At 67.4% G+C, this 56,856-nt stretch carries 55 protein-coding genes and 1 riboswitch (2 of these 56 running past the window's edge); of the genes, 26 read left to right on the top strand and 29 right to left on the bottom strand.

Translation table 11 applies throughout. The annotated features are described in order from the left end of the window. Positions 1-215, bottom strand: partial view of a PaaI family thioesterase gene (locus AC4LGL_RS23600; protein ID WP_491840879.1) — the 5' portion only. The gene continues 187 nt to the left of window position 1, outside the view; only the first 215 of its 402 coding nucleotides appear in the window; the start codon lies at positions 213-215; its stop codon lies beyond the left edge, outside the window. A gap of 156 nt (positions 216-371) precedes the next feature. Continuing rightward, entirely contained in the window at positions 372-1,139 is a 768-nt protein-coding gene (locus AC4LGL_RS23595; RefSeq protein WP_491840878.1) for an iron reductase, read from the bottom strand. Between the two features lie 224 nt (positions 1,140-1,363). On the opposite strand from AC4LGL_RS23595, the gene AC4LGL_RS23590 reads away from it, so the two are divergent. The 9 genes from AC4LGL_RS23590 (at position 1,364) to AC4LGL_RS23550 (ending at position 14,067) form a co-directional block, all read left to right on the top strand. Continuing rightward, complete coding sequence (locus AC4LGL_RS23590) at positions 1,364-1,780, top strand: BlaI/MecI/CopY family transcriptional regulator (protein ID WP_055114525.1); 417 nt, start codon at positions 1,364-1,366, stop codon at positions 1,778-1,780. Positions 1,781-1,794: 14 nt separating this feature from the next. Then, positions 1,795-2,766: a M56 family metallopeptidase gene (locus AC4LGL_RS23585; RefSeq protein ID WP_491840877.1), complete on the top strand. Its 972-nt coding sequence runs from the start codon at positions 1,795-1,797 to the stop codon at positions 2,764-2,766. A gap of 51 nt (positions 2,767-2,817) precedes the next feature. Then, complete coding sequence (gene gnd / locus AC4LGL_RS23580) at positions 2,818-4,284, top strand: NADP-dependent phosphogluconate dehydrogenase (protein ID WP_491840876.1); 1,467 nt, start codon at positions 2,818-2,820, stop codon at positions 4,282-4,284. 46 nt (positions 4,285-4,330) lie between these two features. Beyond that, positions 4,331-5,767: a GuaB1 family IMP dehydrogenase-related protein gene (locus AC4LGL_RS23575; RefSeq protein ID WP_491840875.1), complete on the top strand. Its 1,437-nt coding sequence runs from the start codon at positions 4,331-4,333 to the stop codon at positions 5,765-5,767. Positions 5,768-5,992: 225 nt separating this feature from the next. Beyond that, positions 5,993-7,360 carry a hemolysin family protein gene (locus AC4LGL_RS23570; protein ID WP_491840874.1) on the top strand — a complete coding sequence of 456 codons (1,368 nt, stop codon included), beginning with the start codon at positions 5,993-5,995 and terminating at the stop codon, positions 7,358-7,360. Next, a complete protein-coding gene (locus AC4LGL_RS23565) occupies positions 7,353-8,462 on the top strand; it encodes a hemolysin family protein (RefSeq protein WP_491840873.1) in 1,110 nt (369 codons plus the stop codon). Before AC4LGL_RS23570 ends, AC4LGL_RS23565 begins: the two co-directional genes overlap by 8 nt. Positions 8,463-8,537: 75 nt before the next feature. Continuing rightward, positions 8,538-9,464, top strand: coding sequence for a 3-methyladenine DNA glycosylase (locus tag AC4LGL_RS23560; RefSeq protein ID WP_491840872.1), 927 nt, complete (start codon positions 8,538-8,540; stop codon positions 9,462-9,464). Positions 9,465-9,542: 78 nt separating this feature from the next. Further along, entirely contained in the window at positions 9,543-11,741 is a 2,199-nt protein-coding gene (locus AC4LGL_RS23555) for a malate synthase G (RefSeq protein ID WP_491840871.1), read from the top strand. 55 nt (positions 11,742-11,796) lie between these two features. Further along, positions 11,797-14,067 (top strand): substrate-binding domain-containing protein, encoded by a 2,271-nt coding sequence (locus AC4LGL_RS23550; protein ID WP_491840870.1) that lies wholly within the window; start codon positions 11,797-11,799, stop codon positions 14,065-14,067. Between the two features lie 110 nt (positions 14,068-14,177). Here the strand turns inward: AC4LGL_RS23550 and gcvP are convergent, their stop codons facing one another. The 11 genes from gcvP to secA2 all read right to left on the bottom strand — a co-directional run bounded on the left by gcvP (position 14,178) and on the right by secA2 (position 25,837). Further along, positions 14,178-17,015 (bottom strand): aminomethyl-transferring glycine dehydrogenase, encoded by a 2,838-nt coding sequence (gcvP, locus tag AC4LGL_RS23545; RefSeq protein ID WP_491840869.1) that lies wholly within the window; start codon positions 17,013-17,015, stop codon positions 14,178-14,180. A 153-nt stretch (positions 17,016-17,168) separates the two neighbouring features. Then, a riboswitch (glycine riboswitch) is annotated at positions 17,169-17,267 on the bottom strand. Between the two features lie 106 nt (positions 17,268-17,373). Further along, on the bottom strand, positions 17,374-17,994 hold the full coding sequence (locus tag AC4LGL_RS23540; RefSeq protein ID WP_036387126.1) for a MerR family transcriptional regulator: 621 nt from the start codon (positions 17,992-17,994) through the stop codon (positions 17,374-17,376). A 231-nt stretch (positions 17,995-18,225) separates the two neighbouring features. Beyond that, complete coding sequence (locus tag AC4LGL_RS23535) at positions 18,226-18,720, bottom strand: bifunctional nuclease family protein (RefSeq protein ID WP_055114544.1); 495 nt, start codon at positions 18,718-18,720, stop codon at positions 18,226-18,228. Positions 18,721-18,830: 110 nt separating this feature from the next. Continuing rightward, on the bottom strand, positions 18,831-19,580 hold the full coding sequence (ftsR, locus tag AC4LGL_RS23530) for a transcriptional regulator FtsR (protein ID WP_491840868.1): 750 nt from the start codon (positions 19,578-19,580) through the stop codon (positions 18,831-18,833). A 3-nt stretch (positions 19,581-19,583) separates the two neighbouring features. After that, entirely contained in the window at positions 19,584-20,063 is a 480-nt protein-coding gene (gene garA / locus AC4LGL_RS23525; RefSeq protein ID WP_055114548.1) for a glycogen accumulation regulator GarA, read from the bottom strand. A 189-nt stretch (positions 20,064-20,252) separates the two neighbouring features. Then, the gene (gcvH, locus tag AC4LGL_RS23520; RefSeq protein WP_055114551.1) at positions 20,253-20,648 is read right to left on the bottom strand and encodes a glycine cleavage system protein GcvH; all 396 of its coding nucleotides are present in this window, start codon (positions 20,646-20,648) and stop codon (positions 20,253-20,255) included. A 37-nt stretch (positions 20,649-20,685) separates the two neighbouring features. After that, positions 20,686-21,438, bottom strand: coding sequence for a DUF881 domain-containing protein (locus tag AC4LGL_RS23515; protein ID WP_491840981.1), 753 nt, complete (start codon positions 21,436-21,438; stop codon positions 20,686-20,688). Positions 21,439-21,601: 163 nt separating this feature from the next. Further along, a complete protein-coding gene (locus AC4LGL_RS23510; protein ID WP_036449743.1) occupies positions 21,602-21,934 on the bottom strand; it encodes a small basic family protein in 333 nt (110 codons plus the stop codon). Between the two features lie 28 nt (positions 21,935-21,962). After that, complete coding sequence (locus AC4LGL_RS23505; RefSeq protein WP_491840867.1) at positions 21,963-22,862, bottom strand: DUF881 domain-containing protein; 900 nt, start codon at positions 22,860-22,862, stop codon at positions 21,963-21,965. After that, positions 22,859-23,482 carry a CDP-alcohol phosphatidyltransferase family protein gene (locus AC4LGL_RS23500; RefSeq protein WP_491840866.1) on the bottom strand — a complete coding sequence of 208 codons (624 nt, stop codon included), beginning with the start codon at positions 23,480-23,482 and terminating at the stop codon, positions 22,859-22,861. The genes AC4LGL_RS23505 and AC4LGL_RS23500 overlap by 4 nt, the downstream gene beginning before the upstream one ends. A gap of 9 nt (positions 23,483-23,491) precedes the next feature. Continuing rightward, complete coding sequence (gene secA2 / locus AC4LGL_RS23495) at positions 23,492-25,837, bottom strand: accessory Sec system translocase SecA2 (protein WP_491840865.1); 2,346 nt, start codon at positions 25,835-25,837, stop codon at positions 23,492-23,494. Between the two features lie 107 nt (positions 25,838-25,944). On the opposite strand from secA2, the gene AC4LGL_RS23490 reads away from it, so the two are divergent. Together AC4LGL_RS23490 and AC4LGL_RS23485 are read left to right on the top strand one after the other, a co-directional pair. After that, positions 25,945-27,870, top strand: a complete 1,926-nt coding sequence (locus tag AC4LGL_RS23490; RefSeq protein WP_491840864.1) for an ABC transporter ATP-binding protein/permease — start codon at positions 25,945-25,947, stop codon at positions 27,868-27,870. Positions 27,871-27,902: 32 nt separating this feature from the next. Next, positions 27,903-29,816, top strand: a complete 1,914-nt coding sequence (locus AC4LGL_RS23485) for an ABC transporter ATP-binding protein/permease (protein WP_491840863.1) — start codon at positions 27,903-27,905, stop codon at positions 29,814-29,816. Here AC4LGL_RS23485 and AC4LGL_RS23480 read toward each other — a convergent pair. The 5 genes from AC4LGL_RS23480 to AC4LGL_RS23460 all read right to left on the bottom strand — a co-directional run bounded on the left by AC4LGL_RS23480 (position 29,813) and on the right by AC4LGL_RS23460 (position 34,535). Continuing rightward, a complete protein-coding gene (locus AC4LGL_RS23480) occupies positions 29,813-31,309 on the bottom strand; it encodes an FAD-binding protein (protein WP_491840862.1) in 1,497 nt (498 codons plus the stop codon). The two genes, AC4LGL_RS23485 and AC4LGL_RS23480, sit on opposite strands and share 4 nt — an antisense overlap. Next, the gene (locus tag AC4LGL_RS23475) at positions 31,306-31,800 is read right to left on the bottom strand and encodes a VOC family protein (protein ID WP_491840861.1); all 495 of its coding nucleotides are present in this window, start codon (positions 31,798-31,800) and stop codon (positions 31,306-31,308) included. Before AC4LGL_RS23475 ends, AC4LGL_RS23480 begins: the two co-directional genes overlap by 4 nt. A 65-nt stretch (positions 31,801-31,865) precedes the next feature. Further along, on the bottom strand, positions 31,866-32,531 hold the full coding sequence (locus AC4LGL_RS23470; RefSeq protein WP_463793777.1) for an Rv1815 family serine proteinase: 666 nt from the start codon (positions 32,529-32,531) through the stop codon (positions 31,866-31,868). Positions 32,532-32,727: 196 nt separating this feature from the next. Next, complete coding sequence (locus tag AC4LGL_RS23465) at positions 32,728-33,336, bottom strand: LysM peptidoglycan-binding domain-containing protein (RefSeq protein WP_064887630.1); 609 nt, start codon at positions 33,334-33,336, stop codon at positions 32,728-32,730. A 293-nt stretch (positions 33,337-33,629) separates the two neighbouring features. After that, positions 33,630-34,535, bottom strand: coding sequence for a sterol desaturase family protein (locus tag AC4LGL_RS23460; protein WP_491840860.1), 906 nt, complete (start codon positions 34,533-34,535; stop codon positions 33,630-33,632). Between the two features lie 75 nt (positions 34,536-34,610). Here AC4LGL_RS23460 and AC4LGL_RS23455 point away from each other — a divergent pair, with 75 nt between their 5' ends. Both AC4LGL_RS23455 and AC4LGL_RS23450 read left to right on the top strand, forming a co-directional pair. Further along, a complete protein-coding gene (locus AC4LGL_RS23455) occupies positions 34,611-34,946 on the top strand; it encodes a DMT family transporter (RefSeq protein WP_463793667.1) in 336 nt (111 codons plus the stop codon). After that, positions 34,946-35,281, top strand: a complete 336-nt coding sequence (locus AC4LGL_RS23450) for a DMT family transporter (RefSeq protein ID WP_491840980.1) — start codon at positions 34,946-34,948, stop codon at positions 35,279-35,281. Before AC4LGL_RS23455 ends, AC4LGL_RS23450 begins: the two co-directional genes overlap by 1 nt. On the opposite strand, the gene AC4LGL_RS23445 is transcribed toward AC4LGL_RS23450, so the two are convergent. From AC4LGL_RS23445 to AC4LGL_RS23435, 3 genes are read right to left on the bottom strand one after another with little or no spacing between them, the layout of a single operon-like run. Further along, entirely contained in the window at positions 35,219-36,442 is a 1,224-nt protein-coding gene (locus tag AC4LGL_RS23445) for an MFS transporter (RefSeq protein ID WP_491840859.1), read from the bottom strand. The genes AC4LGL_RS23450 and AC4LGL_RS23445 overlap by 63 nt on opposite strands. Before the next feature lie 29 nt (positions 36,443-36,471). After that, positions 36,472-37,380, bottom strand: a complete 909-nt coding sequence (locus AC4LGL_RS23440) for an SDR family NAD(P)-dependent oxidoreductase (protein WP_491840858.1) — start codon at positions 37,378-37,380, stop codon at positions 36,472-36,474. Then, positions 37,377-37,985 carry a TetR/AcrR family transcriptional regulator gene (locus AC4LGL_RS23435; RefSeq protein ID WP_491840857.1) on the bottom strand — a complete coding sequence of 203 codons (609 nt, stop codon included), beginning with the start codon at positions 37,983-37,985 and terminating at the stop codon, positions 37,377-37,379. Before AC4LGL_RS23435 ends, AC4LGL_RS23440 begins: the two co-directional genes overlap by 4 nt. 102 nt (positions 37,986-38,087) lie before the next feature. Here AC4LGL_RS23435 and malQ point away from each other — a divergent pair, with 102 nt between their 5' ends. The 4 genes from malQ to AC4LGL_RS23415 all read left to right on the top strand — a co-directional run bounded on the left by malQ (position 38,088) and on the right by AC4LGL_RS23415 (position 42,823). Beyond that, positions 38,088-40,223, top strand: coding sequence for a 4-alpha-glucanotransferase (gene malQ / locus AC4LGL_RS23430; RefSeq protein WP_491840856.1), 2,136 nt, complete (start codon positions 38,088-38,090; stop codon positions 40,221-40,223). A 79-nt stretch (positions 40,224-40,302) separates the two neighbouring features. Next, the gene (locus AC4LGL_RS23425; RefSeq protein ID WP_064887645.1) at positions 40,303-40,713 is read left to right on the top strand and encodes a hypothetical protein; all 411 of its coding nucleotides are present in this window, start codon (positions 40,303-40,305) and stop codon (positions 40,711-40,713) included. A 74-nt stretch (positions 40,714-40,787) separates the two neighbouring features. Continuing rightward, positions 40,788-41,687, top strand: coding sequence for a metal-dependent hydrolase (locus AC4LGL_RS23420; protein ID WP_491840855.1), 900 nt, complete (start codon positions 40,788-40,790; stop codon positions 41,685-41,687). Between the two features lie 11 nt (positions 41,688-41,698). Then, entirely contained in the window at positions 41,699-42,823 is a 1,125-nt protein-coding gene (locus AC4LGL_RS23415; protein WP_491840854.1) for a PDR/VanB family oxidoreductase, read from the top strand. 4 nt (positions 42,824-42,827) lie between these two features. On the opposite strand, the gene AC4LGL_RS23410 is transcribed toward AC4LGL_RS23415, so the two are convergent. Further along, positions 42,828-43,325 (bottom strand): NUDIX hydrolase, encoded by a 498-nt coding sequence (locus AC4LGL_RS23410; RefSeq protein ID WP_491840853.1) that lies wholly within the window; start codon positions 43,323-43,325, stop codon positions 42,828-42,830. A gap of 244 nt (positions 43,326-43,569) precedes the next feature. Here AC4LGL_RS23410 and AC4LGL_RS23405 point away from each other — a divergent pair, with 244 nt between their 5' ends. Both AC4LGL_RS23405 and AC4LGL_RS23400 read left to right on the top strand, forming a co-directional pair. After that, the gene (locus AC4LGL_RS23405) at positions 43,570-43,869 is read left to right on the top strand and encodes a hypothetical protein (RefSeq protein WP_463793652.1); all 300 of its coding nucleotides are present in this window, start codon (positions 43,570-43,572) and stop codon (positions 43,867-43,869) included. A 101-nt stretch (positions 43,870-43,970) separates the two neighbouring features. Next, on the top strand, positions 43,971-44,741 hold the full coding sequence (locus AC4LGL_RS23400) for an SGNH/GDSL hydrolase family protein (protein WP_463793650.1): 771 nt from the start codon (positions 43,971-43,973) through the stop codon (positions 44,739-44,741). A gap of 20 nt (positions 44,742-44,761) precedes the next feature. Here AC4LGL_RS23400 and AC4LGL_RS23395 read toward each other — a convergent pair whose 3' ends face one another. Then, positions 44,762-45,325 (bottom strand): hypothetical protein, encoded by a 564-nt coding sequence (locus AC4LGL_RS23395; protein WP_064887654.1) that lies wholly within the window; start codon positions 45,323-45,325, stop codon positions 44,762-44,764. 7 nt (positions 45,326-45,332) lie between these two features. Beyond that, positions 45,333-46,160 (bottom strand): ketosteroid isomerase family protein, encoded by an 828-nt coding sequence (locus AC4LGL_RS23390; RefSeq protein ID WP_491840852.1) that lies wholly within the window; start codon positions 46,158-46,160, stop codon positions 45,333-45,335. Positions 46,161-46,250: 90 nt separating this feature from the next. On the opposite strand from AC4LGL_RS23390, the gene AC4LGL_RS23385 reads away from it, so the two are divergent. From AC4LGL_RS23385 to AC4LGL_RS23375, 3 genes are all read left to right on the top strand, one after another. After that, positions 46,251-46,637, top strand: a complete 387-nt coding sequence (locus AC4LGL_RS23385) for an Rv0313 family protein (protein WP_064887658.1) — start codon at positions 46,251-46,253, stop codon at positions 46,635-46,637. Between the two features lie 113 nt (positions 46,638-46,750). Next, the gene (locus tag AC4LGL_RS23380; RefSeq protein WP_491840851.1) at positions 46,751-47,188 is read left to right on the top strand and encodes a hypothetical protein; all 438 of its coding nucleotides are present in this window, start codon (positions 46,751-46,753) and stop codon (positions 47,186-47,188) included. Between the two features lie 81 nt (positions 47,189-47,269). Then, a complete protein-coding gene (locus AC4LGL_RS23375; protein ID WP_491840850.1) occupies positions 47,270-48,940 on the top strand; it encodes an acyl-CoA synthetase in 1,671 nt (556 codons plus the stop codon). Between the two features lie 9 nt (positions 48,941-48,949). Here the strand turns inward: AC4LGL_RS23375 and AC4LGL_RS23370 are convergent, their stop codons facing one another. From AC4LGL_RS23370 to AC4LGL_RS23360, 3 genes are read right to left on the bottom strand one after another with little or no spacing between them, the layout of a single operon-like run. Next, entirely contained in the window at positions 48,950-49,408 is a 459-nt protein-coding gene (locus AC4LGL_RS23370; protein ID WP_491840849.1) for an SRPBCC family protein, read from the bottom strand. Between the two features lie 22 nt (positions 49,409-49,430). Beyond that, the gene (locus AC4LGL_RS23365; protein ID WP_491840848.1) at positions 49,431-50,612 is read right to left on the bottom strand and encodes a cytochrome P450; all 1,182 of its coding nucleotides are present in this window, start codon (positions 50,610-50,612) and stop codon (positions 49,431-49,433) included. Continuing rightward, on the bottom strand, positions 50,609-51,445 hold the full coding sequence (locus tag AC4LGL_RS23360) for a mycofactocin-coupled SDR family oxidoreductase (protein ID WP_491840847.1): 837 nt from the start codon (positions 51,443-51,445) through the stop codon (positions 50,609-50,611). Before AC4LGL_RS23360 ends, AC4LGL_RS23365 begins: the two co-directional genes overlap by 4 nt. An 86-nt stretch (positions 51,446-51,531) precedes the next feature. Here AC4LGL_RS23360 and AC4LGL_RS23355 point away from each other — a divergent pair, with 86 nt between their 5' ends. After that, the gene (locus AC4LGL_RS23355) at positions 51,532-52,104 is read left to right on the top strand and encodes a TetR/AcrR family transcriptional regulator (RefSeq protein ID WP_491840846.1); all 573 of its coding nucleotides are present in this window, start codon (positions 51,532-51,534) and stop codon (positions 52,102-52,104) included. After that, positions 52,101-53,609, top strand: a complete 1,509-nt coding sequence (locus tag AC4LGL_RS23350; protein ID WP_491840845.1) for an AMP-binding protein — start codon at positions 52,101-52,103, stop codon at positions 53,607-53,609. Before AC4LGL_RS23355 ends, AC4LGL_RS23350 begins: the two co-directional genes overlap by 4 nt. On the opposite strand, the gene AC4LGL_RS23345 is transcribed toward AC4LGL_RS23350, so the two are convergent. Further along, the gene (locus tag AC4LGL_RS23345; protein WP_491840844.1) at positions 53,520-54,404 is read right to left on the bottom strand and encodes an esterase family protein; all 885 of its coding nucleotides are present in this window, start codon (positions 54,402-54,404) and stop codon (positions 53,520-53,522) included. The genes AC4LGL_RS23350 and AC4LGL_RS23345 overlap by 90 nt on opposite strands. Before the next feature lie 322 nt (positions 54,405-54,726). Here AC4LGL_RS23345 and AC4LGL_RS23340 point away from each other — a divergent pair, with 322 nt between their 5' ends. After that, positions 54,727-55,287: a hypothetical protein gene (locus AC4LGL_RS23340; RefSeq protein WP_491840843.1), complete on the top strand. Its 561-nt coding sequence runs from the start codon at positions 54,727-54,729 to the stop codon at positions 55,285-55,287. Positions 55,288-55,292: 5 nt separating this feature from the next. After that, positions 55,293-56,609, top strand: a complete 1,317-nt coding sequence (locus tag AC4LGL_RS23335) for a Dyp-type peroxidase (protein WP_491840842.1) — start codon at positions 55,293-55,295, stop codon at positions 56,607-56,609. Positions 56,610-56,617: 8 nt separating this feature from the next. Here the strand turns inward: AC4LGL_RS23335 and AC4LGL_RS23330 are convergent, their stop codons facing one another. Next, positions 56,618-56,856, bottom strand: the 3' end of a protein-coding gene (locus AC4LGL_RS23330; RefSeq protein WP_491840841.1) for a DUF7159 family protein. 691 nt of this gene lie beyond the right edge of the window; the window shows 239 of its 930 coding nt (coding positions 692-930); the start codon falls outside the window, past its right edge — the gene reads right to left on this strand; the stop codon is at positions 56,618-56,620.

Raw genomic sequence — 56,856 nt, 5'->3', positions numbered from 1 at the left:
CCGCCGTTCTCCGACAGCCAGATGTGGCCCGAGACGCTGGCCAGACTTTCGACGATCGAGCAGTACACGCCGCCGTGCACGATGCCCCAGGGCTGCAGCAGCTTGTCGTGAATCGTGAGCTGCGCGCGGCCGCCGTCGGGGGTGAGCTCGAGGTAGGTCAGGCCCAGTTCGGTGTCGAAGCCTTTGCCCAGACCTTCGGGGATTTCAGTGGTCACAGTCCTCGTGTCTACACGGGGTATTGAGATAAAGATGCGGGCGGGTCCCGCGTGTAAAACGCGGGACCCGCCCTCGAGCGGACCGGGGGTCTCTGCAGCCCTCAGGACTCCGGCGCGGTCCGTTAGTCTCGTATCTACATACTAGGCAAGGCTATCCTAATTAAGCAAGACCTTCCCCGCCCGGCCACTACCGCGGACCGGCAGACCGAAGCCGACCAGGGCATCGAGGACCGCTTGCCCGCGCCGCATGCTGACAACCTCACTCGTGCCGGCGAGCAGCGGGACCTGCGTGGCCGCGCCCACCACCGCCGCGCCCACCATGTGCCACATGGCCGCGACGGACATCGCGCCGTCACTGATGTCCACCAGTCGGATGAACAGGGGTTCGAGCGCGCGATGACTGCGATGAGCCACCCAGGTGGTCAGCGCCGCCTCACTGGGCAGCGCGACGATCCCGTCACGGCAGGCACTGGCGAACGGGGCCCGGCCGCAGCAATGGGGATCCTCCGGCAGACCGCGCAGGATCGGATCGACGACGCCGACCCAGTCGATCGCCCCTTCAGAGTCGACATGGACCCACAGGTTCTCCAAGCCGGTGTCCCAGGCGCGTCCCTCCAGAACCAGCAGCGGCACGACCCGGCCGATCACCACATGAATGAACGTGGCGGCCAACTGCTGGGCGACCGCGGCCCGGTTACCGGTCTCGGCCATCGCGGCATCGAACATGCCCTGCAACCGGTCGGCGGACAACGCCTCGGTCAGTGGCCACCACCGCCGCCGCGAGAGGTCACCCACCACGGCCACGCCGTAGACCCGCGGACACTCCGGATACAGCTCACGTAAACGCCGACTCGACTCGTGCAGCGGCAGCGTCCGCTCGATGGCCATACCCGCGATCAGCGGATCTTCGATCAAGACCGTCATGTCACCTCCGAAGGCTCCAGTTTGACTTAGGTTAGCCTTACTATAGTCACGTGAAGGATGAGAGCTACCCCCTGTGACTCGATTCACAACAGACCCCGGATATGGCGCTGACCTTGCGCTAACCCGACGTAGAACGCAGTCCGGGGTCCGACCTCGGATGCATACGACGCGCGGTAGTAAATGCGTAGTACGCTGGCTTTACTGCTCAGGAGAGTGAACGGAACATGGCCAAATTGACGCGTCTCGGGGAGCTTGAGCGCGAGGTGATGGATCACTTGTGGTCCGCACCCGAACCCCAAACAGTGCGCCAAGTCCATGAGGCGCTGGCCGCCCGCCGCGACTTGGCCTACACCACGATCATGACCGTGCTGCAACGACTGGCGAAGAAGAACCTCGTCGTGCAGCACCGTGATGACCGGGCGCACCGCTATGCGCCCACGCACGGCCGCGACGAGCTGGTCGCCGGCCTGATGGTCGACGCCCTCGACCAGGCCGCGGACTCCGGCAGCCGGCAGGCCGCGCTGGTTCATTTCGTGGAGCGAGTCGGCGTCGACGAGGCCCGGGCATTGCGTCGGGCACTCGCTGAACTGGAGAGCAAGCACCAGCTGCCCCCACCGGCTGGCAATTCGGGCCCCGCCTGAGAGAGACTTACGGCGTGTCCGCGCTGGCCTTCACTCTCGTCGCGCTGGCCCTCGTCGGGCCGGTACCGGCGGTGCTGGCGCGTGCGGCCTGGCCACTGCGCGCCCCGCGCGCGGCCATCGTGCTGTGGCAGTCGGTCGCACTGGCCGCTGTGCTGTCCGCTTTCTCGGCCGGTATCGCCATCGCGAGCCGGCTTTTCGTTCCGGGGCCGGACGGTCGGCCGACCGCCACGATCACCAGTGAGATCAAAGCCCTCGGCCTGCCGTTGTGGCTGCTCTACGTCGTGGTGTTCACCCTGACCCTGCTGATCGGTGGCCGGTTGTGTCTGGCCGTGATCCAGGTGGCGGTGGCTACCCGGCGCAGGCGCGCGCATCACCGCATGATGGTCGACCTGCTCAGCAAGTCCCGCGACGCGGTGCCGGCCCACCTGTGTACGGCGCACCGCCCGCTCGCCGGTGACGGTCTGCGCATCCTCGACGTCGCACAGCCACTCGCCTACTGCCTGCCCGGCGTCCGCAGCCGTGTCGTGGTGAGCGAGGGAACGCTCACCACGTTGTCCGACAACGAGGTTGCCGCGATCCTCACCCATGAACGGGCCCACCTGCGCGCCCGCCATGATCTGGTCCTGGAGATGTTCACCGCCGTGCACGCCGCATTCCCGCGGTTCGTCCGCAGTGCCAACGCGCTGGACGCGGTCCGGTTGCTGATCGAGCTGCTGGCCGACGACGCCGCGGTCCGGACGGCAGGCCCTACTCCCCTGGCCCGGGCGCTGGTCGCCTGCGCGAGTGGCCGCACCCCCTCGGGCGCACTGGCCGCCGGCGGACCGACCACCGTGATCCGGGTGCGACGCCTCGGCGGCAAGCCCAACAGCGTGGCCATGGCGGCCACGGCCTACCTGGCCGCGGCCGCCGTTCTGGTGGTGCCTACCGTCGCCGTCGCCGTTCCCTGGCTCACCGAGCTTCACCGCCTGTTCGCCGGGCTGGGATAAACCCCTGTCCAACAGGCGTTCTGACACAACAAAACAACGAAAGGCTGCGGCATGACGTCGTCGAGCACACCGTCCAGCACCACCGCTACCGCGCAGATCGGAGTCACCGGCCTGGCCGTGATGGGCTCCAATCTCGCCCGCAACTTCGCCCACCACGGCTATACCGTCGCGCTGCACAACCGGTCGATCGCCAAAACTGATGCACTGCTGGCCGAGCACGGCTCCGAGGGCAAGTTCGTGCGCAGCGAGACGATCGCGGAATTCCTTGACGCCCTGGAGAAGCCGCGCCGGGTGATCATCATGGTCAAGGCGGGCGACCCGACCGATGCGGTGATCAACGAGCTGGCCGACGCCATGGAGCCCGGCGACATCATCATCGACGGCGGCAACGCCCTCTACACCGACACCATCCGCCGGGAGAAGGCGATCCGCGAGCGCGGCCTGCACTTCGTCGGCGCGGGCATCTCGGGCGGCGAGGAAGGCGCGCTCAACGGCCCGTCGATCATGCCCGGCGGACCCGCCGAGTCCTACAAGTCGCTCGGCCCCCTGCTGGAGGAGATCTCCGCGCACGTCGACGGTGTGCCGTGCTGCACCCACATCGGCCCGGACGGTGCCGGACACTTCGTCAAGATGGTGCACAACGGCATCGAGTACTCCGACATGCAGCTGATCGGCGAGGCCTACCAACTGTTGCGCGACGGGCTCGGCCTGGAGGCGGCACAGATCGCCGACGTGTTCACCGAGTGGAACAAGGGCGACCTGGACAGCTACCTGGTGGAGATCACCGCCGAGGTGCTGCGTCAGGTGGATGCCAAGACCGGCAAGCCGCTGGTCGATGTGATCGTCGACGAGGCCGAACAGAAGGGCACCGGGCGCTGGACCGTGAAGTCCGCCCTCGATCTCGGCGTTCCCGTCACCGGCATCGCCGAGGCCGTGTTCGCCCGGGCACTGTCGGGTTCGGTGCCCCAGCGCAAGGCCACCACCGGTCTGGCCTCCGGCGACCTCGGCGCGAAGCCAAGCGACGCAGCGCAATTCATCGAGGATGTCCGAAAGGCGCTGTACGCCTCGAAGATCATCGCCTACGCCCAGGGCTTCAATCAGATCCAGGCCGGTTCGGCCGAGTACGGGTGGGGCATCACCCTGGGCGATATGGCCACCATCTGGCGCGGCGGCTGCATCATCCGGGCGAAGTTCCTCAACCGGATCAAGGAGGCGTACGACGACGATGCCGACCTGGCCACTCTGATCGCGGCGCCGTACTTCCGTGACGCGGTCGAGGCGGGCATCGACAGTTGGCGCCGGGTCGTGATCAAGGCCACCGAGTTGGGAATTCCCGTCCCGGGCTTCGCCTCGTCGCTGTCCTACTACGACGCGCTGCGCACCGAACGGTTGCCCGCGGCACTGACCCAGGGGCTGCGCGATTTCTTCGGCGCGCACACCTACGGGCGTACCGACGCCGAGCCCGGCCAGAAGTTCCACACGTTGTGGAGCGGCGACCGCAGCGAGGTTCAGGCCTAGATTCAGCGGCCCTGGCGGGAAAGCCCGCGCCACTAGACTCAAGGGCGTGAGGTTTCTGAACGGACACATCCCGCCGTACGACCTGACCTACAACGACGTCTTCGTCATCCCCGGCCGGTCCGAGGTGGCATCGCGGTTCGACGTCGACCTGTCCACCAACGACGGATCCGGCACCACCATCCCGGTGGTGGTGGCGAACATGACGGCGGTGGCGGGTCGGCGCATGGCCGAGACCATCGCGCGGCGCGGCGGCATCGTGGTGCTGCCGCAGGACCTGCCGAGCACCGTGGTGGCCGACACCGTGCAGTTCGTCAAGAGCCGCGATCTCGTGGTGGACACCCCCGTGACGCTGGGCCCCGACGACTCGGTGTCCGACGCCGCGGCGCTGCTGCACAAGCGTGCCCACGGGGCGGCGGTGGTGGTGTTCGAGGGGCGTCCGATCGGGCTGGTCACCGAGGCCGGCTGTGCCGGTGTGGACCGCTTCGCCCGCATCCGTGATGTCGCGGTGCCGGACTTCGTCAGCGCTCCGGTGGGCACCGATCCGCGAAAGGTGTTCGACCTCCTCGAGCACGCACCCATCGACCTGGCGGTGCTGACCGAGGCGGACGGCTCCCTGGCCGGCGTGCTGACCCGGACCGCCGCGGTGCGGGCCGGTATCTACACACCCGCCGTCGACACGGCCGGAAAGCTGCGCATCGCGGCAGCCGTCGGCATCAACGGCGACGTCGGGGCGAAAGCGCGCGCGCTGGCCGAGGCCGGCGCCGACCTGCTCGTCATCGACACGGCACACGGGCATCAACTCAAGATGCTCGACGCCATCAAGTCGGTGGCGTCGTTGAACCTCGGCCTACCGCTGGCGGCGGGCAACGTGGTGTCCGCAGAGGGCACCCGCGACCTCATCGAGGCCGGCGCCTCGATCGTCAAGGTAGGGGTGGGCCCGGGCGCCATGTGCACCACCCGGATGATGACCGGCGTGGGACGCCCGCAGTTCTCTGCGGTCGTCGAATGTGCAGCCGCAGCAAAGGAACTCGGCGCCCACGTGTGGGCTGACGGCGGGGTCCGGCATCCGCGCGACGTGGCGCTGGCACTGGCCGCGGGCGCCGCCAACGTGATGATCGGCTCCTGGTTCGCCGGCACCTATGAATCCCCCGGCGACCTGCTGCACGATCGGGAGGAACGGCCGTACAAGGAGAGTTACGGCATGGCCTCCAAACGTGCGGTGGCCGCCCGCACCGCCGGGGACAGCCCGTTCGACCGCGCCCGCAAGGCCCTGTTCGAAGAGGGCATCTCGTCCTCGCGGATGAGCCTCGACCCGGGGCGCGGCGGAGTCGAGGACCTGCTCGACCACATCACCTCAGGGGTGCGCAGCACCTGCACCTATGTCGGCGCAGGCAATCTCACCGAACTGCACGAGAAAGTCGTGCTGGGCGTCCAGTCGGCCGCCGGTTTCGCCGAGGGACATCCGCTGCCGACCGGATGGTGACCGCGATACTATTGAGGTTCGGAGTATGGCGTCGACGGCCGCGTATCGCCCGGTCGTCCGCCGTATCAGATCGAACGAAAGGGTTCACGTGCCGCAGGCACCCACCGAGGCCTCCGGTTCTGAACCGGCCTTCGGGGTGGAACACCAGTCACTTCTGAGCGCCGAAGCCGACGACCCCTCTCCTAGTCGGCCGGGCCCCCGGCCCGGCGTTCCTCTGGAGAGCTGATGGGCAGCTCAACGGACATAGTTTTCTCGTTGCTGTCGATCCTGGCGATCGTCCTCCTCACTCTCGGCACCGCGGTGTTCGTGGCCGCCGAGTTCTCCCTGACCGCACTGGAGCGCAGCACGGTCGAGGCCAACGCCCGCACCGGCGACCGCCGCGACCAACTGGTCCGCCGGGCGCACCGCACCCTGTCGTTCCAGCTCTCCGGAGCCCAGGTGGGCATCTCGATCACGACGCTGGCGACCGGTTACCTCGCCGAACCCGTGGTCGGCGAGCTCATCCGCCCCGGCCTGGACGCCCTCGGCGTACCACCCAACGTGGCGTCCGGTCTGGCCCTGTTCCTGGCCATCCTCATCGCGACGTCGCTGTCGATGGTGTTCGGCGAGCTCGTGCCCAAGAACCTGGCCGTGGCCCGCCCGGTCCCGACGGCACGCGCGGCTGCGCCGTTCCAGCTGCTGTTCTCGATGCTGTTCACGCCGGTCATCCGGCTGACCAACGGCACCGCCAACTGGATCGTGCGCCGCCTCGGCGTCGAGCCGGCCGAGGAACTGCGCTCGGCACGTTCGGCCCAGGAGCTGGCGTCGCTGGTCCGGAACTCGGCCCGCAGCGGATCTCTCGATCCCACCACCGCGCTGCTGGTGCACCGCTCGCTGCAGTTCGGTGAGCGCACCGCCGAGGAACTGATGACCCCACGCTCCAAGATCGAGGTGCTCGACGCAGGCGATTCGGTGTCCGACCTGATGGCCGTCGCGATCCGCACCGGCTATTCACGGTTCCCGATCGTCGAGGGTGATCTCGACGAGACGATCGGCGTCGTCCACGTCAAGCAGGTGTTCTCGGTTCCGCGCGAAGACCGGGACCGGACCCGGCTGGCCGCGCTGGCGCTGCCCGTGGCCACGGTGCCGTCCACCCTCGACGGCGATGCCGTGATGACCCAGATCCGGGCCAACGGTTTGCAGACCGCACTGGTGGTCGACGAATACGGCGGCACCGCGGGCATGGTGACGGTCGAGGACCTGATCGAGGAGATCGTCGGCGACGTGCGTGACGAGCATGACGACGCCACGCCCGACGTGGTGCCGGCCGGCGCCGGGTGGCAGGTGTCCGGGCTGCTGCGGATCGACGAGGTGGCGGCCGCCACCGGGTTCCGCGCCGCCGAGGGCGAATACGAAACCATCGGCGGTCTGGTGCTGCAGGAACTCGGTCACATACCGGAGACCGGCGAAGCCGTGGAGCTCACCGCGTTCGACCCGGACGGCGACCCGGACAAGCCGACTCGATGGCTGGCCACGGTGGTGCGGATGGACGGCCGCCGGATCGACCTGCTCGAACTGACCAGTCTCGGAGCCCGGGAGAACGAGCATGGGTGACATCCTCGGTGTGCTGCTGACGGTGCTGCTGCTGGCCGCCAACGCGTTCTTCGTGGCCGCGGAGTTCGCGCTGATCTCGGCCCGCCGCGACCGGCTGCAGGCGCTCGCCGAGCAGGGCAAGCGCAGTGCGGTGACCGTCATCAGGGCGGGCGAGCACCTGTCGCTGATGCTGGCCGGCTCCCAACTGGGCATCACGATCTGCTCGATCCTGCTGGGGCGGGTCGGCGAACCCGCCGTCGCTCATCTGCTGGAGAAACCCTTCGCGCTGATCGGCGTGCCCGACGCGGTTCTGCACACGGTCTCGTTCTTCATCGCGCTGGCTGTCGTGGTGACCCTGCACGTACTGCTCGGCGAGATGGTGCCGAAGAACATCGCCATCGCGGGGCCCGAGACTGCCGCGATGCTGCTGGTCCCGCCGTACCTGGTGTACATCCGGGCGGCCCGGCCGTTCATCGCCTTCTACAACTGGTGCGCCAACGCCACGCTGCGCGCGTTCCGGGTCGAACCGGTCGACGAGCTGGAATCGGCCGTCTCGACCGTCGAACTGTCGGAGATGATCGCCGAATCGGTGTCCGAAGGCCTGCTCGACACCGAGGAGCACGGTCGCCTGACGCGGGCCCTGCAAACGCGCACCCGTACGGTCAGCGATGTCGCGATGCCGCTGAACGAGATTCACGCCATCCGGGTCGCGGCCCCTGGGTCCGGGCCCACCGTGGGGGATGTGGAGCGGGCGCTGACCGACACCGGTTACTCGCGCTTCCCCGTCGCCGATTCCTTCGGGGAATTCATCGGGTACCTGCACATCAAGGATGTGTTGCCCCACATCAACGACCCCGATGCGGTGCTGGATCTGTCCATGGTGCGTCCGCTGCCGCGTGTTCCGGCCTCGTTGCCGTTGCCCGAAGCGCTGTCCCGGATGCGACGCAGCAACAGTCACCTCGGGCTGGTCGTCAACGAGGAGCACGGCGAGGACCAGGACGGCCCTGACGGTGCGAGCGACGCGCCTGCCCGCCCGGACGGGACCGTCACCGCGATGGTCGCGCTCGAGGACCTCGTCGAGGATCTGGTCGGCACGGTGCGCGACGGCACCCACCGCATCTGACCCGTCGGATCCTCCCTCGGGTGCATCGGTAGGCTCGAGCCGCATGGCGGCAGCGGGCCACCCAGTGGAGGAGACATGGAAGGACGCGTTGGATCTGACGCGGCCGGACTGACCCTGCCGGATGCCGCCGCGGTCGACGAGGTCCTGGCGGGCCCGGATTGGGCGGCCCGCGCAGAATCACACCGGCGCCGCGCCGACGACTTCCTCACACCACACGTGCGCCGCCGACACGCCGGTGAGCCGCACCCGGTATGGGATTTCCTGTTCACCTACTACAGCCTGCGACCCCGTCAGCTACGCCTGTGGCATCCCGGTTTCGGGGTGGTCCTCGCCGGCGGAGGGTCGGAGTCGTATCTGCGGCGCACGGGTTACGGCCCACATCCGCACGGTGTCACGGTGCGGGCCGACTACCTGCATTCCCGCATCGAGACGGTCCGCTTCGTGGCCCGGTTGATGCGTGCCACCGCGACGCGGGCGCCCCGGATGAACTGCTTCGGACTGCACGAGTGGGCCATGGTCTACCGGACTCCCCAGCTACGTCATGACCGGGTTCAGTTGCGCCTCGGCACCGCCGGAACCGATGCGGTCGTCGAGTCGATGCCCTTGCGGTGCAGCCACTTCGACGCCTTCCGTTTCTTCACCGAGGCTGCCGTCCCCCGCAACGACCGGCAACTGAGCCGGGAGCAACAGCTCGACACCGAGCAGCCCGGCTGCATCCACGCCGCCATGGACACCTACAAATGGGCGTACAAGCTGGGCCCTCTGGTGCCGTCGGAACTCGTGATGGACGCACTCGAACTGGCCGCCGACGCGCGGGCAGTCGATATGTGTGCCAGCCCATACGACTTGAGACGCTATGGTTTCGAGCCGATCGCCATCGAAACACCGGCCGGGCGTGCCGAATACGTCAGGGCCCAACAGCGCATCGCCGAACGGGCGGCGCCGTTGCGGATCACTCTGGCAAACCGGTGTGAGCTGTTGCTCACCAGGCTGGACGGCTGAAAGGCCGACGTTACCAATGGGTAAGCTGGATAAACGGCAGGCACCGCACGGTGCCTGGAGCCGAGGGAGGAAACGCGCATGACCAATCGCGTGACTGTCGGAAACCTGCGCGTGGCACAGGTGCTGCACGACTTCATCACCAACGAGGCACTGCCGGGCACCGGCGTCGACCCGGACAGCTTCTGGTCCGGTGTGGACAAGGTCGTCGCTGACCTCACCCCGAAGAATCAGGACCTGCTGGCCCGTCGCGACGATCTGCAGGCGCAGATCGACAAGTGGCACCGCGCTCATGTGCTCGAGCCGGTCGACCCCGAGGCCTACAAGCAGTTCCTCACCGATATCGGCTACCTGCTGCCGGAGCCCGCCGACTTCAGCATCACCACCTCAGGCGTCGACGACGAGATCACCTCGACCGCCGGCCCGCAGCTCGTGGTGCCGATCCTCAACGCCCGCTTCGCGCTCAACGCCGCCAATGCCCGGTGGGGCTCGCTGTACGACGCGCTGTACGGCACCGACGTCATCAGCGAAGACGACGGCGCGGAGAAGGGCACGGGCTATAACAAGGTTCGTGGCGACAAGGTGATCGCCTACGCCCGCAAGTTCCTCGACGAAGCGACGCCGCTGGCTGCCGGCTCCTGGTCCGAGGCCACCGGCCTGAAGATCGACGACGGCCAGCTGCTGGTCGAGTACGGCGACAACCTCTCGAGTGGCCTGGCCACCCCCGAACAGTTCGTCGGCTACACCGGCGAGCTGGGTCAGCCGCAGTGGTCGGTGCTGCTGGCCAACCACGGCCTGCACATCGAGATCCTCGTCGACCCCGACTCCCCCGTCGGCTCCACCGACGCCGCAGGCATCAAGGACGTCGTGCTGGAATCCGCGATCACCACGATCATGGACTTCGAGGACTCCGTGGCCGCCGTCGACGCCGACGACAAGGTGCTCGGCTACCGCAACTGGCTGGGCCTGAATCGCGGTGACCTGGCCGAGGAGGTCAGCAAGGGCGGCAAGAGCTTCACCCGCGTGCTCAACCCGGACCGCACCTTCACCACCCCGGACGGCGAGGGCGAGCTGACCCTGCCCGGGCGCAGCCTGCTGTTCGTGCGCAACGTCGGGCACCTGATGACCAACGACGCGATTGTGGACGCCGATGGGAACGAGATCCCCGAAGGCATCCAGGACGCGCTGTTCACGGGCCTGATCGCGATGCACGGGCTGAAGTCCACCGAAGAGAACGGCGAGCTGACCAACAGCCGCACCGGCTCGGTCTACATCGTCAAGCCCAAGATGCACGGCCCCGACGAGGTCGCGTTCACCTGTGAGCTGTTCGGCCGTGTCGAGGACGTGCTCGGCCTGCCCGAGTCCACCCTCAAGGTCGGCATCATGGACGAGGAGCGCCGCACCACGGTCAACCTGAAGGCAGCCATCAAGGCCGCCGCGGACCGTGTCGTGTTCATCAACACCGGCTTCCTGGACCGCACCGGCGACGAGATCCACACCTCGATGGAAGCCGGCCCGATGATCCGCAAGGGCGCCATGAAGGCCCAGCCGTGGATCAAGGCGTACGAGGACAACAACGTCGATGTCGGTCTGGCTACCGGACTGGCAGGCAAGGCCCAGATCGGCAAGGGCATGTGGGCCATGACCGAGCTGATGGCCGACATGGTCGAGCAGAAGATCGGCCAGCCCAAGGCCGGCGCCACCACCGCGTGGGTGCCCTCGCCGACGGCGGCCACCCTGCACGCGATGCACTACCACCAGGTGGATGTCGAAGCGGTGCAGAAGGAGCTGGCCGGCAAGAAGCGCGCCACCATCGAAGAGCTGCTGACCATCCCGCTGGCGGACTCCTCACTGACCTGGTCGCCCGAGGAGATCCACGAAGAGGTCGACAACAACTGCCAGTCGATCCTGGGTTACGTGGTCCGCTGGATCGACGCCGGCGTCGGCTGCTCGAAGGTGCCCGACATTCACGACGTCGCGCTGATGGAAGACCGCGCCACCCTGCGGATCTCCAGCCAGCTGCTGGCCAACTGGCTGCGTCACGGCGTCATCACCGAAGAGGACGTCAAGGCCAGCCTGCGCCGGATGGCCGCGGTCGTCGACGAGCAGAACGCCGGTGATCCCGACTACCTGCCGATGGCGCCCAACCCGGATGCCAGCATCGCGTTCGGCGCGGCACAGGAGCTGATCCTGTCCGGGGCAGCACAGCCCAACGGCTACACCGAGCCGATCCTGCACCGGCGCCGCCGCGAGTTCAAAGCGAGCACCGCCGGGAAGTGATTAGACTTCGGCGGGTCCGGATGACTAGTCGGCGCGAGACGTACAGGGGTTAGGAATGGGTAGGCACAGCATTCCCGACCCTGAGGATGCACCCGACGAGCCCGATCACGGGCACGTCGGGGACTCCGATTACCGGGACGATTACGACCGTCCCCGCGGCGAGCAGTCCCGGTACGCCGAAGATGACTTCGACACGCCCGGGCGTCAGCCCGATCGCGGGTATCGGGATGCACCTGCCTACCGGGACGAGCCGGGCTACCGGGACGACCGCGGTTATCGGGCCGAGCCCGAACCCGGGTACCGCGCACCGCAGTACGCCGACGGGGACGACGACTACGAATCGGACTACCACGACTCGGAGTACGCCGATTACGACGAAGCCGCGTTCGTAGACGAAGCAGAGTACGTAGAGGAAGACGGGTACGACGACGAGTACGTCGACGGCTACCGCGACCAGTATGCCGCCGACGACTACGACGCGGAGTATGCCGACGATCAGCCGACCGCCCAGTTCGGTGCGGTGGGCGGCGTCGATGATCCGCCGCCGCCGACCGGCCCGACGGGCCGCCAGCGTGGCGAGTGGGACGGTGAGTGGACCGGCAGCCACCGCGCCGTCGAGTCCGGGCGCCGGGGTGTCAGCGTCGGTGTGATCGTCGCACTGGTCACCGTCGTGGCCGTGGTCGGCGCGATGATCCTGTGGAAGTTCTTCGGTGACGTGCTCGCCGGCCGCAGCGACGCCGCAGCCGCACGCTGTGTCGACGGCGAACTCGGGGTCGCGGTGATCGCCGACCCGACCATCTCCTCCCGCATCGAGGGACTGGCCAACACGTACAACGAGTCGGTCAGCCCCGTGGGCGACCGCTGCGTGAAGGTGCGCGTGCAGTCCGCCGATTCTGACCGCGTGGTCAGTGGCTTCGCCAACGCGTGGCCCAGCGAGCTCGGTGACCGTCCGGCGCTGTGGATTCCGGCCAGCAGTATCGCCGAGGCTCGGCTGGAGGCGACCGCGGGCGCCAAGACTGTCAGCGACAGCCGGTCCCTGGTCACCTCGCCGGTGCTACTGGCGGTCCGGCCGCAACTCAAAGACGCCCTGGCACAACAGACCTGGGCCACCCTGCCCCAGCTGCAAAGCAGCCCGGCGGCGATGAACGCGCTCAAGCTGCCCGGTTGGGGCACGCTCAAACTTGCCCTGCCGACCCACAGCAACGGCGATGCCGCGTTGCTTGCCGCCGAGGCCGTCGCGGCGGCAACGGCTCCTTCGGGCGCGCCGGCGACGTCCGGTATGAGCGGCGTGAACAGCCTGTTCCACGGGCAGCCCAAACTCGACGACTCCGAGCTGGGCACCGCTCTGGACGCGTTGCTCAACGCCCCCGATGCGGCCACTGCACCGGTGCATGCGGTGGCGACCACCGAGCAGCAACTGTTCCAGCGAGCCACCTCGGTCGACAACGTCAAGTCCTCGTTGGCCGGCTGGCTGCCGCCCGGTCCCACGGCCACCGCCGACTATCCGACGGTGCTGCTGGCCGGCGACTGGCTGGAGAAGGAACAGGTCACCGCGGCCAGCGAATTCGCCCGCTATCTGCGCAAGCCTGAACAGCTCGCCGAATTGGCCAAGGCCGGTTTCCGCGCCGAGGGCACGTCGCCGCCGTCCAGCGATGTCACCAGTTTCAGCCAGCTCGCGGCACCGTTGTCGGTCGGCGACAACTCGATGCGGGTGACGCTGGCCAACGCCACGGCCACACCGTCGGGAAACCCCGCGGTCACGATCATGCTCGACCAGTCGATGCCGACCGAAGAGGGCGGCAAGTCGCGCCTGGCCAACGTCGTGGCCGCGCTAGACAGCCGGCTCAAGGCACTGCCCGATACCGCCGCGGTCGGCCTCTGGACCTTTGACGGCACCGAGGGTCGGTCGGAGATTTCGACCGGCCCCCTGGCCGAGCCGGTCAGCGGGCAGCGACGCTCCGATGCGCTGACCTCGACGCTCGACGGGCAGTCCGCCTCGGGTGGCGGCGCGGTGTCGTTCACCACGCTCCGCATGCTCTATACCGAAGCATTGTCGAAATACCGTGAGGGCCAGAGCAACTCGATCCTGTTGATCACCACCGGACCACACACCGATCAGAGTCTGGACGGGGCCGGGCTGCAGGACTACATCCGCGGCGCATTCGACCCGGCCCGTCCGATCGCGGTCAACGTGATCGACTTCGGCACCGGCTCGGACCGTGCCACGTGGGAGGCCGTCGCGCAGGCGACCAGCGGCACCTACCAGCATCTGTCCAGCTCGACCTCACCCGAACTGGCCAGCGCGGTCAACACCATGCTGGGTTGATCCGCACTACCGCACCCGCAGTACCTCACCCGTGACGCCGCGACGCGCCACTTTCTACCTCAGGGTTGTCCGGAGCAACCGGGCACAACCCTGAGGTGGAAATCGACGTATCAGGCGAACGCCTCGACCGGCGGGCAGGAGCACACGAGATTCCGGTCGCCGTAGGCACCGTCGATCCGACGCACCGGCGGCCACACCTTGGGACGGAACCCCTTGCCCAACGGGTAGGCGGCCTGCTCGCGGGTGTAGGGGTGATCCCACTCCGTCACCAGCAGGCACTCGGCGGTGTGCGGGGCGCCGCGCAACGGGTTGTCTTCCGCTGACCACTCCCCCGAGCCGACCCGGTCGATCTCGGCGCGGATGGCGATCATCGCGTCGCAGAACGCGTCGACCTCGGTCAGGCTCTCGCTCTCGGTCGGCTCGACCATCAACGTGCCTGCCACCGGGAAACTCATCGTCGGTGCGTGGAAACCGTAGTCCGCCAGACGCTTTGCCACATCATCCACGGTCACACCGGTGTCCTTGGTGATCCCGCGCAGGTCCAGGATGCACTCGTGGGCGACCATGCCGTTCTCCCCGGTGTAGAGCACCGGGTAGTACTCGTCGAGGCGGCGGGCCACATAGTTGGCCGACGCGATCGCGGTCAGGGTCGCTGCGCGCAGACCCGTGGCCCCCATCATCCGGATGTAGGCCCAGGTGATCGGCAGAATCGACGCGGACCCGTAGGGTGCCGCCGAGACGGTGTGCTCATCGGGCAGTTCGTCGGCCAGCGGATGGCCCGGCAGGAACGGCGCCAGATGCGAACGCACCGCGACCGGCCCGACCCCGGGGCCACCACCGCCGTGCGGGATGCAGAACGTCTTGTGCAGGTTCAGGTGACTGACGTCGCCGCCGAAGCGGCCCGGCCGGGCCAACCCGACCAGCGCGTTGAGGTTTGCGCCGTCCACGTAGACCTGGCCACCCACGTCGTGCACGGCCGCGCAGATGTCGGCGACATCGTGCTCGTACACCCCGTGCGTCGACGGATAGGTGATCATCAGCGCGGCAACACGATCCGCATGCTCGGCGATCTTCGCGCGGAGGTCGTCGAGGTCGACGTCACCGTTCTCCCGGCAGGCCACCACCACGACGCGCATGCCGGCCAGCGCCGCCGAGGCGGCGTTGGTGCCGTGCGCGCTCGACGGGATCAGGCAGAGGTCACGCTCGGTATCGCCGCGCGAGTCGTGATAGGCCTTGATCGCCAGCAGACCGGCGTACTCCCCCTGGGAACCGGCGTTGGGCTGCAACGAAATCTGGTCATAGCCGGTGATCCCGGTGAGCCAGTCCTGCAGATCGGCGATCACCTTGCGCAGGCCCGGGTTGTCCGATGCCGGCGCGAACGGGTGCTGACGGCCGAACTCGGGCCAGGTGATCGGCTCCATCTCGGCCGCCGCATTGAGTTTCATCGTGCAGGAACCCAACGGAATCATGCTGCGGTCCAAGGCAATATCCTTGTCCGCCAGCATCCGCAGGTACCGCATCATCTCGGTCTCGGTGCGGTAGGAGTTGAACGCCGAATGCGTGAGGAACTTGGAAGTTCTGGCGGTTCGCTCGACCTGATCGGCAGCGGCAGCGGCCGGCGCCAGCTCGAATGCCTCCAGGACCGCGGCCACATGCTCGTCGGTGGTCGCCTCGTCGCAGGACACCGACACGTGGTCGGCGTCGACGCGCCACAGGTTGATGCCCTTGGCCTTGGCCGCCGCGACCACCGCGTCGGCTCGTCCGGGAACCCGGGCCAGCACAGTGTCGAAGTACTTGTCGTGCACCAGCGCATCGCCGAGTGCGGCCGCGATCGCGGCGGCATGGCCCCGCACGCGGCGGGCGATCGCCGTCAACCCTTCGGCACCGTGGTAGCTGGCGTACATCGCGGCCATCACGGCCAACAGCACCTGCGCGGTACAGATGTTGCTGGTGGCCTTGTCCCGGCGGATGTGCTGCTCACGGGTCTGCAGCGCCAGCCGGTAGGCCGGCGACCCGTCCGCGTCGACAGAGACACCGACCAGCCGGCCCGGCAACTGCCGGGCATGCTTGGCGTGCACCGCCAGATAGCCGGCGTGCGGGCCGCCGAATCCCATTGGCACACCGAACCGTTGGCTGGTCCCGAAAGCGACGTCGGCCCCGATCTCGCCCGGCGGGGTAATCACCGTCATCGCGAGCAGGTCTGCGCCCACCGCCACCAGTCCGCCACGCTCATGCGCCTCGGCGATCAGCCCCGTCCAGTCGTCCACGCGGCCACTCGCTCCCGGCAGCTGCACGATGACGCCGAAGAACTCACCCTCGGGCAACCCCTGACGCAGGTCCGTGGTGACGATCTCGATGCCGAGCGGCTGCGCGCGCGTGGCCAGCACCGCCGCGGTCTGCGCGTAGACATCGGTGTCGACCAGCAGACGGTTCGTCTTGGATTTGGTCGCGCGGTGCATCAGGGTCATGGCCTCGGCCGCGGCGGTGCCTTCGTCGAGCATCGAGGCGTTGGCCACCTCAAGTCCGGTCAGGTCCGACACCATGGTTTGGAAGTTCAGCAGCACCTCGAGCCGGCCCTGGCTGATCTCGGGCTGATACGGGGTGTAGGCGGTGTACCACGCGGGGTTCTCAAGGATGTTGCGCCGCAGCACGGCGGGCGTGAACGTGTCGAAGTAGCCCTGCCCGATCATCGAGACCGCGGTCGTGTTGGAGTCGGCCAACGCGCGCAACTCGGCTAGGGACTGCTCCTCGGTGGCCGGCGCGGGCAGAGCTTCGAGACCCGGGGCCACCCCATCGGCCGCCAGCGCGTCGAGAATGCCTGCGGGCAGCGCCTTGGCGGCGAGCTCGTCGAGGGATGCCACGCCGATCACGTCGAGCATGGCAGCAACGGCGGAGGCGTCTGGGCCGATGTGACGATCGGAGAAACGCGATTGATGCTGGTCGGACACGACACTCTCCTGAGGCGCAGACGTACTCGGACGTCGTAGCAGTCCCTCTCCCTCTGTCGTCGACCCGGTCCGGGTGCCTGAGAGATTCAGCCCCGGTACAGGACTTTTCCCCATGGGCGGGTACCCAGCGGGTACCACTTTCCAGAGGCATCGGGGCCTGGCGCGGTCCTGGGTGCCTGAGAGGTTGACGGAGAGGTATTGCTCCTTCGGCGTCCGTGGCTGGCTGTCACGAAACTCTCCCGCACGAGGGCGATGCGTCGGCAATTCTACCGGCAGCGCACCGGTGTCGGCGACCAGACGCGAACGTACCCCTCGACGCCGGTCGAGGGGTACCTAAGTGACGGTGCGCGGGGGTGGCTCAGCCGATCTTGCGGTCGCGGCTTTTGCGCCGCGACGCCAGCTCATCCTCGGGTGACGCGATGGACTCACCGCCATCGGCACGCTCACCCGGGAAATCGGCGATGGTGCCGGTCAGCTCACGCATGGCGCCGGACACCGCGATGCCGAACACGCCCTGGCCGCCCTGCAGCAGATCCACGACCTCTTCGGCCGACGTGCATTCGTAGACCGTGGTGCCGTCGGAGAACAGGGTGATGTTGGCCAGATCCTGCACGCCACGCTGGCGCAGGTGATCGACCGCAACCCGAATGTTGTGCAACGAGATGCCGGTGTCCAGCAACCGCTTGACGATCTTGAGGACCAGGACGTCCTTGAACGAGTACAGACGCTGGCTGCCCGAGCCCGCGGCGCCCCGGATGGATGGGACCACCAGGGAGGTACGTGCCCAGTAGTCCAGCTGCCGGTAGGTGATACCGGCGATCTGGCAGGCGCTGGGCCCGCGGTAACCGACCAGTTCGTCAGGCACCGAATCATCGGGGAACAGCCCGCCCTGCACGGGTTCGCCAGCTGGCCTGACAGGCGGCTCCGCGCCGCTCCCGGTGGTCAGATCCAGTTCTTCCTGCCGTGGCGTGTCACCCACTGTGAATCCTCTCGCCGTTCGAACTCGCCCGCGTTATCCCGCAGCGACTTGTGCCTCGACGGTTTGCTGTGAGCTCGAATGTGTCGAGCATACGCTTCCCGTCGGGCCCTGATTGCCCGCTGTGAAGAAAGTATGGCGTCCGAATTCCCGCCCGATTGTCTCCCGCGCCGCGTGTCGACACCGGTATACCCACTTGAGATGTACCCGTGACCTGCAAGGCGCGGGCGACGCTCATGTCGCCTTGAAGTCGTCCGGCGAAACGCTGTCGAGGAACTCCTTGAACTTCTCGACCTCGTCCTCACGGACGGTGCCCGCAGCCTCTTCGTCGTTCTCGTCGGGAATCAGCAGGCCGGCCTCGGCCAGCACCGCCTCCTCCACGTAGATCGGCACGCCGACGCGCAGAGCGATCGCCACCGAGTCCGAGGGGCGGGCCGACACCGTGATGTCGCGGTCGAAGATCAGGTCGGCGTAGAACGTGCCTTCCTGCAGGTCGACGATCCGCACCTCTTTGAGTGAATGCCCAAGGGCGGCAATGACATCTCGGATCAGGTCGTGAGTGAGTGGCCGGGCGGGCTCGACGCCCTGCTGTTCCAGCGCGATCGCGGCGGCCTCCGACTGCCCGATCCAGATCGGGAGATAGCGGTCACCGTTGGATTCCCGCAACAGCAACACGGGCTGGTTCTGCGGCTGTTCCACCCGAATGCCGACCACGCGAACCTCAGCCATCTGTGCCTGCCCTCCGCACCGCCGTGCCGTTTCGTCGAATCTTCGTCCTTCGCCAGTTCGCCTCAGGGGTCCCGACTTAGACGAACTGGCCGTCGAAACGAGTCTAGTCCTCAGCGATCCAGAACGTCGCGTACGGCGGACTTGATCAGCGACGTGTGCAGAGTGATCACCAGGGCTGCCACTTCACGGGCCAGGTCATCGGCCCGGTCCCGCGCGCCGGCCTTGCCCGCCTTGCCCACCGGGCCGGCGATCTGGGCGATCAGGTCGGATTGCCGGTCAGCCGCGGAGCGAAATGCCCGCAGGTGCCTGGGCTCGACGCCGTAGTCACCCAGGGCGCGTGCGCACTGCGCGATCACCACGGAATGCTCGTCGAAAAACCCAGCGGGCCCGGCGGTGATGATGCCGTTGCGAACCAACGCCCCCAGCATCTCCTCGTCGATGCCCGACCGGGTCAACAGGTCTTCACGGGAGAGCCGGACCTGGGTCGGCGCCACCGCCGACAAGCCGGCGGCGCCGTCCACTCCGTCGCCCCCACTCTCAGACACCCCGACGAGACGGGGCACCCCGTAGGCCGATCCGGCCTCCGGCAGTTCACCGTCGGGCTGGGCGTCCAACTGAGCCTTGATCACCTTCAACGGCAGGTACTGGTCACGCTGAGCGGTCAGGATGAACCGCAACCGCGCACAGTCGTATGCAGTGAACCGCCGGTACCCCGACGCGGTGCGCTGCGGCGTGACCAGTCCCTCGGCCTCGAGGAACCGGATCTTGGAGATGCTGACATCCGGAAAGTCGCCCCGCAGCAGGTCCAGCACTGCGCCGATCGACATCCCGGCCAGCGCAGGTCTGTCGGGGGCAGTCATCGGCTAGCTGGTGGGGCCGCTGTCGTCGTCAGACCGGGGGCCGGTGAGGAACACCAGGCGGAACTTCCCGATCTGCACTTCGTCGCCGTTGGCGAGGACGGCCGAATCGACCGGCTCGCGGTTGACGTACGTGCCGTTGAGGCTGCCGACATCGACAACCTGGAACTCACCGCTCTCCAACCGGAACTCGGCGTGTCGACGACTCACCGTGACGTCATCGAGAAAAATGTCGCTGTCCGGGTGCCGCCCGGCCGACGTGGTCGGCTGATCGAGCAGGAAACGCGATCCGGCGTTCGGTCCACGCTTGACGACCAGCAATGCCGAACCCGCGGGCAGGCCCTCGACGCCGGAGACGGCGCCTTCGGTACCGGCCGTTGCGGGCGCATCCAGTTCGTTCAAAAAGTCCGCGCGGAAAACCGATGTGGTTTCCACCGTCACGTCTTCCGACTGGTCGGCCCCCAAATTGCTGTCCTTGTCCGTCACCCGCTGCTCCTCACTGGCTGCTGTGGCGTTGGCCGGCGCGGCCCCAGCCCATCGTCGGTCTCACGTCGACCGTACCGCGCATCAGGCATCGTTGTGTCCACCACCGCCGGATCCGATGGGGAAGATATCTGCGCGCCGGGTACGGCCGAACCGGTCTCGGCGACCGGCCTTCGAAACCCTAACAATTACTCACTCGGTCACGGCGGCGCGGTAGCCGTCCGCGTCGAGCAAACCGGCCAGGGCGTCCTCGAGCGTGCCTTCCTCGAGCCGCAGATCGACCAGCCAGCCTTCGCCGTAGGGGTCGGAGTTGACCAGCTGAGGACTGCCGTCCAGATCACCGTTGACCGCAACGACTTTCGCCGCGACGGGAGCGTAGAGATCCGACACCGACTTGGTGGATTCGACCTCACCGAAGGCATCGCCTGCAGCCAGCTGGGCACCGACGTCGGGCAGTTGGACGAACACCACATCGCCGAGGGCGGACTGTGCGTAGTCGGTGATGCCGACGCGCACCGTGTCGTCACCGGTGCGCTGTACCCACTCGTGCTCCGAGGTGTAGTAGAGGTCGGCTGGGATGTCGCTCACGGCGCTCCTTATGGTCGGGCGGTTGGTGTTGCTGTGCTCACTTGACGGGCTGAGCGTATTGGCGTGGTTTCGGTTGTCGCAAGGCGGTGACGTCGACACGCTCGGCTTGTTGTATCACCATCGTGCCGCCGACACGCTTGACACTGTCCATTGCCCCGCCGGGAATGTTCATCGCGGCGGCCAGGGTCGGCGGGTCCCCTATGGCCAGAACCGAATACGGCGGCCGCAGGGTCACCTCGTCGACGGTGAGCGCCCCGGGCGTGCCGACGATCCAGGTGTCGATGCCGACCCGAACGGCGGCCTGCTGATCGCCACCGCGGATCTCGAGGGCCTCGGCGCCCGCGGCGCGCAACTCGTTGATCACATCGAGCATGGTCTCGGCGGGAACGCCGGGCGCATTGTCTTCTATGGTGAGCGTCACGCCGGGTCCCGTGGCGCCCACCGTGCCGATCTGGATGGACAGGGCCTCCAGCCGGGACTGGGCGTTCTCGATCGCGGCCTGGTCACTGCTGCCCGAGGCCTGCAGCTGCTGCAGTGTCCGCTGCAGGTCGGCCACCTCGGTGTTGAGCGAGCCCTCACGTTGCTGCAGGGAGTCGAGCAGCACCAGCAGATCCGCCGGGCGCGCGGTCTCCAGCGAATCCCCTGACTCGTTCTGGCGGACCTGCGTGACGATCGCCATGCCCAGCAGGATGCACAGCAACACGCCGAGCGCGCCGAACACCAGCTGCGAACGGCTGCGGCGCACGATCCGCAGATTCCGGAACCGGCGCGGCGAGACATCGGCGGGCATCTCGTGGCGGCCGTGGTGCTCGGCCTCGGGCTGCGGCTCGGGCCGGTCCGGCTCAGCGGGCTCAGTCGGCTCAGCGGGCTCAGTCGGCTCGGTCGGCTCAGCCGGGTGGTCCTCGGTCGGCTCGGCCGGGTCTTTCTTGGGTGGGGGCTCGGCGTCGCTCATGTCACGCACCGAACAACCTGCGCCGCAATGCGGCGGCATTGCCGAAGATCCGGATGCCGAGGACCACGATGATCGCCGTCGACAGCTGGGTACCGACGCCGAGCTGATCACCGACATACACGATCAACGCCGCCACCAACACGTTGAACACGAACGAGACCACGAACACCTTGGCGTCGAATATGCGCTCCAGGTAGGCGCGCAACCCACCGAACACCGCATCCAACGCCGCCACGACGGCGATGGGCAGGTACGGCTCGACGAAGTCGGGAACGCTGGGGTGGAACACCAACCCGAGCACGATCCCGACGACCAGTGCGACGATCCCGATCATCTAGCGGTCCATCCTGTGCACCTCAGGCCTATCCAATCTGTTTGGCGAAGTTGACATCTCGCACCGACACCGCGGGCACGGTCAGGCCGTCACCCGCACTCACGTTCACCCCTACCCCGTAGGAAGTCTCCAACAACCGGAGCCGCTGCAGACCCGGGGTGCGGTCGAAAGCGTCGGCCATCCCCTTCGGCGGTCCGATGGCCACAATGGCATACGGACTGGTGATCGGCTGGTTGTCGACCAGAATCCCGCCTCCCGCCTGACGGATCGTCACCCCGGCGCCGACCCGCACGCCGCCGACCGAAACCGCCTCTGCGCCACTGGCCCACAGCGAATTCACCACCAGCTGCAGGTCCCGGTCCAGGATGATCTGCTGCCCACCGGCAACCCGCTGTTTCGACACGTCGCTGAGGTCCTTGGACAGCCCGGGATCGGTGACCGTGACGGTCAACCCGGGACCGATCATCGGGATGGCGGCCGCTTCGATGTTGGCGGTGTCCAGACTGCCGAGCAGATGCTGGCCGTTCTCGTCCATGCCGAGTCTGCTGCGTCGCTCGGCGTCCACCTGATCGACGAGTGCATCGCGTTCGGAACTGGCCTTGTCGGCACCGAGCTGCGCCGCCCGCACCCGCCCGGCCAGGGTGTGCTGGGCTTCGCGGGCCGCGGGCGCCGCGGTCTGGGCCTGGCCGGCCGCCACCGCGAACACTGTCGCGATCGCCCCCACACCTACCACCAACCACGCGAAATCCCGGATTCGCCGGTGCGGCCTCCCGCCGGTCTCACGGGCCGCCGCGGCGGCGGCGTAGCCCGGGTCGAGGTGCTCCGAGAGCAACGACCGCAGCAGTGAGGGCAGCGGGATCCGCTTGGGCGCGTGGGCCTCGTGGTCGTTGAGTCCTGCCCCCGACTCGTAGCCGCCCAGCGTGCTCATGATCTGACGGGGAGTTGTCGCACCACCATGCCCACCTGAACCAGGTACAGCACGGCCGACCACAGGTAGAGCGCCACACCCCACAGCAGGAAGGCCCATCCGCAGGCCAGTGCCACCCGGCTCCACGTCGCATCCCACTGACCGAGCAGCACCCACGGGAATCCGGACATCAGCGCAAAGGTGGCGGCCTTACCCAGATACGTCACCGGCAGCGCGGTCAGCCCACGCCTACGCAGGAGCGGCAACGTCGCGGCGAGCACCACGTCGCGTCCGAGCAGGGTCAGCACCACCCACCACGGCACCACGCCGTACAGCGCGAGGGCGACCGGCACGGTGATCATGTAGATCCGGTCGACGAAGGGGTCGAGTAGTTCGCCGAGCCGCGACGACTGATTGTCGACGAGGCGCGCGATCTTGCCGTCGGCCCAGTCGGAGAAGCCGCTGAACATCAGGATCGCCACGGCCCAGCCGTTGGCGTGAGCACCGAACAGCAGCCACAGGAATACCGGCACCAACACGAGGCGCAGCGCACTGAGCGCGTTGGGCACCGTGAGCACCCGGTCGCGTCCGGCATCCGGCGCCGGAGCGCTCCTGCCCTCAGGAGCAGGCGCGTGGTCCATGTCTAAAACCTAGCGGAACACACCCGGCAGGCTCAGCGCCGACATGGTGTCGTCGTTGAGCGGGTTGTCGTGGACCATGTACGTCCACGTCGACGTCGGCCGCGCCAGCTTCGACAGATCGATGCCCGGCTCGTCCTCGATGTCCTCCGCGGTGTCGAAGGTCTGCTGGGCGGCCTCGATGGCGTCGGCGGCCAGCGAGGCGAACGCGTCGACGGCCATCCGGTGGAACTCGTCGAGCGGGTTCTGCCGGCCCAGTGCCCGCAGATGGATGCTCTCGCGGATGTCGGCCAGGAAGGCCAGGTGATCGCACCAACCGCGGTCGAGGTGGTAGAGCATGATCAACCGGCAGATCTTGGTGAGCTTCTCCTCGGCGTCCTCACCCAGGCCCTCGGCCAGCTTGGCGTAGCGCTCGGGCGAGCGCGCCTCGAGCTCCTGGCGTGCGGTATCGGTGCGCAGCAGGGTTTCGCGGCGCTCCACGATGATGGCGCGCTGCTGGGCGATGAGCTGGTTGTAGCGCCAGGTGTTGGCGTGTACGTCGAGCAGTCGGCCCTCGGCGACCCGCTGCGCATGATCGAGCAGACCGGCCGCCTTGGGTGCGCTGACCCGGCCGTCCTCGTCGGTTTCGGTCGGCAACTTGGTTTCGTCGAGGTGAGCCGCGACCACCTCGTCCTCCCAGCTGGAGAAGAACACCGTCGACCCGGGATCGCCCTGACGTCCGGCGCGGCCACGCAACTGGTTGTCCAGGCGTTCGGTGTGGTGCCGGCCCGTGCCGACCACGTGCAGCCCGCCGAGGTCGGCCACCTTCTCCTTGTCGGCCGAGTCGTCGGCGGCATCGGATCCGCCCAGGCGGATGTCGGTGCCGCGGCCGGCCATCTGGGTGGACACCGTGACCGAGCCGAGCTTGCCTGCCTCGGCGATCACGGAGGCTTCTTCGGCGTCGTTCTTGGCGTTGAGCACGACGGCGGGAACGCCCGCCTTGACCAGCCTGCGGTGCAGGTCTTCGGACTCGGCCACGTCGTGGGTGCCGACGAGGATCGGTTGACCGGTCTCGTGCACCTCGGCGATGTGCTCGACGATGGCGTGGTTCTTCGCGGCCTCGGTGAGGTACACCCGGTCCGTCTCGTCCTCGCGGACGTTGGGCTTGTTCGGCGGGATCGGCGACACCCCGAGCTTGTAGAACTGGCGCAACTGCTCGCCGGCGGCCAGCGCGGTACCGGTCATGCCGCACACCGTGGGATACCGATTGACCAGCGCCTGCACCGTGATGGTGTCGAGCACTTCACCGGTCTCGGTGGTCTCGATGCCTTCCTTGGCCTCGACCGCCGCCTGCAGACCGTCCGGCCAGCGCTGCAACGAGGCGATCCGGCCGCGGGACGCGTTGATCAGGTGCACCGCGCCGTCCCGGACGATGTAGTGCACGTCGCGCTGGAGCAGCACGTGCGCGTGCAGCGCGACGTTGACCTCGGTGAGCGTGGTGGCGACGTGCTCCTCCGAGTACAGGTCGATGTTGCCGAGGCGGGCCTCCAGCTTGCGGGCACCGGCCTCGGTGAGGTGCACGTTGCGGTTGTCGTCGTCGGTGTCGTAATCCGTTCCGGCGGTGAGGTCGCCGACCATCCGGATGACCTCGACGCGAGGCTGCTCCCGGTGGCTGGTGCCGGCCAGCACCAGCGGCACCAGCGCCTCGTCGACCAGCACCGAGTCGGCCTCGTCGATCAGCGCGACGTCGGGGTTGGGTGACACCAGATCTTCGACATCGGTGACCAGCTGGTCACGCAGGACGTCGAACCCGATCTCGTTGACCGACGCATAGGTGACGTTGCACGCGTAGGCCGCACGCCGCTCTTCGGCGGTCGAATCCTCGGTGATCCAGCCGACCGTCAAACCAAGACTCTCCAGCAGCGGACCCATCCATTCCGCGTCACGCTTGGCCAGGTAGTCGTTGATGGTGATGACATGCACGTGCCGGCCGCCGATGGCGTAGCCGGCCGCGGCGATCGCCCCGGACAGGGTTTTGCCCTCACCGGTGGCCATCTCGACGATGTCGCCGGCGAGCATGCGCAGGGCCCCGAGCAGCTGTACGTCAAAGGGCCGCAGGCCGGTCGTCCGCTCGGCGGCCTCGCGCGCCAGCGCCAGGAACTGCGGCATGTCCGCGGAGGCGGCCAGGTCCTCCAGCTCGAGCAATTTGGCAGCCTTGGTGAGCTGCTCGTCGTCGAGCTTGGCAGCCTTGTCTTCGAACGCGGCTGCTCCCTTGACCTCTGAGAGCGACCGGGCCTCGTTCCGCTCGGTACTGGCCCCCAGTAGCTTCCAGAACTTGCTGCTCAAGCGGCCCGGTTTGGCGCTGGACGTCTTCGGCACATGTTCACGGTACGCGGACGCGCCGAGTGCCCCCGAGCGTGACCCCAGGCGTTACGCCGAACCGGATCGGCCGAGCCTGCCCAGCATGGTCGGGGTACTTTGCCCGAATGGAGATGTTCACCCCGACATTGGACTGGGGCGGTGAGCTGGTCGCCTCGTTGAAGTGGATCGCCATCGCCTGGGTCATCGCCGCGATCTGCACGCTGGCCGTGCTGATAACCGTCGGCATGCTGACCCATTGGGGACGACAGTTCTGGCGTATCACCGGCGCCTATTTCGTGGGCCCCGGCTCGGGGAAAGTCTGGCTGTGGTTGGGCACGATCCTGCTGTCGGTCGTCACCGGTGTGCGGCTGACGGTGCTGTTCAGCTATCAGGGCAACGACATGATGAGCGGCGCGCAGGTCGCCGTGCAGGGCCTGGCCGCCAACGACGAGACCGTCAAACAGTCCGGTATCCACGGTTTCTGGGTGGCGCTGGGCATCTTCTGCATCCTGGCCGTCATCTATGTGGCCCGGGTCATGCTCGACCTGTTCATCATGCAGCGGTTCATGCTGGCCTGGCGGGCCTGGCTGACCGATGAGCTCACCGGCGACTGGCTGAAAGAAAAGGCCTACTACCGCACCCGGTTCATCGACGACACCATCGACAACCCTGACCAACGTATCCAGTCAGACATCGACATCTTCACCGCCGGCGTCGGTCCGATGCCGAACAACCCCAACTACTTCAGCAAGAGCACGCTGCTGTTCGGCGCGATCGACGCGGTGGTGTCGGTCATTTCGTTCGCCGTGATTCTGTGGAACCTGTCCGGGAACCTCACCTTGTTCGGCTTCACCATTCCGCGCGCGATGTTCGTGATCGGACTGTTCTACGTAATCCTCGCCAGCATCGTGGCGTTCTGGATCGGCCATCCGCTGATCAAACTGACGTTCAACAACGAGAAGTACAACGCCGCGTTCCGGTACGCGCTGGTGCGGTTGCGCGACGCCGCCGAGGCCGTGGCGTTCTACCGCGGCGAGGTCGCCGAACGACTCCAGCTGCGTGAGCGTTTCGAGCCGGTCGTGAACAACTACCGCCGGTTCATCAACCGCTCGGTCAAGTTCTACGGCTGGAACCTGTCGATCAGCCAGATCATCGTGCCGCTGCCCTGGGTGTTGCAGGCTCCTCGGCTGTTCACCGGCGAGATCAAGCTCGGTGCGGTGAATCAGACGATCTCGGCGTTCAACAACATCCAGGATTCGCTGTCGTTCTTCCGTAATTCCTATGACGCCTTCGCCGGATGGCGGGCGTCGATCATGCGTCTGCACGGCCTGGTGATGGCCAACGAACAGGCCCGCGACCTGCCCGAGCTGACGGTCGAACCGAGCAAGGACTGCCTGGTCGAACTGGACGCCGTCGAGGTGCGCACCCCGGCCGGCGAGCCACTGGTCGACAACCTGGACCTGCGGCTGGACTCGGGTGACACGCTGATCGTGACCGGCGAGTCCGGCGCCGGCAAGACCACACTGCTCCGGAGCCTGGCGCAGCTGTGGCCCTACGCGACCGGCACCTTCCGCTATCCGTGCGATGCCCACGAGACCATGTTCCTGTCGCAGATGCCGTATGTGCCGCTCGGCGATCTCCGGGCGGTGGTCTCGTATCCCGCCAAGCCCGGAAGCATCCCTGACGAGGACCTGCACGCGGCGCTGCAGAAGGTGTCACTGCCGCAGTGCTCGAAGCGTCTGTCCGAGGTGGCCGACTGGGCCAAGGTGCTCTCCCCCGGCGAGCAACAACGCATCGCGTTCGCCCGGATCCTGTTGACCCGGCCGCGGGCGGTGTTCCTCGACGAGGCCACGTCCGCACTCGACGAGGGCCTGGAGTACACCATGTACGCACTGGTGCGCGCCGAGTTGCCGGACACCATCCTGGTCAGCGTCACCCATCGCAGCACCGTGGGCCAGCACCACGAAAAGCATCTGAAGCTGCACGGCGGCGGCCGTTGGACTTTGGGCGAGGTCGACGACGACGCGGCCGACCTGGTCAAGCAACCCTGATCGGGCGATAGTTCCCGGTAACTTCCCGGGGTATGGATATGTTCACCCAGTCCCTGGACTGGGGCAACGAGATCCTGGCATCACTGTTGTGGGTCGCCAAGGCGTGGGCGATCGGGGCGGTGGCGCTGGTGGCCGTCCTGGCCGTCCTGGCACGCATCACCACCTGGGGCCGGCAATTCTGGCGCGTCACCGGCGGCTATTTCCTTGGGCGCGAGAGCATTCCGGTGTGGGTGCTGCTGGGGGTGCTGCTCCTGTCGGTGATGGTCTCGGTCCGGATGGACGTGTTGTTCAGCTACTACGTCAACGACCAGACCACCGCGCTGCAGGTGGCGTTCTCCGGCACCGGTTCCGGCAACGAAGCCGTGCGCCGCTCGGGCATCGACGGCTTCTGGCATTCGATCCTCATCTTCGGACTCCTGGTCACCGCCGACATCACCCGCACCTTGCTCGACCTGTACCTGATGCAGTACTTCATCGTTCGCTGGCGGGTCTGGCTCACCCACCGACTCACCGGGGACTGGCTCGATCAACGGGCCTACTATCGCGGCCGATTCATCGGTGGCTTCGGCGGGACTCCGATCGACAACCCGGATCAGCGCATCCAGCAGGACATCGACGTCTTCACCACCGGCACCGGACCTGAAACCAACACACCGACCGTCGCCACCGCACAGACACTGCTGTTCGGATCGGTCTACTCGATCGTCTCGGTCGTGGCGTTCACGCCGATTCTGTGGAATCTCGCCGGCCCCTTGACATTTCTGGGTGTCACGGTCCCGAAGGCGTTGTTCTGGATCGCGCTGTTGTGGGTGGCGGTCACGACCGTCGTCGCGATCTGGATCGGCCGGCCGATGATCCGCCTGACCTTCCGTAACTCGTTGACCAACGCAGCGTTCCGGTACGCGCTCGTGCGCGTCCGCGACGGCGCCGAAGCGGTCGGCTTCTATCACGGGGAACGCACCGAACGTGGCACGCTGTCGGACCGGTTCACCAAGGTGATCACCAACTACCGCCGACTTGTGCTGCGGGGCGTCGCGTTTCTCGGCTGGAACCGGTCCATCAACCAGATCATCGACCCGCTTCCGTTGATCGTTCAGGCGCCACGGTTGTTCGCGGGTCAGATCACCTACGGCGACGCCCTGCAGTCGGCGAGCGCATTCAACCGGGTGCAGAGTTCGTTGAGCTTCTTCCGTTCGGTATACGACGCTTTCGCCGGGTACCGAGCCGCCATCATCCGCCTTGACGGACTGGTCGCCGCAAACGAACAGGCAAGGGCGCTACCGCGATTGGATATCGGGGTGAGCGCAGGCGGCGGCGTCGAACTCGAGGACGTCGAGGTACGCTCCCCCGCAGGTGATCTGCTGCTGCACGACCTCGACATGCAACTCGCACCCGGCGATTCGCTGGTCATCACCGGGCCGTCCGGCACCGGGAAGACGACACTGCTGCGGAGCCTGGCACGACTGTGGCCCTACGGATCGGGGACGGTGCGCTATCCCGAGCAGGGTGAGGTGATGTTCCTGTCCCAGCTCCCCTACGCCCCACTGGGCGATCTCCGTACGGTGGTCTGCTATCCCGCGCCGGCGGGTACCTACAGCGACGACGACATCCGGGCCGCACTCGACAAGGTCGCTCTGGGGAATCTGACCTCCCGCCTGGACGAGGACGCCGATTGGGGAAAGGTGCTGTCCCCGGGCGAACAGCAGCGGATCGCGTTCGCCCGGATTCTGCTGGCGAGGCCGTCTGCGGTGTTCCTGGACGAGGCGACCTCGGCGCTCGATGCCGGTCAGCAGTACGCGTTGTACTCGACCCTGCGCACCGAGCTGCCCGACTGCATCGTGGTCAGCATCAGTCACCGGGACAGCGTGAACCGGCTCCACGACCGTCGCCTGGAACTGCTCGGCGACGGTCGATGGCAGCTCAGTCTGCTCGGCGACCCTGCCTAGCGTGCCGCTGCGTGCGTGCCGGCTCGGCGCCCGAAGAACGACCCTTCGCCGAGTTGGACGCCGCTGGCGTAACCCTCGCCGTCCTGGGCGATGTTGGACGCGCAGGCCCCCGCCGCGTACAGGCCGGTGATGACGCTGCCGTCCTCACGCAGCACCTCACCGTCGATGGACACCGTCAACCCGCCCATCGTGAATCCCGAATACATGGCAATGCCGAGCGACAGGTCGAACGCCGCCCACGGGCCCTTCTGCTGCACCGCGATGTAGTCGGGCTGCTTGTGGAAATCGGGATCCTCGCCATTGGCCGCGTGCTCGTTGTAGCGGTCCAGGGTCGCCGCCAGGTTGCCGGCCGGGATGCCCAGCGCCTCTTCGACTTCGGCGATCGTCTCGTAACCGTCGATGAACTTGATGAGCGGCATGGCCGGCATCTCCATGTGTTCCTCATCCACGATGAGGTACGCCTGCTGATCGGGCTGTCGCAGGACGAATGCCGAGGTACGCGAATGGTAGGAATCCTCGGTGACGAAGCGCCGGCCCTGGTTGTTGACGATCACGCCGGTCAACAGGATCTCAGGCGGGTAGGCCGCCGCGGTGATGAACAACTGGTCCATGCCGTTGGCCACGCCGCCTGCCGCGACACCCATCCGGATGCCCAGGCCGTCGTCGTTGGGGTTGCCCAGGATGTAGGGCTCCACCTCACCGTGGTGCTTGGTGCGACGCTTCTTGCCCAGCGCCGGGGTGTATTCGGCGACCATCTCGGGGTTCATCGCGAATCCCCCGGCCGTGATGATGACCGATTTCGCTTTGACGCAACCGGTTTCGCCGAAGTGCTTCCACTTCACCCCGACCACGGGGCGGTCATCCGCATCGCCGTCGACGATCAGGTTGGTGGCTCCCACCTCGTAGCGGATCGTGACGCCCAGCGTCTCGGCGCGCTTCAGCAGGAGGTCGATGACCATCGCCGCGCCGCCCAACTCGCCGGGCACGGGAACCGAGTGCCCGCGAGGCGCCGGCGCGGCCTGCTCGGTGAACGGCCAGACCTTCTCGTTGCCGGTGTAGGACAGCCCCTCGGTGCCCGGCGGGACCACCACCTTGCCCGGGTAGAAGCTGCGCTCGAACTGAAAGCCCAGCGCCTCAAGCCAATTGAAGTGTTCGACGCTACCGTCGCTGTAGGCGCGGATCTTGGCCAGATCAGGTTCGCGCGAGACGGCGACCAGGTACTTGTACATCTCCTCGGCGGTGTCGGGGTGCCCGGTGGCCTCCTGCACCGCGGTTCCGCCGCCGAGATAGAAGTGCCCGCCGGCCATCGCGGTGGTGCCTCCGGCCGCCGCGGCCTTCTCCAACACCAGGACCCGGGCACCCTCGGCGGCAGCACTGACCGCTGCGCAACCTCCGGCGATGCCGAATCCGATCACCACGACATCGAACTCGTCGGACCAGGATTCGCGGGCGACGACCTCGGAGGCCTCCAGGACCTCGGGGATTTCCTTCACTGCTGCTCCTGTTTCACATACTCGAAGAACGCCCGGATCTCGGGCGGGATGTAAGCGATCTCCAGATACGGCACCCCGGCCCCTTCGGCCGACAGGTAGGCGAATCTCATTCCCCCGGGCATCTCGCCGTCACACACCACGGGCGTCCCGTCGCCTTCGGCGTCGCGCAGTCTTGCGTCGAATGCCTCTGGGTCGGCTGCCTCGACACAGATGTGGTGCAGGCCGGACCCGTGTCGTTCGAGGAACTCGGCGTAGACGCTCTCGCCGCTGACCGGTGCGATCAGTTCCAGTTGGGTGTCGCCGGCGTAGCTCAGCGAGATGTCGGCGACGAAATCGGCAGGCTTGCCCCGGTATCGGCACGTCTGCGGGCTGAAATGCACCGCAGGCATGCGCACCCACCGGCGCGCGCCCAGCAGGGTGGACAAGACCTGTTCGGTGGCGTCCAGATCAGCGGTGACCCAGGCGATCTGGACAGGTGTCTGATTAAGCATCGCCATGACAATATCGCCCACCCGCCAGGATGGCTAGAACGTGTTCTAGTTAGCGGAACGGCGAGTCAGGGTTGCCCGACGAGATTCGAGACCTCGCCGGCGAGCGGCGCGCCGTCACCGCGGGCCTGGCCACTGGCGTTCTGCCAGGAGACCGCGGCCGGATAGTTACCCCACGTGCTGTTGAACATCCCGACGATGGCAGCACGGCCATCGGGGGTGACGATGTATACCGGTCCACCGGAATCGCCTTTTTGGCTGACCACACCGTTGGCCATCGTGAACCAGCCGTTGTTCACGGCCTCGACGGTGCCGCAGGTTTCTCCGGTCACCACGCCGAAGTGACAGACCGGGGCCCCGACCGTCGGCACCACGGCGGGATCCTCCACCAGCATCCGCCCACCCGGCAGGATGTTGTTCACCACGACGTCCCCGGCCAACTGGATGGTCTCCCAATCGGAGATCATGTGATTGGTATCGACTGTGGCGCCGTCGGGCGTGTTGTCCCGGAACGAACCCATGTGCCCGATGAAATTGCCGTCCCGGTCGTTCACCGGCCCGCCGCCGCGGCAATGCCCGGCGGTGAATCCGACGCGGCTCCCCTGGTCCACGAATCCGAGGGTGCACAAATTGGTGCCTTGGCGAATCTCCATCCCCGGGTACACCAGCGAACCCGCCGCAGCCGCCGTCGGTACCGGACATGCCAGCAGCCCCGCCACCGGCACCACCGCCATCACCCGTATCGCCCCACCAAGCCAACTGTTCACGGCCGGCCTCCCTCGTTTTCGGACGTGGTGAAAGTCACCCTACCGATTTCAATATCGGTCAGGCGGCAACTTCGTTACCGGGGGTACCCACAACCCGCGAGATCCAATGCCAGAAACAACGACGGCCCGGACCAGCTGGTCCGGGCCGTGCGTCTTGGTCAGGTCAAGGAATCGTCAGGACCTGGCCGGGGTGAATCAGATCGGGATTGGCGATGCCGCTGGCATCGGCGATCTGCTGGTAGCGGTTGCCATCGCCGTAGAAGCGCTCGGCGATTGCCCACAGGGTGTCGCCGGACACCACGGTGTAGGTGCGCGGCTCGGGTGCCGGCGGGGGTGGCGGCGGCGCAGCCGGCTCGGGTGCGGCCACAGGCTCCTCGACAGCGGCCGGGGCAACCTCAACCTCGGGCGCGGCGGCCTCGGGCGCCGGTGGCGGCGGCTCGGAGGTCTCGGTCTTGGACGACCACGCGGGCCCGTCCGCGGCGTACAGCACCAGGTTGCGGTCGTCCTGGAGAACCAGCTTGACGTCCTTCTTGCCCTTGGTGTCGGTGTGCCACACCGGCTTCTCCGAGGTGTACAGCACGAAGTTGCCGTCGGTCTGCACCTCGGCGCGCACGACGTCCTGGCCGTTGGTGGAAGTCGACCAGACCGCTTGGCCACGTGCCTCCAACACGAGGTTGCCGTCATCCTGCAACGTCAGCGTGTACGCGCCGTTGTTGGAGGTGAGCGAACCACCCTTCTCCAGCTTCTGTCCTTCGGTCAGTGTGTCTCCCACGCATTGCCCCTTTCGTGACCGTGATCCGGGTTGTCGCACCCGGGTTCTGTCGACCTTACTGACTTCGAGTTTGCTTTGGTGCCATTCGGCTCGGCTCGAATTCAAACGTCGCACCAACACTGGGAAACGCCGGGTATCTCTACGGCAGACGGCGCGAATCGGCGGCGCCCGGCGTGTCGCACAACGAGCCGCGGCCACGTGATCGGCCCGAGGCAGCCGGAATAGTAGGTCGCGTCAATTCCCATGCCGGCCAATGATTCTGGCCGCCCGTTCGAGAACGGGGCCGACCCTTGTCAGCCGACAGGCTGGGTTTCGGAGGTTTCGGCGGGCTGCCAGCCGGGTGGGCCGAACACGAAGCCCAACCGGTCACGCAGACGGCGCGCCCGCCGCACGTCGCGGGCGATCGCCACGTACTCGTGGGTCTGCAGTTTCCAGATGTTGAAGGTGTTGACCGGCTTGGTCAGCCCATAGTGCGGACGGAACACCTCCGGCTGGAACGTGCCGAACATCCGGTCCCAGATGATGAGGATGCCGCCGTAGTTGCGGTCCAGATACAACTGGTCGCGGCCGTGGTGAACCCGATGGTGCGACGGCGTGTTGAAGATGAATTCGATTGGCCGCCACAACTTTCCGACCCGCTCCGTGTGCACCCAGAACTGGTAGACCAGGTTCAGCGAAAAGCTGGCGAACACCAGCCACGGCGGAATCCCGAGCAGGGGCAACGGAATCCAGGCCAGGATCTCACCGCTGTTGTTCCATTTCTGACGCAGCGCGGTGGCGAAGTTGTAGTACTCACTGGAGTGGTGGGCCTGATGCGTCGCCCAGATCAACCGCACCCGGTGCGCAACGCGGTGGTAGGTGTAGAACAGCAGATCCACTCCGACGATCGCGATCACCCAGGTGTACCACCGGTCCCCCGGCAGGTGCCACGGCGCCAGGTAGGCGTAGATGGCGGCATAGCCCAGCAGCGCCAGCAGTTTCCATCCGCCAGTGGTGAGGATCGACACCAGCCCCATCGAGATGCTGGCCCAGGCGTCACGGGTGTCGAACGCACCCGCGGGTTGCCGTTGGGATTCGATGTGCTCCAGGCGACGGGCGGCGAGCCATTCCACGGTCAGCAACACCAGGAAGAACGGGATCGCGAAGAACACCGGATCCCGCATCGGCGGGGGCAGGAAGTCCAGGACGGACCCGATCATGTGGACTCCTCGATGAGCTGGGCGAACTCTCCCACGGTACTCACCCGCCGAAGCGGGCTCGGATAGGTTTGTCCGGTGCAGAAGTGGGCGTTGTTGATCGCGGCCGTCATCACCGAAGTCACCGCCACGCTGTCGCTGCGCGCGTCCCAGGACCATTCGGGGTGGCTGGTGCTGGTGGTGTTCGGCTACCTGGCCGCATTCGTGTTGCTGACGCTGGTGCTGCGGGCGGGTATGCCTGTCGGCGTCGCCTACGGCATCTGGGGTGCGCTGGGTACCGCGGCGACGGCCGTGCTTGCCGCGGCGTTGTTCGGCGACCCGTTCACCTGGCCGATCGTGGCGGGTATCGGTCTGATCATCGCCGGCGTGCTGCTGGTCGAGCTCGGGTCGCACCCGCGTCAGGCCGAATCATGATGTGGGTGGCCCTGACCGGGGCGATCCTGGTCGAGGTGTTCGCCACACTGGGACTGCGTGCCTCCGACGGGTTCCGGCGCAAGGCGTGGATCGCGCCGGTGATCACCGGCTACGTGCTGTCGTTCTACCTGCTGTGGCTGGCCCTGTCGTTGGGGGTGCCCGTGGGCATCGCCTACGGCATCTGGACCGCGTGCGGCGTCGCACTGGTCGCCATCATCGCCCGGTTCCTGTTCCGGGAACCGCTGACCCCGGTGATGATGCTCGGTATCGCGCTAATCGTGTCGGGTGTGTTCACGATCGAACTGGCCGGCATCGGCCCCGGGACGGTGCCCTGACGACGGCCGCCCCGGCAGCACCCCGGCGAGCAGCGCGGCCACCAACCCGGCCAGCGGCACGGCCAGGAGACCGACCCGCAACCCGGCCGCATCGGCGACGAGCCCGACCAGCAGTGGCGCACCGAAGAAACCCACCCGCATGAGCCAGGTGACCACGGTCAGGCCGGTCCCCGGTCGCAGCCCCGGCAGCTGGTCGGCGGCGTGCATCGCGGCCGGCACCAGGGTGGCCACCCCCAGACCCGCCAGCGCAAAGCCGGCGATCGTCGTGGCGATGCTCGGGAAGGCCAGGGCTGTTCCCATCCCGGCGGCGGCGATCACGCCGCCCGACCGCGCCACCGTGGCCTCGCCGAACCGGTCGACCAGCCGGTCGCCGATCACCCGTCCCACGAACATGAAGCCGACCAGCGCGATGTACCCGAAGACGGCCACGGCCGGCGGCGTGTGCAGGTAATCCCGCAGATACAGGGTGGCCCAGGAACTCCCGGAATCCTCGACCGTGGCGCCCGCGATCGCGATCAGCACCAGGGCCAGCAGGATCAGATACACCCGCGGCCCCGCCCTCGTTCCCGCCGGGGCGTGCGCTGCCGGGTGATCATCATGGTCGGGTCCGGGCAACAGGTAGCGGTAGGCGACCACCGCGACCGCGCTCAACAGCACGGCGGCCACCGAGAGATGGATGGCCCGTGGGATCCCGAGGGCGATTGCTCCGGCTCCGGTGAGCCCACCGAGGATCGCGCCTGCAGCCCACACCGCATGCAGCGAGTTGATGATCGACCGGCCGTGTTCGCGCTGCAGCCGCAGTCCGTGTGCGTTCTGTGCGACATCCACCACCGAATCGCAGGCGCCGGCCAGGAACAACGCGCCGGCCAGCAGCAGGGGTGAGTTCGCCATTCCGGCTGCGACGACGAAGGCGGCCAGCGCCACCGTGCCGATGACCGCCACCCGGGCACTGCGGAACCGTCGGATCAGTGTCGCCGCAGTCAATCCCGCAACCAGCGCGCCGCCGGAGAAGGAGGCGACGGCCGCACCGTACACCGCATTGCTCAGGTGAAGGTCGCTCTTGATCTCCGGATAGCGCGGCAGGAGGTTGGCGAAGATCGCGCCGTTGGTCAGGAACAGCGCCCCGACCGCGATGCGGGCCCGGCGCAACGCGGATGCCACTGAGCCGACACTACTGCGCGTCCCCGAAGTCAGTGGACCGCAGGCACCAACCGTTCGCTGACCCGCCACAGGTCTGTCGCCTTGGCCTCGTCGTAGGAATCTCGTGAGGACCGGATCCGGCGGGTTCCTTCGAAGTACGCCCCGGTGACGCCTTCGAGGCCCGGGTCGGTCACCAGCGCGGCAAGATTGGCGCCGGAACGTCGGGTGCTGTTGACGTTGGGCAGTACCCGTAACGCCGGCATGAGCAGGCGCCAGGCCAGCCGCTGGATACCCGAGTAGTCCCTGGCGAGCCCCGAACCCGGCATCAGGCCGGGATCGAACGCGTTGACCGTGATCCCGCGGGACCCGTGCCCCAGCCGCCGGTCCAGCTCATAGCTGAACAGCATGTTGCACAGTTTGGAGGTGGTGTAGCGACGCCGGCCTTCTTCGCCGGTCAGGCCGCCGGGCGGAGGAAGAAGCAGGTCCTCGGCCGAGTCATATTGCGGCGCAGGCATACCCGTGAACCTGTCCGGATCGTGGGTACCGCTGCTGACCACCACGATTCGCGCCGGGGCGGTGAGCGCGGCTAGCACCTGCCGCACCAGGGCGAAATGACCGAGGTGGTTGACGCCGAAGGTCATCTCATAGCCGTCCGACGTCGTCTGGGCGCCCGCTACCAACTGGAGTCCGGCGTTGCACACCAGCGCGTTCAGCGGCGGTAGGTCCCGATGCGGCAACCCGGCGGCGAAGTTCCGTACCGACTGCAGCGATGCCAGGTCGAGTTCACCCACCGTGGTACGTCCGGGACAGCCGAGGCGAGCCGCCGCGGCGGCGCCACGTTCGGTGTCGCGCACCGCGAGCACCACATGCCAACCCGGATCGGATTCCAGGAGGGTCCGCGCACATTCGAAGCCCAGCCCGGTGTTCGCGCCGGTGATGATCGCGGTCTTGTCGGTCACTTTTCCTCCAGGAGTATCGGGATGAGCGCCGTGACCGCCTGCCACAGCCGCCGGTACATGCGGGCCACGTCGGTGGTGCCCGGTTCGAGGTGCGCGGCGAAGAACACCCCGTCGGACTGTGCGACGGCGAATGCGGTGAGTTCGGCCACCACCTGCTCGACACGACGTGGCGGCACGCCTGCGGGTAACTGGGTGCGCACGGCGGCAGAGAATCGCGCGATCGCGGTGTCACGCACGCGGCGCACCACCGCCGTCACCGTCGGATCTTCGCCGCGTTCCAGCGACAGCAGGTACAGGATGCGGAGGAATTCCGGGCGCTGTGCCTGCAGATCCGCCAGAACCGCCAACTGCTCATCGATGCCGCCGCCACTGGGTATCGCCGCGAAGAAGCGGTCGGCGCCGCGTTCCATCACCGCCGCGAGGACACCGTCCTTGGATCCGAAATGCCAGTAGATGGAGCTGGCCGGCAAGCCGCAAACCTTGCGGATGTCGCTGATCGAGGTGGCGGCGTAACCGCGAGTGGCCATGAGTTGTTCGGTGGCGTCGAGAATCTGCCCGCGGGAATCCGCACCCTGCTGTTGTCGTCGCGTGGTTGGAGTGGCCACCTGAAATCCCGCCTGTAAGGATCGTTACAGACAGCGTAGAGCGTGGGCAGGCACCACGCCAGTGGCACGCACGATCGGCTTCTGGGCGCCAAGATTGTCACCATGACTTCTTCGTCACCGGCCCTGCTCGAACTGGCCCGCCGCTACGGCGTCGCCGCGGAGTTCGACGACTGGACCGGCCGCCGCACCGCCGTCGCAGAGTCCACCCTGGTCGCGGTGCTGGAAGCACTGGGCGTGCCGGCCGGTACCGAACAGGAGCGACTGGACGGCCTGGCGGCGCACGAGCGGCAGTACTGGCAGCGCCGCCTGCCGCCGATCGTGCTGGGCCGGGCAGGAATGCCGACGAGCTTCTGGGTCCACGTCACACATGGGGATCCGGCGCACCTCACGCTGTTGCTCGAAGACGGCACCGAGCGCGGCAGCCTGCGGCAACTCGAGAACAACCGGCCTCCATACGATCTCGGGGACCGGTTGATCGGTGAGGCCACGTTCGAACTTCCGGCGGACCTACCGTTGGGGTATCACCGGCTGCGATTGGACGGGACAGATACCGACACGCCGGTGGTGGTCTCCCCCGCCACCGTGGGCCTGCCCACCCGACTGGGCGGGCGGCGCGCCTGGGGACTGGCCGTCCAGCTCTACAGTGTCCGCTCGAAAAACTCTTGGGGCACAGGTGATCTCACCGACCTTGCCGATCTGGCGGTGTGGTCGGCGGCCGAGCACGGCGCCGGGTTCATCCTCGTCAATCCGCTGCACGCGGCCGCTCCCACCGCCCCGATGGAGCCCTCGCCGTATCTGCCCACCTCGCGGCGGTTCGGCAATCCGCTCTACCTGCGGGTGGAGGCCGTCGCAGAATTCGCCGACGTCCGTCACCGCGGACGCCTCCGGGCACTGCGCACCACCGCCAACAAACGCGCCGACCGCGACCCCACCATCGACCGTGACGCGGCCTGGCAGACCAAACGCACCGCACTGCAGCAGGTGTACCGGGTTGAGCGCACGGCGGGCCGGGAACTGGCGTACACCGCCTACCGGGCCCGGCAGGGCCGACGCCTGGAGGAATTCGCGACCTGGTGCGCGCTGGCCGAACAATACGGAGCGGATTGGCACGCCTGGCCGCACGCACTGCAGCATCCGGCGAATCCGGAAGTCGCCGCGTTCGCGGCTGCCCATCCCGATGCCGTGGACTTCCATCGCTGGCTGCAGTGGGTTCTCGACGACCAACTCACCGCCGCGCAGGCCACGGCGATGCAGGCCGGCATGGAGTTGGGCGTCATGAGCGACCTCGCGGTCGGCGTGGATCCCGACGGCGCCGACGCCTGGGCCCTGCAGGATGTGCTGGCTCCGGGCGTGACGGCCGGCGCTCCCCCGGACGAGTTCAACCAACTGGGCCAGGATTGGTCGCAGCCCCCGTGGCGGCCGGACCGGCTGGCCGAGCAGGCCTACGAACCGTTCCGGGCGCTGGTCGAGATGGCGCTCCGGCATGCCGGTGGAGTGCGCATCGACCACATCATCGGAATGTTCCGGCTGTGGTGGATCCCGAAGGGCGCCGCACCGACCGAAGGCACCTATGTGCGTTATGACCACGACGCGATGATCGGCATCATCGCGCTCGAAGCGCACCGGGCCGGCGCGCTCGTCGTCGGCGAGGACCTGGGCACGGTCGAACCGTGGGTGCGCGACTACCTGCACGAGCGGGGCCTGCTCGGCACCTCGATCCTGTGGTTCGAGTCCGACGGGTCCGGGCGGCCCCTCCCGGCCGAACGCTGGCGCGAGTACTGCCTGTCGTCGGTGACCACCCACGATCTGCCGCCGACGGCGGGGTATCTCGCGGGCGAGCATGTGCGGTTGCGGGAAGAACTCGGGTTGCTCACGCGGCCTGCCGACGAGGAGTTGGCCTCGGACCGCGCCGCGCAGGCCGCCTGGCTCGACGAGTTGCGCCGGGTCGGCCTGCTCGGACCCGATCCGGACACCGACCAGATCGTGACGGCGCTGTACCGGTATCTGGCCCGCACCCCGTCGAAGCTGCTGACCCTGGCGCTGGCCGACGCAGTCGGTGAGTTGCGCACCCAGAATCAGCCGGGAACCACCGACGAGTACCCGAACTGGCGGATCCCACTGGCCGGTCCGGACGGCCGTCGGCTGCTGCTCGAAGACGTGTTCGCCGATCCGCGGGCAGCCGCGTTGAGCGAGGTGATGGCCGGGATCACCGGGCACGCCGGCCGGACCCGGATGTAACGCCCGGGGCGTCTTCTCCGGTTTCACAAACGTCTCAGCTGCGATATGTTCGCAACCGCACCCGACTGACGGAGTTCACGTGAAGAAGCTTGTTGCGCTCGGCGGCGGTCTGCTCGCCGCCGGTTCGATCGCCCTGATGGCGGCAGGCGCCGCCACCTCGCAGCCGAGCTCCGCTTCGGTCAACGTCGTCGGTGAGCCCTATATGAAGGCACTCGCGATCCTGAAGAGCCAGGGCGTCAAGGCGACCTTCGGCGGCTCGTTCGGCAGCGCCCTTCCGCAGGCCGAGTGCCTGGTCGATTCCCAGAAGGTCAACTCCAGCGGCAAGATGATCCTGATGCTGGACTGCAGCGAGGCCGCGGCCGAGCAGGGTGCCGAATCGGCCGTCCCGGGCGGCCCGAGGGTCGGCAGTAACGGCGTGACCACGGTGACGCCGACGCCGGTGGTCCCGATCGCCGGCGCCCCCGGCGCGGGCACGCCGCCACCGGCCTGACATACACCCGGTACCGCTGTTCCCACCTAAATCCGTACACTGCTGAGAGTCCACTCATCCCAGGGAGGCCCTCGATGTTGCGTCCGTTGCGGTTCGACAATGAGATCGACCCGGGCCCGGTACAGATCCAGGCCCGTAAAGTCCACTTCGATCTCGACGGCATACCGTTGCATTGGATCCCCGGCCACCCCGTGGCCTCGTCGATGGTCAACCTGTTCAACGTGGTGCTGCCGATGGCAGAACACTGGTTCGTCGCGACGTTCAACGAAGCACTGCCCTATGTGCGCGATCCCAAGCTCGCTGATGACATGCGCGGCTTCATCGGCCAGGAGGCGACCCACGCCGAGACGCATGATCGGGTGCTCGACGAGTTCCTGACCGCCCACGGTGTGGACTACCAGCCGCTGATGGCCATGGTCGAGCACGTGTTCACCAAGATGCTGGGCCCGACCGAGTCGACCGACCCGCGCCGCCGGCTGTCCAACCTGTGCGATCGGCTGTGGCTCATCGCCGCGATCGAGCACTACACGGCGGTTCTGGGCGATTTCGTGCTGAACTGCACGTGGGAGGACTTCGACGCCGACCCGACGATGACGGATCTGTTCCGCTGGCACGGCAGTGAAGAGGTCGAGCACCGCAGCGTGGCACACGATGTGGCGGTGTACTTCCAGGACAGCTATTTCAGCCGGGTGCGGGCGATGTCGATCGCCGCGACGGCCGTGTACATGTTCTTCCAGCGGGGTTGTTGGGCGATGGTGAAGAGCGATCCGACCCTCGACATTGGCTGGTGGCGGATGAACAAGATGCGTATGCGTGATTCCAAGCTGGGACTGCTGCCGAAGTTCTCCCGGATGTTCGGTTCCAACACCCTGGCCTACTGCCGGCCCGCTTTCTCCCCGGAGGAGATGGGCTCGACCGCTCAGGCAGTGGCTTACCTGGCGAGCTCCCCCGCGGCGCGGGCCGCCCACCTGTGACGGGCACTGCCATGCTGACGCTGTCACTGATATCCCGGTACCGCGCTCTGCCACCGAGTGCGTCGGGGCGGTTCCGGCACGATCCCATGCTCGGTCTGGCCGAGGTGTCCATCGCGACGATGTGGGGCGTGAACCGCTTGCTGCGGAGGCCCTCGCCTCCCCCCGCCCTGGACCGCACGATCACGTTGACCGTGACCGGCCGGGAAGTGGTCGCCCACGACCAGGACGTCATCGCGCTGACCCTGGCCGCGGCCGACGGCGGCGTGCTGCCGCAGTGGTACCCGGGTGCACACATCGACCTGCACCTGGCCAGCGGCCGGGTGCGGCAGTACTCACTGTGCGGCGATCCCACTGTGACCGACCGTTATCGAATCGCGGTGCGGCGCATACCCGATGGTGGCGGCGGTTCGGTCGAGGTGCACGACAGCCTGCAGGTCGGCAGCCGGGTGAGCACCCACGGTCCCCGCAATGCGTTCGCGCTGACGGTGCCCGGTTACGGGTCGCCCACTCAGCGGTTCCGCTTCATCGCGGGCGGCATCGGCATCACCCCGATCCTGCCGATGCTCGGGTTGGCCGAGCGGCTGGGTGTCGACTGGTCGATGGTGTACGCCGGACGCAGCCGCGACAGCCTGCCGTTCCTCGACGAGCTCGACCGGTTCGGGGACCGCATCGCGATCCGTACCGACGACGTCGACGGACTGCCCGGCGCCGATGACCTTCTCGGCGAGTGTCCCGACGGCACCACGGTGTACGCGTGTGGCCCGGCCCCGATGCTGACCGGGATCCGGGCGGCGCTCATCGGCCGGGACGACGTCGAGCTGCATTTCGAAAGGTTCGCGGCGCCACCGGTTGTCGACGGTGCGGAGTTCTCGGTGACGATCGCCTCGACCGGCGCCGAGGTGACGGTCGCAGCCGACGAGACCATGCTCGCCGCACTGGGCCGGGCCGGGGTGAACGCCCCGTACTCATGCCAGCAGGGTTTCTGCGGCACCTGCCGCATTCGGACCGTGCCGGGAACCGACGGGACTGTGCAGCACCGGGATACGTTGTTGACCGATCCCGAGCGCGACGCCGGCTATCTGCTGACCTGTGTATCGCGGGCGGAGGCCGGCCACCGGCTGACGCTCGACTTCTGAGTCGCTACCCGCCCTGCGGGTCGCCCTCTCCGTAGCCGGCCAGTTCGGGTGCGGCCATCAGCTGGTCCAGCAGCGGACACTGCCCCGCGAGGAGTTTGATGCGCGCCAGTGCTACCGAAACCCAAGCAACACGGTCGATTTCGGGGAACTCGACGAGCCGCCCTGACCCCTTCGGCAGCTCGATGCTGAAGGTGTTGCTCACGGCCGTGGCGGGATCGAAGTCCCCGCGCACCGCGAATGCGGTGACCACCTTGCCTCCCGCCTGCCGCACCGGGACAAGATCGATGCGCGGGCCGGAGGGAGGTGGCGAGCCGAGTTCCTCTGCGAATTCGCGCTGCGCCGCCGGCCACGGGTCCTCACCGTCGACGTACTCGCCCTTGGGTATCGACCATGCCCCGGCATCCTTGCGGGCCCAGAACGGCCCGCCCGGGTGGGCGATCAGCACCTCCACCACCGTGTCGGCGAGACGGTACAACAGGACACCCGCGCTCAGTTTCGCCACTCGCTGCACGCTACGCGGTGATGTGCGCCACTTTGCCGGCAGGACATGGTTCGCCTCACGCCGGTAACGGTTCCACAGTGTGACGCAGCCCTCGTCAATGGGTTTCGGTCAGCCGGAATTTAAATTGTGAACTGCCGGTTAACTGTTGGGTAACACCTAAACCGAGGTGACGGCGGCGCGCGGGTGGGCGGCCGGCGTCGGCGTCACGCGCGAAACAACAGAAGAGTGAAAGAAGGCACCAAAGATGATGAGGATCGGATTTGCCACTGCGCTTGCAGGAGCGGCTGCCGCAGCGGTGATCGGCCTGGCCGCACCGGCCCAGGCGGCACCGACCGGACCGGGTAACGCCCAGCAGACCATCAGTCAGTTGCAGGCCCAGGGATACAAGGTGATCGTCAACCACGTCGGCTCCACCCCGCTGGACAAGGCCACCGTGGTCGCGGTCCGACCCGGGCAGACCTACAGCCGGACGGATTCGAGCAGCCCGGGCGGCGATCTGCAGACAACGCTACTCAGCAAGACAGTTTACGTGGATGTGAAGTAAGCCCAAACACCGCGAAACATCAAGGAGGGGCGCCCTTTTCGGGCGCCCCTCCTTGGTGTCCGCGCGAAGCGGCCGGGCCGGTCCGCGCTAGAGTCGCCAGCGTGCGACGTTTTACCCGATATGTCGCCCTCGGCGACAGCCAGACCGAAGGGTTGTGGGACGGCGACGACGCCGTCGGCCTGATGGGTTTTGCCGACCGTCTCGCGGTCCGGCTCGACGGGCTCTACCCGGGGTTGGGTTATGCCAATCTCGCCGTTCGCGGTCACCGCATCGGCGATGTCCTGCATACCCAGCTCCCCACCGCGTTGTCGATGCGACCCGACCTGGTCACCGTCTGCATCGGTATGAACGACGTGACCCGCCCCGGACGGTCCTTCACCCGCGCGTTGGGCGACCTCGACACCGTCTACCGCACGCTCGCGGCCACCGGTACCACCGTCGTCACCACCACGTTCCCTGACATCACCCAGATCCTGCCGGTAGGCCGACTGCTCGGGAAGCGGGTGGTTCGGATCAACGACGCGATCAACGATGCCGCCGATCGGTACGGGTTCCACCTCGTCGATCTGTACTCGGCGCCCTCGATGCGCGAACCGGAAACGTGGAGCCCGGACCGGGTCCACGGCTCGGCGAAGGGGCACGGCCTGTTCGCCGCCGCGGCCGCAGAAGCACTCGGATTGCCTGACAGCAACCATGATTGGGCCCTGGCCACCGGTCCGGACCAGATTCAGTCGTTTCGGTCCCGGGCCTACTCACAACTGCTGTGGACGCAGAACATGCTCATGCCGTGGTTGTGGCGTCATCTTCGCGGCCGGTCGGGAGGTGCGGGCCGCTCAGCTCGGCGGCCGGCCTTGATGTGCCTGAGCGCCTGACCGAAGCCCCGGCCCGCCGGTCAGATCCCGCCCCAGGTGGAGTCGAGCTCCTTGGCGACATCGATCACCTTGGCCTGCTCCGATGCCGGGCTGTCGATCTCACCGGCCACGTGCGCGGCGATGAACCGTTTGATCTCCGCGTCGACACCGGCCAGGATCCGCAGCACCTCGGCACGCAGTGACGTGGAGGTGACGTGGATCGAGATGTCGGACGGCCGCGGCTTCTTTACATCGAGGATCAGCAAGAGCGGCTCGGCGGCCAACGCCGTGGCCCGCAGGGCGATCTCACCGAACACCATGAACTTGGGCCGGTCGATGCGCAGGTCGATCACCATGTCGATCTCCAGCGGGATCCGGATGGAGAACGTGATGGTTTCGCCGACAATGCGGCTCACGCGGGGTTTTTGGATCTTGACCCGGGCGGTGACCTTCGCGATCTTGCCGGGCCCCTGGGCGATCGGACCCATCTCGAACGCGTCGCCGGCGATCGAGCCGATGGCGTCGCCGACCCGTTCCTCGGATACCGCCACCTCGAAGAACCGACGCCCGAATTCCTCGTAGGTGATGTAAGCGTGATCAGCCATGATCCTTCTACGGTCTCACGACGGTGTGCGACGACGGTGAAGCCGGGCCGAAATACCGCAACCGGGCGATGCCCAGCGGTCCGTTGCTGAGATCGGCGATCAGTACGGCCCGGCTCCCGTCGAGGTCCAGCCCGGCCACCAGATGACGGCCGGACGCGATCAGCTTGCGCCAGGAGGCACCCGAGGTACGTTCCACCAACCCGGACGTGCTCAGTGGGGTGTCGTCCCCCAGGTAGATGTCGGTGTCGGCGGTCAACCGCCGCTGCACCGCCACCGTGTCGCCGGCGCACAGGTCGTCGAGCAGCCCGGAGACCAGCCGCCTGCCCGCCCGCCCGGCACCGGCCATCCCCTTGGCGAAGCCCACCGCACCCGCGGGACCCTGATTACGCAGCAACGCCACGGCCAGGCGCAGCCCGACTGGCACGGCGCCCAGTCCGGCGCGGGCGAATTGTCCGATCATCGCGGGCAGCTGCCAGTACGCCTGCAGTTGGTCGATCCTCGGGCCGCCCGGGCCGGGCGCGACGACATAGCGAAGATAGGCGGGGATCCGCATCGAGACCGATGGGCTCATGACGACCTCGAGCTCGAGATCACGAATCACCGTGGAGCCGGCGACGAGGTCGACGTCGCGGTGGAAGGTGATGTCGCGCGGGGCGATGAAGGTGTCGTAGAACCGCTCGATCTCGGCAGCCCCGCGGTGCGGCCGGGAGCCCACCGGGTCCTCGACCTGTCCGCCCGCAGCGAACAGTCCCACCCATCCTCGGCGGTCGTGTGCACCCGCTGCCTGCGGTGACAATTCGACGGTGGCTAGCAGGTCGTCCCGTGTGAAGGCCATATGGTTCGTTTACCATCCCGCCCACCGCCGCGTGCGCGCACACTGGTGTTTGACACCTTGAGATTGCCCACAACCACCGAGGAGAGCGCCATGAGTGGCAGTGGACCGTTCGGATTCGACCCCGAGGACTTCGACCGCGTCGCCCGTGAGGCCGGCGAAGGGCTGCGCGACGCCCTCGACGGATTGAGCAAGTTCATCGCGAGGCCCGGCCAGGCGGGCGGTTGGGCTGGCCTGCTCGATGAGTTCGCCCGGTTCTCCCAGCCCAGAACGGAGCCGGAGACCACCGGCGAGAAGGGCGACGGAGTATGGGCCATCTACACCGTCGACGACGCCGGCGGCGCCCACATCGAGCAGGTGTACCCCAGTGAGCTCGAAGCCCTGCGGGCCAATGCCGGCAACACCGATCCTGGCCGCCGAGTCCGGTTCCTGCCCTACGGCATCGCCGTCAGCGTGCTCGACACGGATACCGGCGAGTAACAACGGCCCGAAATGTCGACTGCCGACCTTCGCGACCGGCTAGGATTCTGGCCCAAAGTCAACGAACTGCCCGGCCCGATTCGACCGGCGGCCGGCAATGCTGAGGGTGGGACATGATTCGCGAACTCTTCGCCACGACGGCGGTCGCCGCGGCGGCACTGGCAACAGCCATTTCGGTGGCGCCGGGTGCTCTTGCCGACGACAACAGCAACATGTACCCGGACAATCCGGGCCGCTATCCCACCGACGTCCCCGGCATGAGCTACGAGGCTTCCAACGGTGCGCCGTGCTTCAGCTGGGAACGCAACGTCTTCGGCCGCGGCCCTGGCGGCACCGCCATGCAGTGCAAGTGGATTCCGAACCAGTGGCCGCCGGTGTACACCGGCTTCTGGACCTACGCCTACCCGTTGAACGGCGTGCAGGAGATCGGGGCGCCGTGCCCGGGGCCGCAGGAAGCCGCTCAGTCGCCTGACGGCCGGCCGATGCTCTGCCTGGGCGAGCAGGGGTGGCAGCCGGGCATATTGACCGGAGATGGTTTCTTCCCGGTCTGAGGCGCGGGTCACATCCCACCGGCCATACAGCCGAGCGGTGCATGTATGGTCGTGGGGCCCGAATCCGTGACCAGGAGTGCCATGAGCGACGTCAAGTTCGACCTGTCCACAGTGTTCTCCACGGTGGCCAAAGCCGTCCCCGATCAGACCTTCCTGGTGTGGCGGGATCGCCGGTTGAGTTACGCCGAGTTCGACGCGCGCGTCGACGGCTTCGCCCATTACCTGGTGTCGGCCGGGCTCGGCACGCACACCGAGCGCGACGGGTTGGCCGGGCACGAATCGGGCCAGGACCACCTGGGCATCTACCTGCGCAACGGCAACGAGTACCTCGAGTCGATGATCGGCAGCTACCGCGCCCGGGTGGCACCGTTCAATGTCAGCTACCGGTACGTGGAGGAGGAACTCCTCTACCTGCTGAAGGATTCGAACGCCCGCGCGGTGATCTACAACGCCGAGTTCGCGCCCCGGGTCGCTGCGATCCGCGACCAGCTGCCGAATCTGCAGGAGCTCATCCAGGTCGCCGACGAATCGGGCAACGAGCTGCTGCCGGGTGCCGTCGATTACGAGACGATCCTCAAAACGCCTGCGCCGCAAGCCGGGATGCCGACTCCGTCCGGCGACGACCTGTACATCCTCTACACCGGCGGCACCACCGGCATGCCCAAGGGCGTGCTGTGGCGTCAGCACGACATCTTCCTGTCGTCGATGGGCGGCCGGCCGTTCGGCAGCGACACCTTCATCGCGTCGTACGAGGAGCTCGCCGAGCGGGCCGCCACCGCGGGTGGCGGGCTGTCGCTGCTGATGATCCCGCCGTTCATGCACGGTGCCGCGCAGTGGGCCGCCTACAACGCCATCACCATGGGCGGAAAGCTGGTCATCCCCGACGATGTGGTGAAGATGCGTCCGGGCAACGTGCTGGAGCTGGCCGCTCGCGAACGGGTGCTGAGCATCCCGGTGGTCGGCGATGCGATCGCCCGGCCGCTGGTCGACGAGATCGAGAAGGGCGACTACGACCTGTCGGGCCTGTTCACGATCACCAACGGCGGCGCGCCGCTGTCCCCCACCGTGCGTGAGCGCATCCTGGCCGCACTGCCGCACCTGATGTTGCTCGATGCCGTGGGTTCCTCGGAGTCGGGCACCCAGATGAGCACCGCTTCCACCGCGGGCACCGATTCCGAGGCGGCCACCTTCAACGCCCAGTCCGACACCGCGGTGGTGGCCGAGGATCTGTCCCGGGTGCTCGGCCCTGGCGAGAGCGGCGGCTGGCTGGCCCGGCGCGATCTCATCCCGCTGGGCTACCTGGGCGACGAGGCCAAGACGGCACGCACGTTCCCCACCATCGACGGGGTCCGTTGGGCCGTTCCGGGCGACCGGGCAAATGTCTTGGAAGACGGGCGTATCCAGCTGTTGGGCCGGGATTCGGTCACCATCAACTCGGGCGGCGAGAAGATCTTCGTCGAGGAGGTCGAGCGGGCCGTCGCTGCGCACCCCGCCGTCTACGACGTGGTGGTTGTCGGTCGCCCGTCGGAGCGTTGGGGTAACGAGGTCGTGGCGGTCGTGCAGTTCGCCGAGGGCGCCTCGGCCACCGACGAGGAGCTCGCGACGGTGTGTGAGCGGGCGATCGCGCGCTACAAGATCCCGAAGGCGTTCGTCCGCTCCCCTCAGATCGTGCGCTCCCCCGCGGGCAAGGCCGATTACCGGTGGGCCAAGTCGGTGGCCACCGAGCACGCCGAGGCCGTCAGCACCTCGTAGTCCGAAGGCTCAGGCCGCGAACAGTTTCCCGATGGCCGCGAGCATCGTGGCATGGGCGGCGACGGCCTGTTCCACGGTGATCGCCAGCAGCGGCCTGGGCGCGGCGATGGTCAGCTCTTCGGTGATCCGGGTTCCGGCCTCGGTCGGCGCGAAATCCACCTGGCTGTCCAGCTTTATCTGAGGGAACTGCCGGGCCTGCGCGGTCACCGCGCCCTCGGTGGGGACGACGAGCCGGGCCCGGTAGGTGATCGGAAGCGCGAACGGTCCCATCGGGATTCGATCGCGCACCTGGTAGTCCTGCCGGTATCCGTCGGGCAGGTCCACTCGGGAGGTGCTGCGCACCCACTGCACCAGCGGGTGCACCTGCGAGATGTGGTCCAGGTCGACGTAGAACGCCCGCACCTGTTCGGGGGGCGCCGGAACGTCACCGCTGACGCTGCGCCGGGCCTGGCCGATCCAGATGCTCACCGGCTCAGTTCACCACAGTCGGTCACACCACGAGACGCAGTTGCTCCCAACCGCGCACGGTGGAGGTCGGTGCCAGTTGCGCGCTGTCGTAGTCGATCTCCCATTCGGGGAATCGGTTGAGCAGTTCATCGAGTGCGACGCGGCCCTCCAGTCGGGCCAGGTTGGCGCCCAGGCAGTAGTGCAGTCCCTTGCCGAAGGTCAGGTGGCTGATGTTGTCGCGATGGATGTCGAAGGTGTCGGGGTTGCGGTAGCGACGCGGGTCGCGGTTGGCCGCCCCGAACAACAGCAGCATCGCGCTGCCCGCCGGCACCGCGGTGCCGCCGTACTCGAAATCCCGTGCCACCCAACGCGCCACATGTGGACCGGTCGGTTCGAAGCGCAGCGTCTCGTCGACCGCGCGGGTCAGCAGTGACCGGTCCCGCTCCACTTCCCGACGCTGGTCGGGGTGTTCGGCCAGCACTTTCGCCAGCCAGCCGACGAGCCGGCCGGTGGTCTCGTTTCCCGCACCCGCCACCACCTGGGTGTAGTGCAGCACTTCCTTGCGCTCAAGCTTGCGGGTGACGCCGAACTCGTCGGTGAACTCGACGTTCAGCAGGGCCGTCATCAGGTCGTCGGACGGGTTGCTCGCCCGCCACTCCACATAGTCGGCGTAGATCCGGCCGTCGGCGATGCGGTCGGCCTGCACCACCTTCATCGGCGCACCCGGCTTGGTCCGCAGATTGGCATCGTTGGCGTCACGCACCCCGATCTGCTCGGATTCCGGTATGCCGAGCAGCATTCCGATCACCCGCATCGGCATCATCGAGGCCAGTTCGGCGATGATGTCGAATCCGCCCGAGCCGACCAGCGGATCCAGGCACCGCACACAGAACTCCCGGATCTGATCCTCGATCTCGGCCATTCGCCGCGGTGTGAACACCCGCGACATCAGCCCGCGCAGCAGGGAGTGCATGGGCGGGTCCTCGAACATCATCACGCCCGGCGGCATGTCGAAGTCGGACTGGATCAGCTCGAGGATGTCACTTCGGCTGTTGGAGAACGTTTCCCAATCCGACAGGGATTTTTCGACATCGGCGTGGCGCGACAGGGCCCAGAAGTCGTAGCGCTCGTTGTAGTACAGCGGCGCTTCGTCGCGTAGCCGGGCGTACACCGGATACGGGTCGGCGACGATCCCGACGTCATAGGGGTCGTAGTACACCGTCATTTCAGGCCGCTGCCGGCGTCGACGGGCAGGGTGACCCCGGTGATGTAGCGGGCTTCGTCCGAGGCCAGGAACAGGACCGCGTTGCTGATGTCCTCGGGTGTGACCCACGGGATCGGCAGCATGTGGAACGTCTGGCAGATCGGGGCCAGATCGTCCGGACCCGGGTTCTCCAGGTCCGGCCGGAACATCCGGTAGGTCTTGTCGTTCATCAACATCGGGCTGTTGACGTGGGTGGGGTGCACAGAGTTGACCCGGATCGAATGCTGGCCCAGTTCGACGGCAAAGCTGCGCATCAGGCCGACCACACCGTGTTTGGCGGCGACGTAGTGCCCGGTGAACGGGTAAGCCTTCGTCCCGGCCACCGAGCTGGTCAGGGTGATCGACCCGCCCCGCCCGCCGGCAAGGATATGGGGCACACCGGCTTTCACCGTCTTCCAGACCCCGCTGAGATTGACGTCGATCATCTCCTGCCAGAGGTCTTCGTCCATCCGGTCCAGCTTCACCCCGGTAGTTCCGATGCCCGCGTTGGCCGCGATGATGTCGAGCCGCCCCAGCTGCTCGACGCCGCTGTCGACGGCGGCCTTGAGGGCGCCGAAATCTCGCACGTCGACCTCGGCGGTGACGACGCGCCGGCCCAGGTTCTTCACCAGATCGGCGGTCTCGGCCAGGTCCTCGGCCGTCGCCCCCGATGCCGGCGACCGGTCGAAGGTGGCGCAGATGTCCACCGCGATGATGTCGGCGCCCTCGGCCGCCAACCGCACCGCATGGCTGCGGCCCTGACCCCGGGCCGCTCCGGTGATCAGCGCGACCTTGCCGTCGACCCGTCCTGTCATCGCCCACCTTCCGACTTTGGGCGATCGCCCAATAATTACACTCAGGCCATGTCTAGCAGCCGTCGCCGCGCGTGGTCAAGGGTGCGATGAGCCCGCCCAGCACCACCCGCCGAGCGCTGATCCGGGCCACCGCCCAGGTCATGCTCGAGGAGGGCTATGCCGCGGCGACCTCGCGGCGGGTGGCCGCGCAGGCCGGGGTCAAACCCGCACTCGTGCACTACTACTTCCCCACCATGGACGACCTGTTCATCGCGGTCCTGGCGGCCGGCGCCGAGACGAACCTCACCGCGCAGCAGGAAGCCTTCGCCCAGGACGCTCCGCTGCATGCGCTGTGGGAACTCAACAACACCCAAGGTGCGGCGCTGTGGATGGAGTTCATGGCCCTGGCCAACCACCGCAAGGCCATCCGCAGCGAGATCGCGGGCTATGCCGATCGGTTCCGGGATCTCGAGGAGGCCGCGATGGCCTCGGCCCTGCGGGCCCACGGTGTCGACACCGACGAGTTTCCGCCCGTGGTGATGTCGATGATCGTGGCGAGCCTGGCCCGCATCCTGGTGCTCGAGCAGGGTCTGGGCATCAGCCGCGGGCATGCCGCAGCGCAGGATTTCGTGCAGCGCTACCTGGACCGGTTCGATCAGCCTGAGGAGGATCCGGCATGAGCCTGCTGCACGAATTGGTTTCGGCCGCGGCTGCCGGCGCGCCCGGGCGCCCGGCCGTGGTGACCGATGACGGCGTCACCGCGACATTCGCCGAGTTCGATCGCCAGATCCGTGGCGTCGCGGGCTGGGTGGCGGACCGGACCGCTCCTGGTGACCGGGTGGCCGTGGTTGCCGACAACAGTGCCACCTACGCCCAGTTGTACTACGGCGTGCCGCGCAGCGGACGGGTGCTGACCCTGATCAATCAACGTCTCAGCCCGGCCGAACAGGCCGCCCAGTTGGCCACCGCCGGACCCGCCCTGCTGCTCGGCGACGAGCGGTACCTTTCGGCTCTCGCACCCACCGTCACGCCTACAGTCGCATTCGAATCCGACGAATGGCGGGCCGCCCCCGAGTCCGATCTCCCCCTGACCGGTAGCACCGGGCCCGACGACCCGGCCTGGCTGCTGTTCACCAGCGGATCCACTGGGGTTCCGAAAGCTGTTGTGCACAGCCACCGTTCGGTTCTCACCGCGGTGCGGGGCTCGGTGGCGGGCCGCTCGGTGCGGCCGGGCGGGGTCTACCTGTTGCCGTTTCCGATGTGCCACATCGCCGGTTACAACATGCTGGTCCAGCACGCGGTGGCCGCGACCGTCGTCCTGTGCGCCCAGTACCGCCCGGAGAGTTTCGCGCAGCTGGTACGCAGGCACGGTGTTACCTCATGTTCGTTGGCGCCGACGATGCTGCACTCGCTGCTCGGCCACCTCGAACACACCGGGACCGATCTGCCCACCCTCGACGCGATCGCCTACGGGTCGGCGGCGATGCCGCTGGATCTGCTGCGCCGGGCGATCGACACCCTCGGTGTCGACTTCCACCAGGGCTACGGGATGACCGAAACCGGCGGGAACATCACGTTTCTCGGCCCCGAGGACCATCGGGCCGGAGCTGCGGGCCGTCCCGAGTTGCTCACCAGCGCGGGCTATCCGCACGGCGACGTCCAGATCGGTATCGCCGACCCGGACGCCGGACTGCTGCCGCCCGGGCAGGTGGGCGAGATCGTGGTGCGCGGCGCCCAGGTGACGCCCGGCTACTGGCCCGACGGGGCGAGTACCGAGGACGGTTGGCTGCGCACCGGCGACATGGGTCGTACCGACCCCGACGGACGGTTGTTCGTAGTCGACCGGCTCAAGGACATCATCGTCACCGGTGGTGAGAATGTGTCCTCCCGCGAGGTCGAGGACGCCCTGTCCGGACATCCCGGGGTGGACCAGGTGGCGGTGGTCTCCGTCCCCGATGACTACTGGGGCGAAGCCGTGTGCGCAGTGGTTGTCCCGAAACCGGCGCAGCGACCGACCGCCGACGAGTTGATCAGCCACGTGCGGAGCGCGATCGCGGGTTTCAAGCGGCCGCGGGTGGTGCTGTTCACCGACGCGCTACCGCTGACCGGTAACGGCAAGGTCGCCAAGGACCGGGTTCGTGCCCTCGCTCGCAGTGCTGTTCTGGACGGCGCCGAGCACACGTAGCAGGTCGGGCTTCATCCGGCTCAGTTCCTGGCCCCAGTAGCCCCAGCTGTGGATGCCGTCCGGGAAGTTGAACACCGCATTCGTGCCTCCGGCGGCCCGATAGGCGTCGGCAAAGGCGCGGTTGGAGTCGATCGCGAAGCCTTCCAGAAAACCCAGTCCGCCGATCGGTGCGTTCGGGCTGGCCAGGGACGGATCCCGGGCCGTGCCGTTGCCGCAGTAGATCCAGAGCCGGGTGCCGTTGGCGATCAACCGTCCCACGTTCACCGTCGGGTCGTTGCGGGCCCAGGCCGGGTCCCCGGGCGGGCCCCACATCGCATCCGGATTGAAGCCGCCGTTCCAGCTCATCGCGACCCGGACCAGGCCGGGCCACTGCGCGGCCGACAGATTCAGGAAGCCGGACAGCGCGCCCGCGTAGCTGAACTGCTGTGGGTGATAGGCGGCCAGCACCAGGGCCGACGACCCGCCCATCGACAGCCCCACCACGGCGTTACCGGTCTGGGCGACGTGCCGGTTGATTGCCAGCCAGGCCGGTAGCTCCCGCGTCAGGAAGGTCTCCCATTTGTAGGTCCAGGTACCGCCGTTGCCGACCGCCGGCGCATACCAGTCGCTGTAGAAGCTGGACTTTCCGCCCACCGGCATGACCACCGAGATTCCGCTCCCGTCGAACCAGTCGAAGGCCGCGGTGTTGATGTCCCATCCGTTCCGGTCATCACCGGCTTCCATGCTGTCGAGCAGATACACGGCGTGGGAATCTGTTCCGCCGCTGAGAAATTCGACCCGCACATCGCGAGCCATCGCGTCCGACGGTACGGTGAGGATCTCGACCGGCACATTTGGAATACGCTTGGGACACCGGCGCTGTCAGGCCACCGGTCAATGCCGAGGCAGCTACCGCCACGGCAACAACCCTGCTCCACTTCGCGACGATCATCATCATTGCCTCGTGGCCAACCCCTCAACGGCCCCGACACAGCGGACAATACGCCGAGAACGGGTGTTTTCCGGGTTTTCCTCGAAATGCCTCGGCAAATTTGACGGCGCGTCAATGCAATCCACGTTTCGGGCGGCACGACGGTGCTAGCGTTCGGCGTTACCTGAGCGCACCTGGGGGTTCTAGATGACTACCGATCAGCCTGACTGGACCAAGCCCGCCGCGATGGCCATCCCGCCGGAGGGCTATTTCGAACTCAAGGAGGGTCGATACGGCCCGACCTACCCGAGAACGCCCGCCTGCCACGGGTTTTCCATCATCGCCAAGGTGAAGGAAGGCCGTGAGGAGGCGGTGCGCGCGTACAGCAAGCAGATCGAGGAAGCCGTCGCCGAGAGCCCTGAAGTCCTTGCGCCACTGCGGCTGCACTACTTGCGCTGGCAACTGTTCGACGTCGGCTCGGGCCTGCATTTCCAATACCAGGGCATCTTCGACACCGACTTCGACAAGTACACCGAAGACGCCGTGCAATTGTTCAGCGCTACCGGCATCACCACGGTGTTCACCAACCTGGAGGGCTTCCCCGAGGACTGGAAGGAGAACCCGCAGGCGTTCATCGAGTTCGTCCGGGCCCACCAGGTGCCGAGCTTCCTCGAATACGGTGAGTACCCCTACGTCACCGCCGACGAGATCAAGAAGGCCCTGCGCCTCAAGTCCGCCTTCTCCACCATGCTCGACCAGATGCAATAACGGCCGTGCTCGAGTTCGAGGACATCCAGCACATCCTGCTGACCCGCACACCGGCCATCACCGGGCGCTACGAGTTCCTGACCTTCGACACCCCTGAGGGCGGCCGGGCCTGGCTCACCGAACTGCTGGACAAGGTGTCCTCGGCCGCGGATGCCAAGGCCACCATGGACGAATCCGACCGCTGGGTCACGCTGGCCTTCACCTGGACCGGACTGCGGGCACTCGGCGTCGACGAGGAGTCGCTGGCCACCTTCCCGGACGCATTCCGGGAAGGTATGGCACGGCGCGCCCCGATCCTCGGCGACACCGGCGCGGCCGCCCCCGAGCACTGGTTGGGCGGCCTGGCCGGCGACGATCTGCATGCGATCGCGATCCTGTTCTCCCGCACCGACGAGCAGTACCGTCGCTCCATCGCGGAGCACGACAAGCTGCTCGACCGGACCCCCGGGGTGCGCAGCCTGTCCTACCTCGACCTGAATGCGACCCCGCCGTTCAACTACGCCCATGATCACTTCGGATACCGCGATCGGCTGTCGCAACCGGTGATGAAGGGCTCCGGCGAAGAGCCCACGCCGGGTTCCGGCGACCCGCTCGAACCCGGAGAGTTCATCCTCGGCTACCCCGATGAGGACGGACCGGTCGCGAACCTGCCCAAGCCGGATATGTTGTCGCGCAACGGCAGTTATCTGGCGTACCGCCGGCTCGAGGAACACGTCGCGCTGTTCCGCGACTACCTCCGTGAGCGGTCAGATTCGCCGGAAGCCGAGGAACTGCTGGCCGCGAAGTTCATGGGCCGGTGGCGCAGTGGTGCGCCCCTGGTGCTGGCGCCCGAGCAGGACGATCCCGAACTGGGCGCGGACCCCATGCGTAACAACGACTTCAACTACAAGGAAACGGATCCCTTCGGCTATGCGTGCCCGCTCGGGTCGCATGCGCGCCGGCTCAACCCACGCGACACCGCTCACTACATGAACCGCCGCCGGATGATCCGGCGCGGCGCCACCTATGGTCCCGCACTCCCCGACGGCGCCGCCGATGACGGGGTGGATCGCGGCATCGCGGCGTTCATCATCTGCGCCGACCTGGTGCGCCAGTTCGAGTTCGCGCAGAACGTATGGATCAACGACAAGTCGTTCCACGAACTGGGCAACGAGCACGACCCGATCTGCGGCACCCAGGACGGCACTCTCGATTTCACTGTTCCGAAACGCCCGATACGTAAAGTGCACAAGGGAATACCGGCGTTCACCACACTGCGGGGTGGGGCGTACTTCTTCCTGCCGGGCATGTCGGGACTGCGGTATCTGGCGGGCCTGCCGTAATTCGGGCCCTACGGCATCGCGCCGAGGAACCACAGGCCTGCCGGCGCCGGGCTCGGTTGGGGCACCGGGCTCGGTTGGACAGCCGGGCTCGGTTGGACGGCCGGAAGCGCCGCGGGAAATACGGGTCCGGGCAACGGGTCGGCCGCGATGTGCGGTTCGGCAGCGGGTAGAGCAGCGGGTGCGGGTAGGTGTGGCTGCGCGGCCGGAAGGTGCGGGAGGGCTGCCGGAACGACGTGGGGCACAGCGG

The organism is Mycolicibacterium arcueilense, assembly GCF_058536225.1.
Note: the sequence above shows the minus strand (reverse complement) of the source record. Positions and strands in the feature narration are given on the sequence as shown.

Excerpts from the sequence above, each read along its gene's own strand:
- ftsR (WP_491840868.1), bottom strand. The coding sequence starts at position 19,580 with ATGACTGCCCCCGACAGACCTGCGCTGGCCGGGATGTCGATCGGCGCA.
- AC4LGL_RS23470 (WP_463793777.1), bottom strand. The coding sequence starts at position 32,531 with ATGGCGGTGGTGCCGGTGGCGGGGCTGCTGGCATGTCCGGTACCGACG.
- AC4LGL_RS23415 (WP_491840854.1), top strand. The coding sequence starts at position 41,699 with ATGCTGACGCTGTCACTGATATCCCGGTACCGCGCTCTGCCACCGAGT.
- malQ (WP_491840856.1), top strand. The coding sequence starts at position 38,088 with ATGACTTCTTCGTCACCGGCCCTGCTCGAACTGGCCCGCCGCTACGGC.
- AC4LGL_RS23590 (WP_055114525.1), top strand. The coding sequence starts at position 1,364 with ATGGCCAAATTGACGCGTCTCGGGGAGCTTGAGCGCGAGGTGATGGAT.
- AC4LGL_RS23365 (WP_491840848.1), bottom strand. The coding sequence starts at position 50,612 with ATGACGGTGTACTACGACCCCTATGACGTCGGGATCGTCGCCGACCCG.
- AC4LGL_RS23500 (WP_491840866.1), bottom strand. The coding sequence starts at position 23,482 with ATGGACCACGCGCCTGCTCCTGAGGGCAGGAGCGCTCCGGCGCCGGAT.
- AC4LGL_RS23390 (WP_491840852.1), bottom strand. The coding sequence starts at position 46,160 with ATGGCCTTCACACGGGACGACCTGCTAGCCACCGTCGAATTGTCACCG.
- AC4LGL_RS23355 (WP_491840846.1), top strand. The coding sequence starts at position 51,532 with ATGAGCCCGCCCAGCACCACCCGCCGAGCGCTGATCCGGGCCACCGCC.
- AC4LGL_RS23360 (WP_491840847.1), bottom strand. The coding sequence starts at position 51,445 with ATGACAGGACGGGTCGACGGCAAGGTCGCGCTGATCACCGGAGCGGCC.
- AC4LGL_RS23515 (WP_491840981.1), bottom strand. The coding sequence starts at position 21,438 with ATGCCCGCCGATGTCTCGCCGCGCCGGTTCCGGAATCTGCGGATCGTG.
- AC4LGL_RS23380 (WP_491840851.1), top strand. The coding sequence starts at position 46,751 with ATGATTCGCGAACTCTTCGCCACGACGGCGGTCGCCGCGGCGGCACTG.
- AC4LGL_RS23375 (WP_491840850.1), top strand. The coding sequence starts at position 47,270 with ATGAGCGACGTCAAGTTCGACCTGTCCACAGTGTTCTCCACGGTGGCC.
- AC4LGL_RS23460 (WP_491840860.1), bottom strand. The coding sequence starts at position 34,535 with ATGATCGGGTCCGTCCTGGACTTCCTGCCCCCGCCGATGCGGGATCCG.
- AC4LGL_RS23420 (WP_491840855.1), top strand. The coding sequence starts at position 40,788 with ATGTTGCGTCCGTTGCGGTTCGACAATGAGATCGACCCGGGCCCGGTA.
- AC4LGL_RS23485 (WP_491840863.1), top strand. The coding sequence starts at position 27,903 with ATGGATATGTTCACCCAGTCCCTGGACTGGGGCAACGAGATCCTGGCA.
- AC4LGL_RS23535 (WP_055114544.1), bottom strand. The coding sequence starts at position 18,720 with ATGGCTGAGGTTCGCGTGGTCGGCATTCGGGTGGAACAGCCGCAGAAC.
- AC4LGL_RS23350 (WP_491840845.1), top strand. The coding sequence starts at position 52,101 with ATGAGCCTGCTGCACGAATTGGTTTCGGCCGCGGCTGCCGGCGCGCCC.
- AC4LGL_RS23505 (WP_491840867.1), bottom strand. The coding sequence starts at position 22,862 with ATGAGCACGCTGGGCGGCTACGAGTCGGGGGCAGGACTCAACGACCAC.
- AC4LGL_RS23570 (WP_491840874.1), top strand. The coding sequence starts at position 5,993 with ATGGGCAGCTCAACGGACATAGTTTTCTCGTTGCTGTCGATCCTGGCG.
- AC4LGL_RS23385 (WP_064887658.1), top strand. The coding sequence starts at position 46,251 with ATGAGTGGCAGTGGACCGTTCGGATTCGACCCCGAGGACTTCGACCGC.
- AC4LGL_RS23450 (WP_491840980.1), top strand. The coding sequence starts at position 34,946 with ATGTGGGTGGCCCTGACCGGGGCGATCCTGGTCGAGGTGTTCGCCACA.
- gnd (WP_491840876.1), top strand. The coding sequence starts at position 2,818 with ATGACGTCGTCGAGCACACCGTCCAGCACCACCGCTACCGCGCAGATC.
- AC4LGL_RS23475 (WP_491840861.1), bottom strand. The coding sequence starts at position 31,800 with ATGCTTAATCAGACACCTGTCCAGATCGCCTGGGTCACCGCTGATCTG.
- AC4LGL_RS23345 (WP_491840844.1), bottom strand. The coding sequence starts at position 54,404 with ATGGCTCGCGATGTGCGGGTCGAATTTCTCAGCGGCGGAACAGATTCC.
- AC4LGL_RS23395 (WP_064887654.1), bottom strand. The coding sequence starts at position 45,325 with ATGGCTGATCACGCTTACATCACCTACGAGGAATTCGGGCGTCGGTTC.
- AC4LGL_RS23340 (WP_491840843.1), top strand. The coding sequence starts at position 54,727 with ATGACTACCGATCAGCCTGACTGGACCAAGCCCGCCGCGATGGCCATC.
- AC4LGL_RS23405 (WP_463793652.1), top strand. The coding sequence starts at position 43,570 with ATGATGAGGATCGGATTTGCCACTGCGCTTGCAGGAGCGGCTGCCGCA.
- AC4LGL_RS23565 (WP_491840873.1), top strand. The coding sequence starts at position 7,353 with ATGGGTGACATCCTCGGTGTGCTGCTGACGGTGCTGCTGCTGGCCGCC.
- AC4LGL_RS23510 (WP_036449743.1), bottom strand. The coding sequence starts at position 21,934 with ATGATCGGGATCGTCGCACTGGTCGTCGGGATCGTGCTCGGGTTGGTG.
- AC4LGL_RS23555 (WP_491840871.1), top strand. The coding sequence starts at position 9,543 with ATGACCAATCGCGTGACTGTCGGAAACCTGCGCGTGGCACAGGTGCTG.
- AC4LGL_RS23595 (WP_491840878.1), bottom strand. The coding sequence starts at position 1,139 with ATGACGGTCTTGATCGAAGATCCGCTGATCGCGGGTATGGCCATCGAG.
- AC4LGL_RS23550 (WP_491840870.1), top strand. The coding sequence starts at position 11,797 with ATGGGTAGGCACAGCATTCCCGACCCTGAGGATGCACCCGACGAGCCC.
- AC4LGL_RS23560 (WP_491840872.1), top strand. The coding sequence starts at position 8,538 with ATGGAAGGACGCGTTGGATCTGACGCGGCCGGACTGACCCTGCCGGAT.
- AC4LGL_RS23490 (WP_491840864.1), top strand. The coding sequence starts at position 25,945 with ATGGAGATGTTCACCCCGACATTGGACTGGGGCGGTGAGCTGGTCGCC.